This is a genomic window from Acidimicrobiia bacterium (assembly GCA_035651955.1).
GTDB lineage: Bacteria > Actinomycetota > Acidimicrobiia > IMCC26256 > JAMXLJ01 > JAMXLJ01.
The window spans coordinates 1-57,671 of record DASRES010000070.1 but is presented as its reverse complement, the minus strand read 5'-3'; the positions used below and the strand labels follow the sequence as shown (position 1 = coordinate 57,671).

General features: G+C 71.8%; 52 protein-coding genes and 1 pseudogene (1 of these 53 running past the window's edge). 16 read left to right on the top strand and 37 right to left on the bottom strand.

Features of this window, described 5'->3' with window-relative positions; translation table 11 throughout:
* The 3 genes from VFC33_15625 to VFC33_15615 form a co-directional block, all read right to left on the bottom strand.
* Nucleotides 1-1,554 carry the 5' portion of a vitamin B12-dependent ribonucleotide reductase gene (locus VFC33_15625; GenBank protein ID HZR14668.1) on the bottom strand. 1,230 nt of this gene lie to the left of the window's left edge, so the window shows 1,554 of its 2,784 coding nt (coding positions 1-1,554); it begins with the start codon at nucleotides 1,552-1,554; its stop codon lies off the left edge, out of view.
* Nucleotides 1,555-1,880: 326 nt separating this feature from the next.
* Nucleotides 1,881-2,360 (bottom strand): transcriptional regulator NrdR, encoded by a 480-nt coding sequence (gene nrdR / locus VFC33_15620; protein ID HZR14667.1) that lies wholly within the window; start codon nucleotides 2,358-2,360, stop codon nucleotides 1,881-1,883.
* A 64-nt stretch (nucleotides 2,361-2,424) separates the two neighbouring features.
* Entirely contained in the window at nucleotides 2,425-2,628 is a 204-nt protein-coding gene (locus tag VFC33_15615) for a LysM domain-containing protein (protein ID HZR14666.1), read from the bottom strand.
* A 481-nt stretch (nucleotides 2,629-3,109) separates the two neighbouring features.
* Here VFC33_15615 and lexA point away from each other — a divergent pair, with 481 nt between their 5' ends.
* Both lexA and VFC33_15605 read left to right on the top strand, forming a co-directional pair.
* On the top strand, nucleotides 3,110-3,826 hold the full coding sequence (lexA, locus tag VFC33_15610) for a transcriptional repressor LexA (GenBank protein HZR14665.1): 717 nt from the start codon (nucleotides 3,110-3,112) through the stop codon (nucleotides 3,824-3,826).
* 75 nt (nucleotides 3,827-3,901) lie between these two features.
* Nucleotides 3,902-4,432 (top strand): hypothetical protein, encoded by a 531-nt coding sequence (locus VFC33_15605; protein HZR14664.1) that lies wholly within the window; start codon nucleotides 3,902-3,904, stop codon nucleotides 4,430-4,432.
* Nucleotides 4,433-4,440: 8 nt separating this feature from the next.
* On the opposite strand, the gene dapE is transcribed toward VFC33_15605, so the two are convergent.
* From dapE to VFC33_15565, 8 genes are read right to left on the bottom strand one after another with little or no spacing between them, the layout of a single operon-like run.
* Complete coding sequence (gene dapE, locus VFC33_15600) at nucleotides 4,441-5,538, bottom strand: succinyl-diaminopimelate desuccinylase (protein HZR14663.1); 1,098 nt, start codon at nucleotides 5,536-5,538, stop codon at nucleotides 4,441-4,443.
* Nucleotides 5,535-6,365: a 2,3,4,5-tetrahydropyridine-2,6-dicarboxylate N-succinyltransferase gene (locus VFC33_15595; protein HZR14662.1), complete on the bottom strand. Its 831-nt coding sequence runs from the start codon at nucleotides 6,363-6,365 to the stop codon at nucleotides 5,535-5,537. The genes dapE and VFC33_15595 overlap by 4 nt, the downstream gene beginning before the upstream one ends.
* A gap of 21 nt (nucleotides 6,366-6,386) precedes the next feature.
* A complete protein-coding gene (gene dapC, locus VFC33_15590; GenBank protein HZR14661.1) occupies nucleotides 6,387-7,562 on the bottom strand; it encodes a succinyldiaminopimelate transaminase in 1,176 nt (391 codons plus the stop codon).
* Nucleotides 7,563-7,611: 49 nt separating this feature from the next.
* Nucleotides 7,612-8,940: a GTPase HflX gene (gene hflX / locus VFC33_15585; protein HZR14660.1), complete on the bottom strand. Its 1,329-nt coding sequence runs from the start codon at nucleotides 8,938-8,940 to the stop codon at nucleotides 7,612-7,614.
* A complete protein-coding gene (dapF, locus tag VFC33_15580; GenBank protein ID HZR14659.1) occupies nucleotides 8,937-9,797 on the bottom strand; it encodes a diaminopimelate epimerase in 861 nt (286 codons plus the stop codon). The genes hflX and dapF overlap by 4 nt, the downstream gene beginning before the upstream one ends.
* Nucleotides 9,794-10,711: a tRNA (adenosine(37)-N6)-dimethylallyltransferase MiaA gene (miaA, locus tag VFC33_15575; protein ID HZR14658.1), complete on the bottom strand. Its 918-nt coding sequence runs from the start codon at nucleotides 10,709-10,711 to the stop codon at nucleotides 9,794-9,796. Before miaA ends, dapF begins: the two co-directional genes overlap by 4 nt.
* On the bottom strand, nucleotides 10,708-12,093 hold the full coding sequence (gene miaB / locus VFC33_15570) for a tRNA (N6-isopentenyl adenosine(37)-C2)-methylthiotransferase MiaB (GenBank protein ID HZR14657.1): 1,386 nt from the start codon (nucleotides 12,091-12,093) through the stop codon (nucleotides 10,708-10,710). Before miaB ends, miaA begins: the two co-directional genes overlap by 4 nt.
* A gap of 43 nt (nucleotides 12,094-12,136) precedes the next feature.
* Nucleotides 12,137-12,583 (bottom strand): MarR family transcriptional regulator, encoded by a 447-nt coding sequence (locus VFC33_15565; GenBank protein HZR14656.1) that lies wholly within the window; start codon nucleotides 12,581-12,583, stop codon nucleotides 12,137-12,139.
* Nucleotides 12,584-12,703: 120 nt separating this feature from the next.
* Between VFC33_15565 and VFC33_15560 the strand changes: the two genes are divergently transcribed.
* Nucleotides 12,704-13,042 carry a rhodanese-like domain-containing protein gene (locus VFC33_15560; GenBank protein HZR14655.1) on the top strand — a complete coding sequence of 113 codons (339 nt, stop codon included), beginning with the start codon at nucleotides 12,704-12,706 and terminating at the stop codon, nucleotides 13,040-13,042.
* A gap of 68 nt (nucleotides 13,043-13,110) precedes the next feature.
* Here the strand turns inward: VFC33_15560 and recA are convergent, their stop codons facing one another.
* The 5 genes from recA to rimO form a co-directional block, all read right to left on the bottom strand.
* A complete protein-coding gene (gene recA, locus VFC33_15555) occupies nucleotides 13,111-15,243 on the bottom strand; it encodes a recombinase RecA (GenBank protein ID HZR14654.1) in 2,133 nt (710 codons plus the stop codon).
* 192 nt (nucleotides 15,244-15,435) lie between these two features.
* The gene (gene thpR, locus VFC33_15550; protein HZR14653.1) at nucleotides 15,436-16,014 is read right to left on the bottom strand and encodes an RNA 2',3'-cyclic phosphodiesterase; all 579 of its coding nucleotides are present in this window, start codon (nucleotides 16,012-16,014) and stop codon (nucleotides 15,436-15,438) included.
* A gap of 70 nt (nucleotides 16,015-16,084) precedes the next feature.
* The gene (locus VFC33_15545; protein HZR14652.1) at nucleotides 16,085-17,314 is read right to left on the bottom strand and encodes a competence/damage-inducible protein A; all 1,230 of its coding nucleotides are present in this window, start codon (nucleotides 17,312-17,314) and stop codon (nucleotides 16,085-16,087) included.
* Nucleotides 17,314-17,880, bottom strand: coding sequence for a CDP-alcohol phosphatidyltransferase family protein (locus VFC33_15540; GenBank protein HZR14651.1), 567 nt, complete (start codon nucleotides 17,878-17,880; stop codon nucleotides 17,314-17,316). The genes VFC33_15545 and VFC33_15540 overlap by 1 nt, the downstream gene beginning before the upstream one ends.
* Entirely contained in the window at nucleotides 17,877-19,220 is a 1,344-nt protein-coding gene (gene rimO, locus VFC33_15535; protein HZR14650.1) for a 30S ribosomal protein S12 methylthiotransferase RimO, read from the bottom strand. Before rimO ends, VFC33_15540 begins: the two co-directional genes overlap by 4 nt.
* 41 nt (nucleotides 19,221-19,261) lie before the next feature.
* On the opposite strand from rimO, the gene VFC33_15530 reads away from it, so the two are divergent.
* Nucleotides 19,262-19,621 (top strand): hypothetical protein, encoded by a 360-nt coding sequence (locus VFC33_15530; GenBank protein HZR14649.1) that lies wholly within the window; start codon nucleotides 19,262-19,264, stop codon nucleotides 19,619-19,621.
* Nucleotides 19,622-19,632: 11 nt separating this feature from the next.
* Here the strand turns inward: VFC33_15530 and VFC33_15525 are convergent, their stop codons facing one another.
* Nucleotides 19,633-22,092: a DNA translocase FtsK gene (locus VFC33_15525; GenBank protein HZR14648.1), complete on the bottom strand. Its 2,460-nt coding sequence runs from the start codon at nucleotides 22,090-22,092 to the stop codon at nucleotides 19,633-19,635.
* A gap of 93 nt (nucleotides 22,093-22,185) precedes the next feature.
* Here VFC33_15525 and VFC33_15520 point away from each other — a divergent pair, with 93 nt between their 5' ends.
* On the top strand, nucleotides 22,186-22,980 hold the full coding sequence (locus VFC33_15520) for a hypothetical protein (protein HZR14647.1): 795 nt from the start codon (nucleotides 22,186-22,188) through the stop codon (nucleotides 22,978-22,980).
* Here the strand turns inward: VFC33_15520 and VFC33_15515 are convergent.
* The 9 genes from VFC33_15515 to rpsO all read right to left on the bottom strand — a co-directional run bounded on the left by VFC33_15515 (nucleotide 22,962) and on the right by rpsO (nucleotide 33,004).
* Nucleotides 22,962-23,741, bottom strand: a complete 780-nt coding sequence (locus tag VFC33_15515) for an SDR family NAD(P)-dependent oxidoreductase (GenBank protein HZR14646.1) — start codon at nucleotides 23,739-23,741, stop codon at nucleotides 22,962-22,964. The genes VFC33_15520 and VFC33_15515 overlap by 19 nt on opposite strands.
* A gap of 18 nt (nucleotides 23,742-23,759) precedes the next feature.
* The gene (locus tag VFC33_15510; GenBank protein HZR14645.1) at nucleotides 23,760-25,445 is read right to left on the bottom strand and encodes a ribonuclease J; all 1,686 of its coding nucleotides are present in this window, start codon (nucleotides 25,443-25,445) and stop codon (nucleotides 23,760-23,762) included.
* Between the two features lie 81 nt (nucleotides 25,446-25,526).
* On the bottom strand, nucleotides 25,527-26,654 hold the full coding sequence (locus VFC33_15505; GenBank protein ID HZR14644.1) for a ferritin-like domain-containing protein: 1,128 nt from the start codon (nucleotides 26,652-26,654) through the stop codon (nucleotides 25,527-25,529).
* A 5-nt stretch (nucleotides 26,655-26,659) separates the two neighbouring features.
* A complete protein-coding gene (locus VFC33_15500) occupies nucleotides 26,660-27,232 on the bottom strand; it encodes a TetR/AcrR family transcriptional regulator (GenBank protein HZR14643.1) in 573 nt (190 codons plus the stop codon).
* 94 nt (nucleotides 27,233-27,326) lie between these two features.
* Entirely contained in the window at nucleotides 27,327-27,926 is a 600-nt protein-coding gene (locus VFC33_15495) for a TetR/AcrR family transcriptional regulator (protein HZR14642.1), read from the bottom strand.
* Nucleotides 27,927-27,934: 8 nt separating this feature from the next.
* Nucleotides 27,935-28,726 (bottom strand): 4-hydroxy-tetrahydrodipicolinate reductase, encoded by a 792-nt coding sequence (gene dapB / locus VFC33_15490; protein HZR14641.1) that lies wholly within the window; start codon nucleotides 28,724-28,726, stop codon nucleotides 27,935-27,937.
* 47 nt (nucleotides 28,727-28,773) lie between these two features.
* The gene (locus VFC33_15485; GenBank protein ID HZR14640.1) at nucleotides 28,774-30,039 is read right to left on the bottom strand and encodes a pitrilysin family protein; all 1,266 of its coding nucleotides are present in this window, start codon (nucleotides 30,037-30,039) and stop codon (nucleotides 28,774-28,776) included.
* A 97-nt stretch (nucleotides 30,040-30,136) separates the two neighbouring features.
* Complete coding sequence (locus tag VFC33_15480) at nucleotides 30,137-32,536, bottom strand: polyribonucleotide nucleotidyltransferase (GenBank protein ID HZR14639.1); 2,400 nt, start codon at nucleotides 32,534-32,536, stop codon at nucleotides 30,137-30,139.
* 210 nt (nucleotides 32,537-32,746) lie between these two features.
* Nucleotides 32,747-33,004, bottom strand: coding sequence for a 30S ribosomal protein S15 (rpsO, locus tag VFC33_15475; GenBank protein ID HZR14638.1), 258 nt, complete (start codon nucleotides 33,002-33,004; stop codon nucleotides 32,747-32,749).
* Between the two features lie 173 nt (nucleotides 33,005-33,177).
* Here rpsO and VFC33_15470 point away from each other — a divergent pair, with 173 nt between their 5' ends.
* Together VFC33_15470 and VFC33_15465 are read left to right on the top strand one after the other, a co-directional pair.
* Complete coding sequence (locus VFC33_15470) at nucleotides 33,178-34,833, top strand: MFS transporter (protein HZR14637.1); 1,656 nt, start codon at nucleotides 33,178-33,180, stop codon at nucleotides 34,831-34,833.
* A 12-nt stretch (nucleotides 34,834-34,845) separates the two neighbouring features.
* Nucleotides 34,846-35,565 (top strand): dienelactone hydrolase family protein, encoded by a 720-nt coding sequence (locus VFC33_15465; protein HZR14636.1) that lies wholly within the window; start codon nucleotides 34,846-34,848, stop codon nucleotides 35,563-35,565.
* Nucleotides 35,566-35,575: 10 nt separating this feature from the next.
* Here the strand turns inward: VFC33_15465 and VFC33_15460 are convergent, their stop codons facing one another.
* Genes VFC33_15460 through VFC33_15435 form a run of 6 tightly spaced genes read right to left on the bottom strand, consistent with a single transcriptional unit; the run spans nucleotide 35,576 to nucleotide 39,565 of the window.
* Nucleotides 35,576-35,965 (bottom strand): RidA family protein, encoded by a 390-nt coding sequence (locus tag VFC33_15460; protein HZR14635.1) that lies wholly within the window; start codon nucleotides 35,963-35,965, stop codon nucleotides 35,576-35,578.
* A gap of 18 nt (nucleotides 35,966-35,983) precedes the next feature.
* Nucleotides 35,984-36,937: a bifunctional riboflavin kinase/FAD synthetase gene (locus tag VFC33_15455; protein HZR14634.1), complete on the bottom strand. Its 954-nt coding sequence runs from the start codon at nucleotides 36,935-36,937 to the stop codon at nucleotides 35,984-35,986.
* Entirely contained in the window at nucleotides 36,937-37,851 is a 915-nt protein-coding gene (gene truB, locus VFC33_15450) for a tRNA pseudouridine(55) synthase TruB (protein HZR14633.1), read from the bottom strand. Before truB ends, VFC33_15455 begins: the two co-directional genes overlap by 1 nt.
* A gap of 8 nt (nucleotides 37,852-37,859) precedes the next feature.
* The gene (locus VFC33_15445) at nucleotides 37,860-38,840 is read right to left on the bottom strand and encodes a bifunctional oligoribonuclease/PAP phosphatase NrnA (GenBank protein HZR14632.1); all 981 of its coding nucleotides are present in this window, start codon (nucleotides 38,838-38,840) and stop codon (nucleotides 37,860-37,862) included.
* A complete protein-coding gene (gene rbfA, locus VFC33_15440) occupies nucleotides 38,837-39,217 on the bottom strand; it encodes a 30S ribosome-binding factor RbfA (GenBank protein HZR14631.1) in 381 nt (126 codons plus the stop codon). The genes VFC33_15445 and rbfA overlap by 4 nt, the downstream gene beginning before the upstream one ends.
* 57 nt (nucleotides 39,218-39,274) lie before the next feature.
* Nucleotides 39,275-39,565, bottom strand: a complete 291-nt coding sequence (locus VFC33_15435; protein ID HZR14630.1) for a DUF503 domain-containing protein — start codon at nucleotides 39,563-39,565, stop codon at nucleotides 39,275-39,277.
* 111 nt (nucleotides 39,566-39,676) lie between these two features.
* Between VFC33_15435 and VFC33_15430 the strand changes: the two genes are divergently transcribed.
* Complete coding sequence (locus VFC33_15430; GenBank protein ID HZR14629.1) at nucleotides 39,677-39,964, top strand: DUF3303 family protein; 288 nt, start codon at nucleotides 39,677-39,679, stop codon at nucleotides 39,962-39,964.
* Nucleotides 39,965-39,998: 34 nt separating this feature from the next.
* Here the strand turns inward: VFC33_15430 and infB are convergent, their stop codons facing one another.
* From infB to rimP, 3 genes are all read right to left on the bottom strand, one after another.
* A complete protein-coding gene (gene infB, locus VFC33_15425; GenBank protein ID HZR14628.1) occupies nucleotides 39,999-42,779 on the bottom strand; it encodes a translation initiation factor IF-2 in 2,781 nt (926 codons plus the stop codon).
* 356 nt (nucleotides 42,780-43,135) lie between these two features.
* Nucleotides 43,136-44,392, bottom strand: a complete 1,257-nt coding sequence (gene nusA, locus VFC33_15420; GenBank protein ID HZR14627.1) for a transcription termination factor NusA — start codon at nucleotides 44,390-44,392, stop codon at nucleotides 43,136-43,138.
* Nucleotides 44,389-44,952: a ribosome maturation factor RimP gene (gene rimP, locus VFC33_15415; protein HZR14626.1), complete on the bottom strand. Its 564-nt coding sequence runs from the start codon at nucleotides 44,950-44,952 to the stop codon at nucleotides 44,389-44,391. The genes nusA and rimP overlap by 4 nt, the downstream gene beginning before the upstream one ends.
* Before the next feature lie 253 nt (nucleotides 44,953-45,205).
* Here rimP and VFC33_15410 point away from each other — a divergent pair, with 253 nt between their 5' ends.
* Entirely contained in the window at nucleotides 45,206-46,549 is a 1,344-nt protein-coding gene (locus VFC33_15410; protein ID HZR14625.1) for a YbhN family protein, read from the top strand.
* A gap of 8 nt (nucleotides 46,550-46,557) precedes the next feature.
* On the opposite strand, the gene VFC33_15405 is transcribed toward VFC33_15410, so the two are convergent.
* On the bottom strand, nucleotides 46,558-47,622 hold the full coding sequence (locus VFC33_15405) for an ATP-dependent DNA ligase (protein HZR14624.1): 1,065 nt from the start codon (nucleotides 47,620-47,622) through the stop codon (nucleotides 46,558-46,560).
* Between the two features lie 7 nt (nucleotides 47,623-47,629).
* Nucleotides 47,630-49,342, bottom strand: coding sequence for a proline--tRNA ligase (locus VFC33_15400; GenBank protein HZR14623.1), 1,713 nt, complete (start codon nucleotides 49,340-49,342; stop codon nucleotides 47,630-47,632).
* Nucleotides 49,343-49,682: 340 nt separating this feature from the next.
* Between VFC33_15400 and VFC33_15395 the strand changes: the two genes are divergently transcribed.
* The 7 genes and pseudogenes from VFC33_15395 to VFC33_15365 form a co-directional block, all read left to right on the top strand.
* Nucleotides 49,683-51,482: a nitrite/sulfite reductase gene (locus VFC33_15395; GenBank protein ID HZR14622.1), complete on the top strand. Its 1,800-nt coding sequence runs from the start codon at nucleotides 49,683-49,685 to the stop codon at nucleotides 51,480-51,482.
* A 5-nt stretch (nucleotides 51,483-51,487) separates the two neighbouring features.
* Nucleotides 51,488-52,165, top strand: a complete 678-nt coding sequence (locus VFC33_15390) for a phosphoadenylyl-sulfate reductase (GenBank protein HZR14621.1) — start codon at nucleotides 51,488-51,490, stop codon at nucleotides 52,163-52,165.
* A gap of 10 nt (nucleotides 52,166-52,175) precedes the next feature.
* Nucleotides 52,176-53,096, top strand: coding sequence for a sulfate adenylyltransferase subunit CysD (gene cysD / locus VFC33_15385; GenBank protein ID HZR14620.1), 921 nt, complete (start codon nucleotides 52,176-52,178; stop codon nucleotides 53,094-53,096).
* Nucleotides 53,097-53,228: 132 nt separating this feature from the next.
* Nucleotides 53,229-54,494 (top strand): annotated as a pseudogene (gene cysN / locus VFC33_15380) (sulfate adenylyltransferase subunit CysN).
* A 103-nt stretch (nucleotides 54,495-54,597) separates the two neighbouring features.
* Complete coding sequence (locus VFC33_15375; GenBank protein HZR14619.1) at nucleotides 54,598-55,671, top strand: DUF222 domain-containing protein; 1,074 nt, start codon at nucleotides 54,598-54,600, stop codon at nucleotides 55,669-55,671.
* A 30-nt stretch (nucleotides 55,672-55,701) separates the two neighbouring features.
* The gene (locus tag VFC33_15370; protein HZR14618.1) at nucleotides 55,702-56,469 is read left to right on the top strand and encodes a class I SAM-dependent methyltransferase; all 768 of its coding nucleotides are present in this window, start codon (nucleotides 55,702-55,704) and stop codon (nucleotides 56,467-56,469) included.
* On the top strand, nucleotides 56,466-57,671 hold a 1,206-nt coding region (locus VFC33_15365; GenBank protein HZR14617.1), incomplete at its 3' end, for a MurT ligase domain-containing protein. The genes VFC33_15370 and VFC33_15365, both read left to right, overlap by 4 nt.

Here is a 57,671-nt window from a genome sequence, read left to right as displayed (position 1 = left end):
GGCCTCGTCCCACGACCGCTGCGCGGCGCCCAGCAGCTCCGGCGGCACGAGGTCCTCGTCCACCTTCGCGACCTCGGCGCGGTGCATCCGCAGCACGTTCAGCATCGGCTCGGCGTTGTCGGCGTAGCCCGCGAACGGGCCCATCCGGCCCGCGGTGCGCGCGCTCGTCGCGTAGGCGTGACCCGTCATCAGCGCGGTGATCGCGGCCGCCCATGCACGACCCTCGGCGGAGTCGTACGGCAGACCCTGCGCCATCAGGAGCGCGCCGAGGTTGGCGTAACCGAGGCCGAGCTGACGGAAGGCGCGCGTCGTCTCGGCGATCTTGTCGGTCGGGTAGTCCGCGTTGCCGACGAGGATCTCCTGCGCGGTGAACATCACCTCGACGGTGTGCCGGAAGCCCTCGACGTCGAACGTGCCGTCGTCGTGCAGGTACTTCAGCAGGTTGATGCTCGCGAGGTTGCACGCCGAGTTGTCCAGGTGGACGTACTCGCTGCACGGGTTCGACGCGGTGATCCGGCCGGTGTTCGGCGCGGTGTGCCAGCGGTTGATCGTCGTGTCGAACTGCATCCCCGGGTCGGCGCACTCCCAGGTGGCCTCGGAGATCTGGCGCATGAGGTCGCGCGCCTTCACCGTCCGGATGACCTCGCCGGTGGTGACGGCCTTGAGGTCCCAGTCGGCGTCGTCGACGACGGCCCGCATGAACTCGTCGGTGACGCGCACCGAGTTGTTCGCGTTCTGGTACTGGATCGAGTGGCTGTCCTTGCCGTCGAGGTCCATGTCGAACCCGGCGTCGCGCAGCGCGCGTGCCTTGCGCTCCTCGACGGCCTTGCACCAGATGAACTCCTCGATGTCCGGGTGGTCGGCGTTGAGGATGACCATCTTGGCGGCGCGCCGTGTCTTGCCACCCGACTTGATCGTCCCGGCGGACGCGTCGGCACCACGCATGAAGCTGACCGGCCCGCTCGCGGTGCCGCCGCCCTTCAGGTTCTCGAACGACGACCGCACGGTCGACAGGTTGATCCCGGAGCCGGAGCCGCCCTTGAAGATGACGCCCTCTTCCCGGTACCAGTTGAGGATCGAGTCCATCGTGTCGTCGACGTGCAGGATGAAGCACGCGCTCGCCTGCTGCGGCACGCCCTTCACGCCAATGTTGAACCAGACCGGTGAGTTGAACGCGGCGCGCTGGTGCAACAGCACGTACTTGAGCTCGTTGCGGAACGCGGCCGCCTCCTCGTCGTCGACGAAGTAGCCGTCGCGCACGCCCCACGCGGTGATCGTGTCGGCGACGCGGTCGATGACCTGCTTGAGCGAGGACTCGCGCTCGGGCGTGCCGAGGGTCCCGCGGAAGTACTTCTGGGCGACGATGTTCGTCGCGTTCTGCGACCAGCTCGTGGGGAACTCCACGCCGGGCTGGAAGAAGGCGTCGGTGCCGTCCTTGTAGTTCGGGATGCGCGCGTCGCGCCGCTCCCACACGACGGTGTCGTACGGGTGGACACCCGGTTCGGTGAAGAACCGACGAATCCCGATCCCGATCTGCTCCGGCGCCATGGCCATGAGGCCGCCCCCTACTCGGTCGTTCGATGTCGTCCGGGCCCTTCGGGCCCGCTGTCGTCCGGGCCGTTCGGGCCCGATGTCGCCCGTGTCCCCTCGACACGGGCCCGAACCGCTCTCCGCCCGCCCCGACGCCGGACCCGGTCCCACCCCCGCACCACACGCTCGAGCACAAGATGTTGTGGTGGCACCCGGACCCACCGCGAGATGGAGGGCAATTACATCACCGTAACTACCCTGATGTCAACGGTTCAGGAGGACGCGTCGACGCTGGTCGCAGGGCGTACGCGAAGGTTCGCACTCGTGAACGGCCGCACGCACCGCCGGGGTCAGGATGCCGGACGCGGCTTCGGCGCTGTCGTCTTCTGCAGCATGCCGACCTCCCGCTCGAAGTCGCTGAGGTCCTCGAACCCCTTGTACACGGACGCGAAGCGCACGTATGTCACCGGGTCGAGGGCCCGCAACCGTTCGAGCACCGCCAGGCCGACCTGCTCGCTCGTCACCTCGGCCCCCGGACGCTTGCGCAGCTGCTCCTCGATGTCCGTGACGATCGCGTCGACGGTCGCGTCGTCGACGGGCCGGTTCTTCGCGGCGCGCGCGATCCCCGCCGCCACCTTCGCACGGTCGAACGGCTCGCTCGCGCCGGAGCGCTTCACGACGAGGAGCGGCACCTCTTCCACGCGCTCGTACGTCGTGAACCGTCGCCCGCACGTCAGGCACTCGCGCCGGCGCCGGATCGCGGCGCCTTCGTCAGCGACCCGGGAGTCGACGACCTTGTCGTCGAGCGCGTCGCAGAACGGGCACCGCATCGACCCAACCGTACCGAAGGGGTGCGCGCGACGGACGGGGCCGAACCCGGCCGCTCGGGAGCTCTCACGGCTGCCACGCGATCGTCTCGCCGGGAACCAACGGCGCGCCGTGACGGGCGGCCGCGAGGTCGTCGACGACCGGACGGGGATCGTGCCCGGGATCGAGGTGCTGCGCGACCGTCCACAGCGAGTCGCCCGGTCGGACGACGTAGGTCGTGAGCGGCGGGCGGCGCTCGGGGCTCGCGAGGGTCGAGCCCCCGAGCGCCACGCCCGCTCGTCCCGCCAGGACCACGGTGCCCAGCGCCAGCGCGGCTACGGCCACGCGCCGGCGCCGGTAGACGGCACGCGAGTGCGCCCTGGGCCGGGGACAAGCCCGGGACTCACGCACGACGGACAGCGCCGGCCGGGCCGGGGGGACGGCCCGGCGACGCTGCGCGGTGCGGTGCTCCTGCGTGCTCGTGGTCATGACGGCGGCCATGTCCATTCCTCCTGTCGATCTTCCTCGTGCTTCCTCGGGCGATCCCTCGCGAGATCCGCTGGTCGTTCGGACCCGTCTCTCCGCTGTCGCGAGAAGCAGACCACGGGGGTGTGACAGCGAAGACGGGCGAACGGACGTTCGGACGGCGAGCGAACCACGAACGGGCGTTCGGGTCAAGAGAAAAATCGAACAGATGTTTGCCCCGAACGCGTGATCGTGTTACCGTCCGCTCGAGCAGGGCGGACTGGCCAGGACCAGCAGGAGGCCGACCATGACCACGACCGGCAGGCGAGCGACCCGGGCCGCAGGCGCGCCCCGCACCAAGGCGCGACGGTCCGAGGACGCGGCCGACCCCGCGGACGTCGACGCGCTGACGCCGCGCCAGCGCCAGGTGCTGGAGTTCATCGACGAGCAGGTACGCGCCCGCGGGTACCCGCCCAGCGTGCGGGAGATCGGCGAGGCCGTCGGACTGTCCTCCAGCTCGACGGTCCACGCGCACCTCGCGGCGCTGCAGGACAAGGGGTACCTGCGGCGGGACCCGACCAAGCCACGGGCGATCGAGATCACGCTCGAGCCCGACTCGGGGCTCGCCGTCGAACGCCGGCCGGCCCGTCACGTGCCACTGCTCGGCGACGTGGCGGCTGGCACGGGCGTGCTCGCGGCCGAGCAGGTCGAGGAGACGCTCCCGCTCCCCCAGGACTTCACCGGTGACGGCCAGCTCTTCATGCTCCGCGTGCGCGGGGAGTCGATGATCGACGCCGGGATCCTCGACGGCGACTACGTCGTCGCCCGACGGCAGGACACCGCGGATCCCGGGGACGTCGTCGTCGCCGGCATCCCCGGGGACGAGGCGACGGTGAAGACGTTCCTGCGCCGGAAGGGACGGATCGTGCTGCGGCCCGAGAACGCCACGATGGACGAGCTCGTCTTCGACCCCGCCGACGTCGCGATCTACGGCAAGGTGGTGACGCTCCTGCGCCGCCTCTGACCGACCACGTGTGACACGCGTTCCGCGTGCGTCTCACACGTCAAGCGGCCCGAACCGGGCGCCGATACGCGGACCATGGCAGTGCACCACCTCGGCGTCGTCGGGTCCGCGGTCACGAGCGTCGCCGCGATGGTCGTCGTCCTCGTGCTCGGCGTGATCGCGCTCGCGGTCGTCCGTTGGCAGCGGCGCGACGACGAGCCCCTCTTCCCCGACCTCGAACGTGCTCGGACGCCGCAGCCCGACCCGGCCGCGTTCACGGAGCAGCTCGCCGCGGGTGGAACGGTGGCGGACGACGTCACGCGCGTCGGTGACGTCGCGGCGGCGTCGGGCTTCCAGCAGGCGTACGCGCTCCTGGCGCTCGTGGACGACGACGGGAGCGTCGACGCGGCCGCGTCGCGGCCGACGATCGCGCCCGTCCGCGACGAGCAGCCCACGACGGCACCCGATCCCTACGCGGCGCTCACCGACGTCGGCACACCCGACAGCGAGGACGAGCGCGCGCTGACGGCGTTCGTGGACGGGCCGCGCGACGTCCCGATCGTCGAGTCGGCCGACACGCTGCTCCCTCGGGCGCGGACGCGGCGACTGCGGTCGCGGACCGCCTGAGGCCGAGCTCAGTCCTCGCGCACCCCGAGGAAGTGCGCGAGGACGGCATGACAGCCGTCGAGCGCCTCACGCTCGACGTGCTCGTCGGCCGTGTGCGACACGGACGGGTCACCCGGGCCGAAGTTCAGCGCCGGGACGCCCGCGGCGGTGAAGCGGGCGACATCGGTCCAGCCGAGCTTCGGCCGCACCGCGAGGTCGAGCGTCCCGACGAACTCGGCGACCAGCGGCGCCCAGAGGTTGGGCGGCGCGGCCGGTGACGCGCTCACGACCTCGATCTCGTCGGCACCCTCGAGCACGGCCGCGACCTCGTCGCGCGCATCGTCGACCGTCAGGGAGGGCGCGAAGCGGCGGTTCACCACGAACGAGCACTCGTCGGGCACGACGTTGTTCGCGACGCCACCACCGACGCGGACGATCTGCAACGCCTGGGTGTACTCGAGACCCTCGACGACGACGGCCGGCGGCGTCAATCCGGCGACACGTGCAAGCACCGGCGCGGCGCGCGCGATCGCGTTGACACCCGTCCACGGACGGGCCGTGTGGGCACGTTCGCCCCGGAAGGTCGCGCGCACGTGGATCGTCCCCTGGCAGCCCGCCTCGACCCGGCCGCCCGTCGGCTCGAGCAGGATCGCGAAATCCCCGGCGACGAGGTCCGGACGGCGTTCGAAGAGGTCGCGCAGGCCGTTGAACTCGTCCGCGATCTCCTCGCCGACGTAGAACACGAGCGTCACGTCGTGGTGCGCGGTTCGATTGCCGCGCGTGCTGAGGTCCTCGGCCAGCGCGAGGAGCACGGCGAGGCCGCCCTTCATGTCCGCCGCGCCGAGACCGTGCAGCACGTCGCCGTCCACGCGCGGCACCTCGTTGGCGTTCGGCGGGACGGTGTCGAGATGGCCGCCGAGCACGACGCGACGGTCCCGACCGAAGCGCGTGCGCGCGACGACGTTGTCACCGACGCGCTCGACATCGAGCCCGCGCGCTCGAGCGCGCAGGCGCTCCTCCACCATGTCGGCGAGCGCGCGCTCGTCGCGGCTGACCGACGGGACGGCGACGAGCGCGGCCGTGAGCGTCAGCAGATCACGCGTGTCCGCGGTCGCGACGTCGGTCACGTCGCGACGCCGTGCTCACGCAGGATGTCATTGATGCGCGCCTTGTCGTGACGCTCGCCCTCGTTGAGCCGGCGGAGGATCAGCGCGCACGGGAGTCCGAACTCACCGCCCGGGAACTGCTTGCGTCGCGACGCCTGCACGACGATGCACCACGGCGGCACGACGCCGCGCGAGACCTCCTCGCCCGTCTCCGCGTCGATCACCGGGATGCCGGGGTTCAGGATCACGCCCTCTCCCAGGACGGCTCCGTCGCCGACGCGCGCGCCCTGCGTCACCATGCAGCGGCTGCCGATCGTCACGTCGTCGCCGACGATGACGGGCGCGGCCTGGGGCGGCTCCAACACGCCCCCGATGCCGACGCCACCCGAAAGGTGCACGCGTTCGCCGATCTGCGCGCACGACCCCACCGTCGCCCACGTGTCGACCATCGTCCCGGCACCGACGTAGGCACCGATGTTCACGTACGACGGCATCATGACGACACCCGGCGCAAGGAACGAGCCCCAGCGCGCGGATGCGCCCGGGACGACGCGCACACCCGCCTTCTCGTAGTCGTGCTTCAGCGGGATCTTGTCGCGGTACTCGAACGGCGCCAGCTCGATCGTCTCCATCGCCTCGAGCCGGAACAGCAGCAGGATCGCCTGCTTCAACCACTCGTGCACGACGACGCGCCCGGCGCCGTCCACGTGCGCGACACGCGACTCGCCGCGGTCGAGTCGCTCGATCGCCTCGTGCACCGCGTCGCGCGCCTGCGCGATCGTCATGACCTTGCCCACGTCGTCGCGTCCGTCCCAGAGCGCGCCGATTCGTTCCGCGAGGTCGTCCATGTCGTGTGCTCCGTGTGCGTGTCAGGCCCGTGCGGCGGACGCCGCGAGGCGTTCGAGCGCGAGCTCCAAGCGGTCCTCGGGCTGCGTGAGCGCCAGACGCACGTGATCCGCACCGGCCGCGCCGTAGAGGTTTCCCGGGGCGACGAGCGTGCCGGCCTCCGCGAGGCGGGCCGCGATCTCCCACCCGTCGTCGGTCTCCTCGGCGGAGCGCAGCCACAGGTAGAAGAGGCCGGGCCCGCCGTCGTGCACGAGCCCGTGCGACTCCAGGCCGCTCAGCACGAGCGCGCGCCGGCGCGCGTACCGCTCGCGTTGCACGTCGACGTGCGTCTCGTCGCCGAGCGCGGCGGTCGCGGCCGCCTGCACCGGCGCGGGCACGATCATCCCTGCGTGCTTGCGGACCTCGCCGAGGTAGCGCACGAGCTCGCCGTCACCGGCCAGGAACCCGCACCGCAGCCCGGCCATGTTCGAACGCTTGGACAACGAGTGCATCGCGAGCACACCGTCGCTGCCGGCCGACAGCGCGGTCACGGGTGCAGGCGCGCCCTCGCCCGGATCGCCGGCGACGAACTCCGCGTAGCACTCGTCGCTCGCGACGATCACGCCGCGCGCACGCGCCCAGTCGACGAGCTTCGCGAGCTGGTCGCTCGTCGCGACCGCGGCCGTCGGGTTGCCCGGTGAGTTCAGCCACAGGACGAGCGCGCGCTGCGCGTCGTCCTCGGAGACGAGGTCGACGTCGAGCATCCACTCGGGATCGAGTGGGACCGGTACCGCGCGGCAGCCCGCGAGCGTGGCGCCCATCTCGTAGGTCGGGTACGAGACGCCCGGATACAGCACGGTGTCGCGTGACGGGTCGCGCAGGTGGAGGTAGTGCGGCAGCGACGCGACGAGCTCCTTGGTGCCGACGCACGCGATGACGTCGTCGGGCGCGACGGTCACCCCGAAGCGGCGGGCGAGCCACGCGGACGCGGCTTCGCGCAGGTCGAGCGTGCCGATCGACGGCGGGTACCCCGTCGCGCCGGGCGCCGCGTCACGGAGCGCGGCAAGCGCGATCTCGGGCATGGGATCGACGGGGGTGCCGACCGAGCAGTCGACGACACCGCCGGGGAGCGCGTCGGCGAGACGACGGAGCGTGGCGAGCCGGTCGTGAGGGTACGGCGGCGGGACGAAGCCCGGACCGGGGGCGGCGGTGGGGGCCATCGGCGGTTCACACTACCTGTGGGTCGGGAAGCTGACCCCGGACCGGCGGTCAGCCGACGAGGAACTCTCGGAACCGGCCGAGCTCGGCGTCCGGTACCCGGGCCCGGACCCGGGTCGCGCGCTGCTCGTGGACCTCGACGAGGACCTCGCCGTCACGGTGCAGTGCCGCGATCACGTCGCCGCGGTCGTACGGGACCGACAGCTCGACGATGCGGGCGAGCGCGCGCAGCCGGGACGCCACCTGCTCGAGCAGCTTGTCCACGCCTTCGCCCGTCACCGCGGAGACGGCTACGGCGTCCGGGTGCGCGCCGAGCACGGCGTCGATCTCGTCCGGTGTCGCGAGATCCTGCTTGTTCGCGACGACGAGCTCCGGGACGTGCGCTGCCTCGATCTCGCGTAGGACCTCGTGCACCGCCGCGATCTGCTCCTCCGCCTCCACCGAGCTCGCGTCGACGACGTGCAGCAGGAGATCGGCGTCGGCGACCTCCTCGAGCGTCGAGCGGAACGCCTCGACGAGCTGGTGCGGCAGGCGGCGGACGAACCCGACGGTGTCGGAGACGAGGACGACCTCGCCGCCCGGCAGGCGCAGACGCCGCGTGGTCGGATCGAGCGTCGAGAAGAGGCGGTTCTCGACGACGACGTCCGCCTCGGTGAGCCGGTTCAGCAAGGTGGACTTCCCCGCGTTCGTGTAGCCGACGAGCGCGACGGTCGGGAGATCGCGACGGCGACGGGCCTTGCGTTGCGTCGCGCGTGTCGACGCGAGCCGCGCGAGATCGCGCTCGAGCTTCGTCACGCGACGCAGGATGCGCCGCCGGTCGACCTCGAGCTGCGTCTCGCCGGGACCGCGGGTACCGATGCCGGCGCCCTGCTGACTCAGCGTCAAGCCGCGGCCGCGCAGGCGGGGCAGCCGGTAGCGCAGCTGCGCGAGCTCGACCTGGACCATGCCCTCCTGGCTCGACGCGTGCTGAGCGAAGATGTCGAGGATCAGGGCGACGCGGTCGACGACGTCGCGAGCGAAGAGGTTCTCGAGGTTGCGCTGCTGCGCGGGACTGAGCTCGTCGTCGAAGATGACGACGTCGACGTCGAGCGAGTCCGCGAGCCCGCGCAGCTCGTCGGCCTTCCCCTTGCCGATGTACGTCGCCGGGTCGGGTGTGTCGCGCCGCTGCAGCACCTGCTCGACGGGCTCCGCGCCCGCCGTGTCCGCGAGCAGCGCGAGCTCGTCGAGCGACGCCTCGGCTTCGTCGGCACCGCGGGTCCCGGCGCCGGTGCCGACGAGGAGCGCTCGCTGCCGGACGACGTCGAGATCGACCTCGGTGGCCGTGAGGCGCCGGCGCTGGCGCCCGGTGCGGCCGTCGCCGTTCGAGCGAGGCGGCGTCACGAGCGCGGGCGCCCGTCGTCGACGTCGAGGGTCGTGTCGAAGACGTGGACGACCGGGCCACCGAGCCGGATCGTCGATCCCAGCTCGACGACGAGGTCGCCGCCGGGGACGTGCACGGTCACGCGCTCGCCGACCAGTCCGCGCCGGTGCGCGACCGCGGCGGCCGCGCAGGCCCCGGTGCCGCAGCTCAACGTCTCGCCGACGCCCCGCTCCCACACCCGCATGTCGATGGCGTCCTCTTCCCCCTTCGTCGGCGCGATGAACTCGACGTTCGTGCGATTGGGGAAGCGCTCGTCGACCTCGAGGTGCGGTCCGTGCTGCGTGACGCGCGCGGTGCGCGGGTGCTCGTCGCGCACGATCACGAAGTGCGGGTTGCCCATGCCCGCGGCGTCGCCCTCGTAGCGGGTGCGGTGGAACGTCGCGGTGAGCCCGAAGGCGCTCGGCGCGTCGAGCGGGATCTGCGCGGGTTCGAACGTGACGGGTCCCATGTCGACGGTCGCGGCGCGCACGCAGCCCGTGTCGGGGTCGACGTCGAGGTCGACCTCACGCCGTCCGGCGTCGGTGTCGACGACGAGTCGCTTGCCGTCGCCGAAGCCGCGGCGGTGCGCGACCCAGGCGAGGCAGCGGATGCCGTTGCCGCTCATCTCGGCCTCGCCGCCGTCCGCGTTGAAGAGCCGCATCGAGCAGTCGCCGTCCGGGTTCGCGGGCGGCCCGAGGAGGATGAGCCCGTCCGCGCCGACGCCCCGATGGCGGTCGCAGACGCGCGCGGCGACGACGTCGGGTGATGCGACGCTCGTCTCGCAGACCAGGAAGTCGTTCCCGGTCGCGTGCAGCTTGTGCAGCGTGAGCGCGGTCATCCGGTCCAGGTTGCCAGCAGCGCGGGGAGCAGCGCGCACGGATTTCGGCTCGTGGCGAGCCACGTGATGCGGGGGTCGCGCCGGAACCACATCCGCTGGCGCCGCGCGAAGCGCCGGGTGCGGCGGATCGCGAGGTCGAAGGCGGCGTCGACGTCGTCACCGGCGGCGAGCAGCTCCTTGTAGCCGATCGCCTGCGCCGCGGTGCGCGAAAGGCCGCGGGGGTCGGCCCCGAGCCGCGCGACCTCGTCGACCAGCCCACCCGCGCGCATCGCGGCGAATCGCTCGGCGATTCGCCGCGAGAGGACATCGCGCGGCAACCAGACGCCGGCGATGCGGACCGGGAACGCGGTGGGGCCGAACGCGCGCACGCCGGGCCCGAACGACGAGAACGGCTGCCCGGTGAGGCGGATCACCTCGAGCGCGCGGCAGATGCGGCGCGCGTTGCCCGGCTCGATCCTCGACGCGGCGACCGGGTCACGCTCACTCAGCTCCGCGTACGCGGCCGCGAGCCCGTCGGCTTCCGCCGTCCACGCCTCGAGCTCGGCGCGCAACCCGAGGTCTTCGCCGGGAAACGTGAAGTCGTCGAGCACCGCGTGCACGTACAGCCCGGTCCCGCCGACGAGCAGCGCGCGCCGACCGCGGCCCTCGATGTCCGCGACCGCGTCGCGCGCCGCGCGCTGGAACCGCGCGACCGACCAGTCCTCCCACGGGTCGGCGACGTCGATCAGGTGGTGCGGGACCGCGGCACGCTCGTCACGTGATGGCTTCGCGGTGCCGACGTCCATCCCGCGGTACACCTGCATCGAGTCGACGGCGACGATCTCGACATCGCCGAGAGCCCGGGCGGCGGCGAGCGCGAGCTGCGACTTGCCCGAGGCCGTGGGCCCGACGAGCGCGAGATGCTCGGCCGTCACGCCTCCGCGGCGACCGGGATCCGCGTACGCGCTCGACGCGGCGCGCGCACCAACCCGACGTGCTCGCCGTGCAGCCAGTGGGCGGCGGCGCCCGTGACCCGCACGTCGACGTACGCGCCGGGCTGCGCGTCACCCGTGAAGTGGACGAGCTTGTTCTGCCGCGTGCGGCCGGACGTGACGGACGGGTCGGTCTTCGACGGGCCCTCGACGAGCACCTCCTCGACCCGCCCGACGCGCGCCCGGTGCTTGGCGAGCGCGTGGCGCTCCACGGCCTCGACGAGCCGGTGCATCCGGTCGCGCGCGATCTCGGCGGGGACGAAGTCGTCCACCATCGCGGCCGCCTTCGTGCCCGGGCGGGGCGAGAAGACGAACGTGTACGCGGAGTCGTAGCGCGCCTCGTCGACGACCGCGAGCGTCTGCTCGAAGTCGGCGTCGGTCTCGCCGGGGAAGCCGACGATGAGGTCGGTCGTGACCGCGAGGTCCGGGAGCGCGGCGCGTGCTTCGGCGAGGCGCGCGAGGTACCGCTCGGCCGTGTACCCGCGGTGCATGCGGGCGAGCACGCGGTCGCTCCCCGACTGCAGCGGCAGGTGGAGGTGCTCGCACACCGAGGGCTCGTCGGCCATCGCGGCGATCGTCTCGGGCCGGAGGTCCTTCGGGTGCGGTGACGTGTAGCGCACACGTTCGATCCCGGGGACTGCGGCGACCGCCCGCAGCAGGTCGGCGAAGCGGGGTCGGTACTGACCGGCGCCGAGGTCGCGCCCGTAGGAGTTGACGTTCTGGCCGAGCAGCGTGACCTCGCTGACACCGTCGGCCGCGAGCTGCTCGACCTCGCGCACGACGTCACCCATCCGCCGGCTGACCTCGCGGCCGCGCACCGACGGGACGATGCAGAAGGTGCACGAGTTGTCGCAACCGATCTGGATGGTGACCCAGGCGGCGTGGTCGACCTCACGCCGGGCCGGCAGCGCGGACGGGTAGGCGTCGTGCTCCTCGAGGATCTCGACGACGGGCTCACCCCGGCGGGCCGACTCGGCGAGCAGCGCGGGCGCGTGCGCGAGGTTGTGGGTCCCGAACACGACGTCGACGTGCCCGGCCCGCTCGACGATCAGGTCACGGTCCTTCTGCGCGAGGCAGCCACCGACCGCGATCTGGAGGTCGGGCCGGCGGGCCTTGAGCGCCTTGAGCCGGCCGAGGTGGCCGTAGAGCTTGTTGTCGGCGTTCTCGCGGATGCAGCACGTGTTGAACACGACGACGTCTGCCTGCTCGACGTCGTCGGTCGGCTCCATGCCGTCGCCCGCGAGCAAACCGGCGAGTCGCTCGGAGTCGTGCTCGTTCATCTGGCAGCCGAACGTGCGCACGTAGAAGCGACGAGGACCGGGCACGGTCGCCGATTCTACGGGCGACCCGTGTTCGTCCCGTCGCAGTTCATCCCGTCGCAGCCGCGGCGTCGACAACCCGCTGGAGTGCCTGCTCGATCGTGGCCCGTTCGCCCGAGGAGAGGTGCGCGAGGAAGTGCGTCTCGATCCCCCGCAGGTAGACGGGAGCGGCCTTCCGCAACACGGTGCGCCCCGCCGGCGTGAGGACCGCGAACGACGCCCGTCCGTCCGACGGGTCCGGCTCCCGTGCAACGAACCCGACCCGGACCAGATCGTCGACGACCCGGCTCACGCGGCTCCGGCTCAGCGTCACCCGGTCGGCGAGCTCCTGCATCCGGAGCCGGCGGTCGGGCGCGTTCGCGAGCTCGAGCAGGACGTCGTACGACGTGAGCGGGAGACGGGTGGCGTGGTCGACCTCCCGCTCGACCTCGCGCACGACCGCGGCGTGCGCACGCAGCAGCGCCCGCCACGCACCGATCCCCTCGGGCTCGTCCACACTGCCTCCCCTCGGGCTCGTCCACACCGCCATTCTAGCGAACCTAGTTGCGCCCGCACGCATCTTGCGCGAAGATGCGTGCCCACGCACATATCCTGCGGAATGCGAGGAGGGACCACAATGCGAGCGATCACGCGTGACGCCCTGCGGGCGCGCATCGAGAACGGCGACGACATCGTCGTCGTCGAGGCGCTGCCCGCGAGCTACTGGGAGGAAGGCCACCTGCCCGGCGCGGGCAACCTTCCCCACGACGCCGACGACGCGACGATCGCGTCGGTGCTCCCCGACCGCGACGCGACTGTCGTCGTGTACTGCGCCAACACCGCGTGCCAGAACTCGACGGTGCTGGCCCGCCGGCTCGACGCGCTCGGGTACACCCGCGTGTACGAGTACGGCGAGGGGAAGCAGGACTGGGTCGAGGCCGGGCTTCCGTTGGAGTCCGTCGCACGGACACCGTGACGGCCGGTGCGGGGAACGCCCTGCCCGTGCGCTCCCCGCACCACCCGGTCGTGGATCGCGCTCGGCGCCTACGTGTCCTCGGCGTCGAGCACGATGACGTCGCTGTCCGTACCCTCACCCTCGGCATCTTCATTCCCGATGCCGACGGCCTGGCGTACCTTCTCGGTGATCTCGAACATCAGGTCGAGGTTCTCGGCGAGGAAGCTCTTCACGTTCTCGCGGCCCTGGCCGAGCTGCTCGCCCTCGTACGTGAACCACGCGCCCGACTTCTTCACGATCCCGAGGTCGACCGCGACGTCGAGCAGCGAGCCCTCGCGGCTGATGCCCTTGCCGTACGCCACATCGAACTCTGCTTGGCGGAAAGGAGGTGCGCACTTGTTCTTCACGACCTTCACGCGCACGCGGTTGCCGACCGCCTCGGCGCCGTCCTTGATCGTCTCGACGCGCCGGATGTCGAGCCGGACCGACGAGTAGAACTTCAGCGCCCGCCCACCCGGGGTGGTCTCGGGTGAGTTGTGCACCATCGTTCCGTCGACGAAGTAGTTGTGCGTGTCGTCGACCTCGATGTCGAAGCGGTGCATCGAGCGTGTCCGCGGCTTGGGCGCGATCGACACGATCGGCAGTGGGACGAGCTCATAGCGCTCGTCGGCGAAGGCGGGGTCGACGGTGAACCGGCCGCGGTAGCGCGGCAGCAGCTTGTACTCCATCGACGGGTGCACGAACGGCGCAATCAGCGCGTGGAGCTTCGCGGTCTCATCCTTCGAGAACACGAAGCATGCCTTGTTCTTCGCGCCGCGATGTACGAGTTGCGGACGGATCCCCCATGTATCGGCAAGGTACGACGCCACACGTTCGCGTGTCGTCGCCTCCATGGCCTCGACGCAGACCTCGCTCCGGCCGCTGCCGTCGGCCGTACGGGCCTGGAGGCCCTTCGCGCGAATCGAGAACGTGCCGTCGTCCATGTACCAGATCGCGAGCGACAACGGCGTCAGGCGCTTGAGATAGTCGTCGCCGAACATCTTCTTGCCACCGACGTACACCGCTCGGCGCAGCTCGGCGAGCTCGGGCAACGGCTGGACGTCGACGAACGACGCGCCGTTCGCGTTCGTCGAGCGTGACGTGCCGAGGTTCGCGAACAGTGACGTCTTCCAGTCGAGATACTCGACCTGCTTCTTGCCGTGACCCATGCGGAACCGCGCGCCATGTCCGGAGCGCGTGGGCGAGAGCGCGCCGTCACCCATCAGCCCACCGAGCACGATCTCCCACTGGAAATCCGACAGGCGATGCGGCACTGCCTGCAGCACGCGGTCACCGGGAGCGAGCTCTGCCGCCTCGCGCCAACCGCCGGGCGTACGGATCAGGTGGTTCGGCGTGCAGCCGAATTGTGAGCGACCGTTGCCACCGGGCTTCGCGATCGTGAACTGCAGGAACTCCTCGGTCACGCCGTTGTCGAACCAGTTCGTGACCCGCTTGGGCACGACCTTGCCCGCTTCGGGGTCGTACGAGAGAACCTCGACCGGCAGACGCTGGTTGACGATCTTGCCGATCTTCTCCTGCGTCCCGTCGGCGAGCGTCACGCGGGTGCCGTACGAAAAGCACCCGAACATCACCCCGATCTTCTCCCGGAGCTGGTTGATGAAGATCGCGATGGTGCGGGAGCGGTTGAGGTTCGCCGTCAGCTTGCGCAGCGCCTGGCTCATCAGGCGGGCCTGTAGGCCGACGTGGCTGTCGCCCATCTCGCCCTCGATCTCGGCACGCGGCACCAGCGCGGCGACGGAGTCGATGACGAGCACGTCGAGCGCGCCCGAGCGGATCAGCATGTCGGCGATCTCGAGCGCCTGCTCGCCGGTGTCGGGCTGCGAGATCAGCAGGTCGTCCACGTTGACGCCGATCGCCTTCGCGTAGACCGGGTCCATCGCGTGCTCTGCGTCGATGTACGCGCACACGCCGCCGTTGCGCTGGGCCTCGGCGACGACGTGCATCGCCAGCGTCGACTTCCCCGACGACTCCGGCCCGTAGATCTCGACGACCCGGCCCCGGGGCAGGCCGCCGATGCCGAGCGCGAGGTCGAGCGCGAGCGCACCGGTCGAGACGGCCTCCACTCCGACGTGCACCTGCTCGCCCAACCGCATGATCGAGCCCTTGCCGAACTGCTTCTCGATCTGGCCGAGCGCCATGTCGAGTGCCTTGTCACGTTCCACCGTGAACCCCTCCTGGGCCGTGCGCTGCGTTCGTTCGCATGTCGTTCGTGTGCGGGGAAGTCGCTCGTGCAGACCGTACGGCGGGGGTGTGACAGTGAACGCCTGCCCGGGTCGCCGGATTGGCGGCGGGCGAGCAGGCGAGCAGGCGAATCCCACCGGTGTAAGTACCCTAGCGCCGAACAGGCGTTCGACTCAAGCACCCTCGCCCACGCGCAGCGGGAACCGCTCGACGACCGAGTACTCGGCCCCGCTCGGACGCGTCCGGCTCTCGAACAGCACGACCTCGCGCACGCTCCACGGGGGGCTGTCCGCGACGGCCTCCAACGCGTCGACGAGCGGCCGCGCGTCACGGCGATCGCGCCCGCGCGTCCGCGCGACCGTGAGGTGCGCGTGGAACCGGTCTTCGTCACGCGCGAACCCGAGCGGCGCGAGCGCGCCCGACAGGTCGCCAGCGAGCGCGCCCAGCGCGTCCTCCCCGCGTCGCGCGCCGATCCAGAGAACGCCGGCACGCCGCGCGGACGGGAACGCGCCACCGCCGCCGAGCGCGACGTCGAACGCGTCGTGACGCGTCACGACGGACGCGACCGCACCGGCGACAGCAGGGCCGTCCGCGACCGCACCGAGGAACTGCACCGTCACGTGCCACTGCGCGCGCGACACGATCCGCCATCCGTCCGGCAGCGTCAACGCATCGACCGCACGCGCGATCGCGTCGAGCGCACGCGCATCCGGCACGACCGCGAGGAACGCGCGCCCGATGCCGGCGCTCACGCCTTCCGCTCTTGCGCCTGCGGCGCGGGCCGCTCGGGCCCCGCTCCCGCTCGCCTCCCGGCTCGCTCGCTCACGCCTCGAGCAGCGACATCCGCACGAGGTTGAGCAACGAGATCGTCGCGAACTGGCGGATCTGCTCACGCTGCCCGGGCAGCCGCGTCCCGACCGCGTCCGCGGGGCGGCCCGGGAGCGCGAGCCCGAAGAACACGGTGCCCGCGGGCTCGCCGTCCTGCGGGTCGGGACCGGCGACACCGGTCACGGAGATCCCGACGTCCGCGCCCGTGACCCGGCGCGCGCCCTCCGCCATCTGTCGCGCGCACTCCTCGCTGACGACCTTCTCCGCGGTCACGCCGAGCACCGCGCGCTTCACGTCGGTCATGTACGACACGATGCTCCCGCGCAGCACCTCGCTCGTCCCCGGCGTGCTCACGAGACGCGACGCGACGAGGCCGCCGGTCACCGACTCTGCGATCCCGAGCGTCCACCCGCGCTTGCGCAACACGTCGAGGACGATCGTCTCCATCGTCTCGTCGTCCGCGCCGAACACGAGGTCGCCGAGCTTCTGACGCAGCGCACGCTCCTCGGGCTCGATGAGCGCCCGCGCCTCCTCGGTCGTGTCGGCCTTCGCCGTGATCCGCACCGCGATGCCCTCGATGCCGCGCGCGAGGAACGCGATCGTCGGGTTGGTCTGCGCGTCGACGCGGTCCGCGATCATCTCCGCGAGCCCGGACTCGGACGCGCCCCACGTCTTCAGCGTGCGCGACACGATCGCTCCGTGCGACCCGGCGCGCTTCAACAAGTCGGGCAGCACGTGCTCGCTCATCATCAGGCGCATCTCGTACGGCACGCCCGGCACCGCGTACACGACCTTCCCGTCCACCTCGCACCTCAGGCCGGGCGCGGTGCCGATCGAGTTGGAGATCGGCTCGCCACCACGCGGCACCTCGGCCTGGCGCAGGTTGTTGGCCGGCATGTCGCGGCCGCGCGACCCGAAGAGACCGCGGATCCACTCGACCAGGTCGTCACGGCGCTCCAGGTCGACGCCCATCACGGCGGCGATCGCCTCGCGCGTCACGTCGTCGGGCGTCGGGCCCAGGCCGCCGCACACGATCACCGCGTCGCATCGTCCGAGCAGCTCACGCAGCGCCTGGACCATGCGCGGCAGGTTGTCGCCGACGTGCCGGTGCTCGAAGCTGTCGATCCCCGCGAGCGCGAGCTGCTCCCCGATCCAGGCGGAGTTGGTGTCGGTGATCTGCCCGAGCAGCAGCTCGGTGCCGATGCACAGGACGTCGCAGCGCATCAGGCGCGGCTCTCCTGCCAGCCCCTCGCGAGGATGTCGAGCGCGGAGAGGATCGTCAGCGTGACCGCGACCCAGACCGCGAGCGACTGGATCCACTGCACGTGCGCGGTCACCGGGAAGATGACGGAGGCAACCGCCACGAGCTGCAGGAAGGTCTTCCACTTGCCCAGCTGACGAGCGGGGAGCGAGATGCCGCGACGCGCGGCGAGCGACCGGTACATCGAGATGCCCGCCTCCCGCCCGACGACGAGCACCACGGGCACCCACCAGATGTCGCCGCGGAACGCGAGCGCGAGGAAGCCGCCGACGACGAGGAACTTGTCCGCGAGCGGGTCGAGGAACGCACCGGAGCGCGTCGTGCCGTCGCGCCGCGCGAGCCAGCCGTCGAACCCGTCCGTGCACGCGAGCAACGTCCACAGCCCGAACGTCAACCACGACGCGCCGACCTGCTCGATCAGGATGAGGGTCGGGGCGGCGAGGAGCAGCCGCACGACGGTGATCGCGTTCGCCGGCGTGGCGATCGCGCCCGGTCCGAACCGACGCACCCTCGCGGCCGACGCGCTCACGAGGCCGGCACCACTGCGTGCTGATCGACCGGTACACCGATCAGGTCCGGGCCTTCGCTCTCGACGACGTGCACGTCGAGGAACGCGCCGACCGGCGCGTCACTCCCGGGCACCCGCACGACCCCGTCGATCTCGGGCGCCTCACGCGCGCTCCGTCCGACGACGCCACCGGACGCGTCGTCGCGCGCGTCGACGAGGATCTCCGTCACGCGCCCGACGAGCGCCTCGCGCGACGCCGTGGTGATCGGGTCCTGCACCGCGGTGCACTCGGCGAGCCGCTCGGACATCGTCTGGTCGTCGACGGCACCGTCGAGCGCCGCCGCCGCGGTGCCCTCCTCGCGCGAGAACGGGAAGAAGCCCGCCCAGTCGAGCTGCACGTCCTCGAGGAAGGACAGGAGGCGCGCGTGGTCCGTCTCCGTCTCGCCCGGGAACCCGACGATGAACGACGAGCGGAACGTCGCATCCGGCTCCTGCGCGCGGATGCCCGCGATCGCGGCGGCGAACCGGTCGCCATTCCCCCACCGCTTCATCGCGCGCAGCAACGGTGCGGACGCGTGCTGCAACGAGAGGTCGAAGTACGGGACAACGGTGTCGAGGTCGAGCATGGTCGACACCAGGGGATCGCGCACCTCGCTCGGGTACAGGTACAGCAGCCGCAGACGCGCGAGGCCGTCCACCGTCAACGTGTCGAGCCGCCGCAGCAGCGGAGCGAGCGCGCCGGGCTCGCCGGCGTCGCGCCCGTACCACGCGATGTCCTGCGCGACGAGGACGACCTCGCGCACGCCACCGGCGACGAGCGCGCGCACCTCGTCGACGATCGCGTCCGGCGTACGCGAACGCTGCTTCCCGCGGAACGACGGGATCGCACAGAACGCGCACGCGCGGTCGCATCCCTCGGCGACCTTGACGTACGCCCACGGTGCGCTCGGCGCCGGCCGCGGGAGCTCCAACAGGTCGCGCACACCCGCCGGCTTGTGCTTGAGCACGACGGGCGCGATCGACGTCTCCTGCGCGAACCCGACGACCGCGTCGGCCTCGGGCAGCACGGCCGCGAGCTCGTCGCCGTAGCGCTCGGCGAGACAGCCGGTCACGACGAGGCGCGCGCCCGGCCGGCGGACGTCCGACAGCGCGAGCACGGTGTCGATCGACTCCTGGCGCGCCGCCTCGACGAACGCGCATGTGTTGACGACGACGAGGTCCGCGTCCGCGGGCGACGGGGCGGGAACGAGCCCGTCGGCGAGCAGCGACGACGCGACCTTGTCCGAGTCCACCGCGTTCTTGGGGCAGCCGAGCGTCTCGACGTAGAAGCGCGCGGCGCGAACGCGTGGGCGGATGGTCACGGGGTCATCCTACAAGTGGGCTCTCGTACACTCCCCGGGCGGTGGCTGCACCGCGACGTCCCCGAGGATCCGGAGAGCAGCCGGTCGTGCTCGGCGAGTGGCCGCGCCTCGACGCGCAGGTGCTGCGGCGACGGCTCGAGACCGCGGGCATCGGCCCGGTGACGCTGGAGCCCGTCGAGACCGACCGAGGGACGCGAGCGCGCCTGCTCGTGCCGGGAGCGAGCGCGGAGTTCGCGAGCGCGGTCGTCAACGAGCTCGACGTCGACGACGAGATCCCGGACGCCTCGCCGCTCGCGTACGTCGCGCGCATCGAGGAGCTCCTGAGCGCGGCGGGCAGCCTGCTCGACGAGCTGCGCACGCGTCTCGACGAGATCGAGCGCGACCGCGACGACCGCGGTTGACGGCGCCCGTCTCACACGCGCTGCTGCAGCTCCTCCAGCTCGTCGACGCTCATCAGCACCGCGCGCGCCTTCGATCCCTCGGACGGACCGACGACGCCGCGCTGCTCGAGCAGGTCCATGAGCCGCCCCGCTCGTGCGAACCCGACGCGGAGCTTCCGTTGCAGCATGCTCGTGGAACCCAGGCCGCTGCGAACGACGAGCTCCATCGCCTCGCCGAGCAGCTCGTCCTCGTCGTCGAGATCGCCACCCGCGCCGCCCCCACCGGGTGCGTTGTCGTCCCCCTGGAGACCCTCGACGTACGCGGGCTCCGACACCTGACGTCGCCAGTGCGCGACGACCTTGCGCACGCACTCCTCGTCGACCCACGCGCCCTGCACGCGCTGGGGCCGGCTCGACGAGGCGGTGAGCACGAGCATGTCGCCCTGGCCGATCAGCTTCTCCGCGCCGGGCTGGTCGAGGATCACGCGCGAGTCGGCCAGGCTGCTCACCGAGAACGCGAGCCGGCTCGGCACGTTCGCCTTGATGACACCGGTGATCACGTCGACGGACGGGCGTTGCGTGGCGATCACGAGGTGGATGCCGACCGCGCGCGCCATCTGCGCGATGCGGCAGATGCTCGCCTCGACGTCGCGCGCGGCCACCATCATGAGGTCGTTCAGCTCGTCGACGACGACGAGGATGAACGGCAGCCGCTCGTACGTCTTCCCACCGACCGGGTCCGGGTTCGTGACGGTCGGGAGATCGCCGCGGTCGTACATCGCGTTGTAGCCGGTGATGTCGCGCACGCCGACCTCGGCGAGGAGCTCGTAGCGCAGGTCCATCTCGCGCACGGCCCACTCGAGCGCGTTCGCGGCGCGCTTCGGGTTCGTGACGACCTCGGTCAGCAGGTGGGGCAGGCCGTTGTAGACGCCGAGCTCGACGCGCTTCGGGTCGACCAGGATGAGCCGCACCTGCTCGGGCGTCGAGCGCATGAGGATCGACGTGATGATGCTGTTGATGCAGCTCGACTTGCCGGCGCCCGTCGCGCCCGCGATCAACACGTGCGGGAACGTCGACAGGTTCGCCATCACGGCGTTGCCCGCGATGTCGCGACCGAGGCCGACCTCGAGCGGGTGCGCGGACTCGCCGACCTCGTCGGACGCGAGGATGTCGCCGAGCGTCACCAGCTGGCGCTGCTTGTTCGGCACCTCGACGCCGATCGCGCTCCGCCCGGGGATGGGCGCGAGGATCCGTACGTCGTGGCTCGCCATCGCGTACGCGATCTCCTTGCTGAGACCCGTGACGCGGTTGACCTTCACGCCCGCGCCGAGCTCGAGCTCGTAGCGCGTGACGGTGGGGCCGATGGTGCGACCGGCGAGGTGCGCGTCGACGCCGAACTCCTGCAGCGTCGCCTCGAGCACGCGGCCACCCTCGTCCACCAGACGCGGGTCGACCGACTTCGCGCCGCTGCGGCGCAACAGCGTCGTCGGCGGGAGCTTCCACGCGCCCGGTGAGTGCAGGGCGGCCAGGTCGATGACGTCCGCGAGCGACGACGCCGCGGCCGGCTGGTCGACGCCGTCGTCCTCCTCCCCCTCCTCGTCTTCGTACTCCTCCTCGTCGTAGTCGTCGCCCTCGTCCTCGTCGTACTCCTCGTCCTCGTACTCGTCCTCGTACTCGTCGTCGTCGACCACCTCGGCCTCGGCGGCCGGCGCGTCGGCGAGCTCGTCGTAGAGCACCGCGCGGCGCGGTCCGGGCTCGGGAGCGTCGGCGACCGGCTCGTCGTCGCCGATCGCGTGGATCTCGAACGCGCGCCGAAGCGCGCGCAGTCCCACGACGGCGCCGACACCGACGCCGTGCAGCGCGCGCCGCACGCCGACGCCGGGGGCGAGCAGCGCGCCGAGCACGCCGGCCGCGAGGAGCACGATCGACGCGCCCACCGCGCCGAGACCGGCGCGCAACGGCGCACCGACGACGACGCCGGCGAACCCACCGGCGTCGCGCAGCCGCTGCATCGGACCGTTGAGCGCGGGGCTGCCACCCGCGAGGTGCATCAACCCGACGACGGCGAGGAGCACCAGCGCGACACCGATGCCGATGCGGAAGGTCGCGATCGGCACCTGCTCGTCGTCGTCGACGTCGTCGTCGCCGCCGAGCAGCGGGCGGCTCCACAGGAGGAGCACCGCGACCGCGAAGCAGCCGACCGGGAGCATGAACGCGCCCCGGCCGAGCGCGGACGTCGTCGCGGTGTCGATCAGCCGGCCCGCCGGCCCGACCAGGTCCGTCGCGAGCGCGAGCGCGGCGATCGAGCCGACCGCGGCGAGGGTGACCGCGACGACGTCGACGACGTGACCCTCGAGCTGCTCGGCGGCCCGATCCCGGAGACGGGGGCGCCGTGGGACGGGCGGGCGCGCCCCGACCGGGCGCCGTCCCGACGGACGACGACCCGTGCGGCCCCGACCCCTGCGCTTCGACGAACGACGAGTGGACGGCACGGCGGCGATCGTAACAACAACAACATCAACCACACCGGAATACTTGCTTCACGGCCGCGAGACGGCGACGGCGGGCGTCCCTACGCTCACCTCGTGCCGTGGCGCATCGGATCGACGACGATCACCCGGGTCGCCGACCCCGGCTTCGAGCTGGTGCTGCCCCAGGACGACCCGACGACCGCGCTGCTCCGCCGGACGCCCTGGCTGCACCCGTGGTCGGTGACCGACGACTTCGAGCTGCGCGTCGGCTCGAGCGCGCTCCTCGTCCGCACGCCCGAGACGACCGCCCTCGTCGACCCGTGGCTCGCGTTCGACGACCCCGCTCGTGACGCCGGCCGGATCGACGCGCTCGCGGACGCCGGGTGTCCTGCGGACGCGGTCGACGTCGTCGTGTACTCGCACATCGACGGGATCGGCACGGTGCTACGGCCCGACGGCACGAAGGTCTTCCCGAACGCGCGGTACCTCGTACCCGCAGGCGAGCTGGACGCGGCGCGCGACGGTCGCCGCCCGGGCGCGGCCGCGCTCGTCGCGCACGCGGACGCCGGCGGCGTCGAGCCGCTCAGCGGGCGAACCGTGATCGATCCCGAGCTCGTGGTCGAGCCGCTCCCCGGGCACACCGCGGCGCACGTCGGTGTCGTCGCGGGCGATCCACCGGGAGCGGTGATCGTCGGCCACCTCTTCCTGCACCCGGCGCAGATCGCAAACCCCGACAGCGTGCTCGGCGACGAGCAACCGGACGTGTTGCGCGACACGCGTGACGACGTGCTCGCGCGCTGTTGCGACGACGGGCTCGCGCTCGTCGCGCCGCTGTTCGCCGAGCCCGGCGGCGGTCACGTGTGCCGCGACGGTGACGGCTACCGGTTGGATCAGAGCGCGGGCGCGTAGCCGCCGTCGACCGGGTACACGTGACCGGTGATCCACTCGGCCGCGTCGCTGCACAGCAGCACGGCGAGCGGCGCGGGATCGGTCACCTGCCCGATGCGTCCGACGGGATAGGGCCGGGCGAGCTTCTCCTCGAACTCGGGGTGCTCGGCGAGGTGCCGCGCCAGCGCGCCCGTGCTCATCGTGCCGAGCGCGATGCAGTTCACGGTGATGCCCTGCCGGCCGACCTCGGCCGCGAGCCCGCGTGAAAACCCCATGGCAGCGGCCTTCGCGGCGCCGTACACCGCCTGGTAGCGCTCACCGCGGCGACCGGCGTCGGACACGATCGTGAGGACGCGCCCCCACCCGCGCTCGATCATCCCGGGCAGGTACCCGCGCGTCACACCGAGCACGGCTGCGAGGTTGAGCCGGATCAGGGGGTCCCACTCGTCCGGCCCGGTGTCGACGAACGGCTTGATGACGATCCCCTCGGGCGGGATGCCGGCGTTGTTGACGAGGATGTCGACCGGACCGGTCTCCGCGACCATCGCAGCCACCGCGTCGCGGTCGCACACGTCGGCGACGACCGGCCTCCCGACGAGCCCCTCGGCCTCGATGTCGGCGACGGACTCCTGCGCGCGCCCGGCATCGAGGTCGTTCACCCAGACCTCGGCGCCCGCGCGCGCCATCTGGATCGCGATGGCGCGCCCCACACCGCTGCCCGCGCCCGTCACGATCGCGCGCCGGCCGGCGATGAAGTTCGACCAGTCTCGGATCGTCGCCATGTCACGTCGTCCGCTCGCTCACACTTCCATGACGACGGGGATCACCGCGGGCCGGCGACGCGTGCGCTCGTTGATGAACCGGCCGAGCGCGCGGCGCGCGTGACGCCGCAGCGTCTCGACGTCGATGGTCCCCTCGGTCGCGACCTCGCGCAGCGACGACAGCACCGCCGCCTTCGCGTCCTCGATCAGCTCGTCGGCTTCGGGCCCGTACACCCATCCGCGGGTGACGATCTCCGGGCCGGTGACGACCTCGCCGGTGTGCGCGTCGACGGTGAGGATGACGACGACGACGCCCTCCTCGGCGAGGTTGCGCCGGTCGCGCAGCACGCCGTGGCCGACGTCGCCGACGATCCCGTCGACGTAGAGGTAGCCCGCAGGCACGGCGCGCCGCTCGACGTCGACGCCTGCGGGCCCGATCGTCACGACGTCGCCGTCCTCGCACACGAGCACGCGGTCGCTCGGGATGCCGACCTCCTCGGCGAGCCGCGCGTGATGGGTCATGTGGCGGAACTCGCCGTGCACCGGGATGAACCACTCGGGGCGGAGCAGCGTCAGGACGAACTTCAGCTCCTCCTGTGACGCGTGACCCGAGACGTGCACCCGTCCGCCGTGGATGACGTCCGCGCCCGCGCGGTGCAGCCCGTCGATCACGCGCGAGACGTTGGACTCGTTGCCGGGGATCGCGTGCGCGGAGATCACGACGATGTCGTCGGCGCCGATCTTCACGTACTTGTGCTCGTGCGCGGACATCAGCGCGAGCGCGCTCATCGGCTCGCCCTGCGATCCCGTGCACACGATGCAGATCTCGTGCGGTGCGAAGCGCGAGACCTCCTCGATGTCCACCAGGGAGGCGTCGGGGATGCGCAGCACGCCCATCTCGCGCGCGAGCGTCACGTTCTGGGTCATCGAACGGCCGAGGAACGCGACCTTGCGACCCGCGCCGACGGCCGCGTCGACGACCTGGCGCACGCGGTGGAGGTGCGACGCGAAGCTCGCGACGACGAACCGCTTGTTCGCGTGCTCCCGGAACAGCGCGCGCATCTCGCCACCGACGGTCGACTCGGACGCCGTGTAGCCGGGGCGCTCGGCGTTCGTCGAGTCCGACAGCAGGACGCGGATCCCACCGTCACGGCGCGCGATCTCGCCGAGCAGCGCGAGGTCCGTCGTGCGCCCGTCGACGGGTGTGAGGTCGAGCTTGAAGTCGCCGGTGTGCAGGATCGTCCCGACCGGCGTGGAGTAGGCGGTCGCGAACGCGTGCGGCACGGAGTGGGTGACGGGAACGAACTCGCACTCGATCGGACCAATGCGGCGCCGCTCGCCGTCCGCGATCGGGACGAGGCGGGTGCGATCGAGCAGGCCGGCCTCCTCGATGCGGTTGCGAGCGAGCCCGAGCGACAGGGGCGACGCGTAGATCGGCGCCTCGACGTCACGGAGCAGGAAGGCGAGCCCGCCCGCGTGGTCCTCGTGCGCGTGCGTCAGCACGATCCCCGCGACGCGGTCCGCGTTCTCACGCAGATAGGTGAAGTCGGGGAGGACGAGGTCGACGCCCGGCATGTCGGGGTCGGGGAACATGAGCCCGCAGTCCACGACCACGATCTCGCCCGCGACGTCGATGCAGAAGCAGTTGCGTCCGATCTCGCCGAGGCCGCCGAGGAACACGAGCCGGACGGTCCCGTCCGTACGCGTGTCCCAGCCGTCCTCCACGCCACCCGAGGCTATTCGAACGCGAGATGCGGCACTCACATACGCATTGCGTACGTCAGTGCCGCATCTCTCACGCGTGAGCTACGACGCGGCGCGGTCCTTCGCCACCTCGTCGAGCAGGGTGTACTCCTCGCCGGTGTCGGTCCAGTCCTCGAACTGGATGACGCCGAGCTCGGCGAACTTCTGGCGCAGCCAGCCGTCGCCCGCATCGAGGAGACCGAGCTTCTTGCAGTTCGGGACGATCTTCGAGAAGAGCAGCGCCTGGAACATCTGCCGGTCCGGCGCCTGCATCACGAGCTTCGTCGCTTCCTTCACGTCGATCCCCATGCGGTCCCACACCTCCTGCTGGAGGAAGCGGTCGCGCATGCGGGTCGCGGCCTCGAACGCGAATTCCTGGCGCTCGCGGATCTCGGACGCGCCGAGCTGCTGGTAGTACTCCTTCAGCGACAGTACGCCGAACGCGACGTGACGGGCCTCGTCGGCCATGACGTAGCGGAGCATCTTCTTCAGCAACGGCTCCGTCGTCAGCTGGTGGATGAATCCGAACGCGGCGAGCGCGAGCCCCTCGACCATGATCTGCATGCCGAGGTACGTCATGTCCCAGCGACCGTCGGCGATGATGTCGTCGAGCAGCATCCGCAGGTGCGCGTTGATCGGGTAGTGGCCCGACAGCTTCGTGTCGAGATAGCGCGCGAACACCTCGACGTGGCGCGCCTCGTCCATCACCTGCGTCGCCGCGTAGTACTTGGCGTCGATCCACGGCACGGTCTCGACGATCTGCGCGGTGCAGATGAGCGCGCCCTGCTCGCCGTGCATGAACTGCGACAGCGTCCAGTTCTGCGACTCGATGCCGAGCTGGATCCACTCCTTGTCGCCCCACTTGGCGAACGGCGTGCCGGTCACGTCGAACTCCGCGCCGAGCGTCATGCCGGTGCCGAAGTTCGCCTCCGCGTTCGCGAGGACGACCTGCTCCTGGTCGACCTCGATCGACCAGTCCAGGTCGGTCGTCGCGTTCCACTGCGACGTCTTCGCCTTCTCGTACAGCTTCACGAGCGCCGGGCGGCTCTGCTCGTAGTCCCACGTGAACAGCGCGTCCGCCTCGGCACGTACCGCGTGCTCCACCGCGTCGACGTCGGTGTTCGTGATCGAGAGGATCGCCTCGATGTCGTTGACGTCCTCCCGTCCGATGATGTCTTGGTTCGTGGCCATACGGATCACCTCGTGATCGGATCGACGGGCTCCGTCGGGAGCCCGGGTCGGACGAACGTGCGGACGAGCTCGCGCACCTGGCGCTCGTCGGTCATGTCGACCGGCGAGCCGTCGGGCGTGAGGTACGCGAAGGCGACTCGCGCGACCCACTCCCCGGCGCGCGCGGCGCGCTCGGGCGGGAGGTGCACGAGCAGGCTGCGCGCGACGACGTCCCCCGCGGCGGCGAGGAACGTGTCACCCGCGGCGAAGGTCAGGTACGGCAGCAGGGTCTCGGGCTCGCAGCGGAGCACGAACTGGAGCGCGTCGTGGCCGACGATCCGTCGCGACGCGTGGGTGACGACCGCGACGACAGCGTCGTCGAGCGTCGGCGCCGCCGCGCCGATCTGCTCGAGCTCGCCGGCGAGCGCGGCGACCTCCGACGCGACCGCGACGCGCAGCAGCTGCGACTTGTTGGGGAAGTAGCGGTACAGCGTCGCCCGGGCGCAGCCGGCCTCGCGGGCGACGTCGTCGAGCGTCGTCTTCGAGACGCCGTAGCGGGCGATGCAGCGCATCACGGCGTCGATCGCACGCTGCTGCATGGGCGCGAGCGAACCGCTGTCCGAGACCACAGTCACAATGAGACGTTATGGCGAAGATTGTCTCACCGTCAACGTGTCGCGGGTCACAGCCAGGTCAGCCGAGCGCGTCGGGCACGAGGACGCCCGCGAGCAGCTCCGTGCGGACGAGCTCGTGCACCTGCACGGGGTCGTCGAGGTCCCACTGCCCCGGGGAGCCGATCAGCGACAGGAGCATCCGGGCGACGTAGTCCGCGGCCTGCTCGAGGTCGAGCCCGGGCCACACCCGGCCCTCGCGCTCCTCACGCTCGAGGAACGGGACGAGATAGCCGGTGATGAAGCTGAGGGGCCGGTGAGTCTCGGTCGTGAGCAGCGGGAGCAGCCGCTCGGGCTCGGTGACGAGGACCTTCTGCAGGACCTCGTGCTCGACGACGGCCCGGTGCGCGAACACGAGCCCCTCCTCGACCAGCGTCGCGAAGTCGGGCGCACCGGCGACCGCCTCGGCGAGCGCTCCGAAGAACCGGCCCATCTCCCACGCGACGACCTCGCGCATGAGCTCGTCCTTGCCGCCGGGGAAGGCGCGGTAGATCGTGGCGCGCGAGACGGACGACTCCTTCACGACGTCGTCGATCGTCGTCTTGCCCATGCCGAAGCGCGCGACGCACGCGTACGCGGCCTCGAGCAACCGCTCGCGCAGCGCGGGATCGGTGCTCGCCAACGCCGGGCTCAGAAGCCGAGCAACGTGTCCAGGCCCACCGTGAGGCCGGGCCGGTTGCGGACCGCGCGGATCGCGAGCAGCACGCCGGGCATGAACGACGACCGGTCGTACGAGTCGTGGCGGATCGTGAGCGACTGCCCGGCCGTCCCGAGCAGCACCTCCTGGTGGGCGACGAGCCCGCGCAGCCGTACGGAGTGCACGTGGATCGCGCCCTCGACGAGCGCGCCGCGCGCGCCCGGTACGACGACCTCGCGGGTCGGATCCGTGCCCCAGTCCTTCGACGCGGCCGCCATGCGGTCCGCGGTGAGGATCGAAGTGCCCGACGGCGCGTCCGCCTTCGCGTCGTGGTGCAGCTCGATGATCTCCGCGCTCTCGAAGTACGGCGCGGCGAGCTCGGCGAAGCGCATCATGAGGACGGCGCCGATCGCGAAGTTCGGCGCGACGAGCGCGTTCGCTCCCGAGTCGCGGAAGCGCCCGTCGAGCTCGGCGAGATCGTCCTGGCTGAAGCCGGTCGTGCCGATCACCGCGTGGACGCCGTTGGCCGCGCACCACGCCGCGTTCTCCTTCGCGGCCGCGACGACCGTGAAGTCCACCGCGACCTCGGTGCCCGCGTGCGTGAGCGCGTCGGCGTTCGGGGCGACCTGCACACCCGTGCCCGGGATGCCGAGCTGGGCGAGGTCGATCCCGGCATGGTGCGGATCGACGGCCGCGACGAGCTCGAGCTCGGGATCGTCGAGGACGGCGCGGCACACGGTCGAGCCCATGCGGCCACCGGCACCGAACACCCCGACCCGGACCATGCGGCGAGACTACCGACCTCCCGTGCGGGTCGCCGGGTCGCCGCTGCTCAGACGAGGTCGGACTCGTCGAACGGGCCCACGACGGCGAGCGTGCGCGGCTCGTCCACGAGGACCCGGCCGACGACGCGGGCGACGTCGTCCGGTGTCACCGCGTCGACGTCCGCGACGAGCTCGTCGAGCGTCGGGACCGACCCGAGCACGAGCTGGTTGCGTCCGAGCCGGTGCATGCGGCTCGCCGAGCTCTCCAACGACAGCGCCATCGAGCCCTTGAGATGGCCCTTCGCCGCTTCGATCTCGGCGTCGTCGAGCCCGTGGTTCGCGACGCGGTCGAGCTCGTCGCGGAGCACCTGCAGCGTCTCGTGCGCGCGTGTGGGCGCGGTACCCGCGTACACCGCGAACAGGCCGGTCTCCTCGAAGCCCGAGCGGTACGAGAACACGGAGTACGCGAGCCCGCGCTTCTCACGGATCTCCTGGAAGAGCCGGGACGACATCCCGCCGCCGAGTGCCTGGTTCAGCACCGCGAGCCCGTACCGGTCGGCGTCGTCGCGCGAGAGCGCGCGCATGCCGAGCACGATGTGCGCCTGCTCGGAGCCGCGGCGTGTGACGACGAGCGGCTCCGGCGCGACGAGGCCACCCGTCACGCGCTCGGGTCGCGCACCGGCGTCGCGCGGCAACCACTTCTCGACCATGCGCACGACGTCCTCGTGCACGACGTTGCCCGCGGCTGCGACGACGACGTTCCCGGGCCGGTAGTGCGCGCGGTGGTACGCGGCGATGTCGTCGCGCGCCATCGCCTCGATCGAGGGCACGGTTCCGAGCACCTCGCGTCCGAGCGCGTGGCGCGGGAAGAGGGCCTGGCCGAACTGCTCGTGCACGACGTCGTCGGGCGTGTCGTCGCGCATCCGGATCTCCTCGAGGATCACCTGGCGCTCGGACTCGATCTCGTCCGCCCGGAGCGCGGGCGTCCAGATGATGTCGGACAGGATGTCGAGCGCGAGCGGGAGATGGTCGTCGGGGACGCGCACGTAGAACGCCGTGTACTCCTGCGTCGTGAACGCGTTCATGTCGCCGCCGACCGACTCGACGGCTTCGGCGATCGCGCGCGCGGAGCGCTCGTCGCTTCCCTTGAACAGCACGTGCTCGAGGAAGTGGCTCGCGCCGGCGAGCGACTCCGGCTCGTCACGCGAGCCCGTCCCCACCCAGAAGCCGACGGCGGCCGAGCGCAGCTCCGGCATCGCCTCGGTCACGACGCGCAGGCCGTCGTCGAGCGCAGTGTGGCGGATCCCGTCGGACGGGTCACGGAGCGTGCTCATGATGGGTGCGTCATCGACGCGTCCCCGCACGCGCTGTAGCAGGAATCGCCGACCCGGCCGCGGAGCGCGGCTTCCGCTCGGTCTCTCGGCTCTGCGCTCAGCGCCGTGAGCGGCGGCGCCCGCCGCCCCGGCGGTCGCCACCACGGTCGGGACGGGGGGCCGCCTCGCGCTCCGACGGGCCGAGGTCGCCGAAGGTCTCGCGCGCCTGCGCGTCCCACACGTCGTCGAAGGAGGCGACGTCGCGGTCGCCGCCCGCGCCGTTGCCGCCGCGCGACGCGTCGCCGGACGCGTGGTGCTCGCTGTCACCCGACGGCTCCGCGCCGACGAGCGACAGCGACAGCTTCCCCGAGTTGTCGATGTCGTCGACGCGGACCTGGACCTCGTCGCCGAGCTGCAACACGTCCTCGACGCGGTCGATGCGCTTGCCGCCACCGAGCTTCGAGATGTGCAGCAGGCCGTCGCGGCCCGGGAGGATGTTCACGAACGCGCCGAACTTCGTGATGTTGACGACCTTGCCGGTGTACTCGGCGCCGAGCTCGGCGGTCGGAGGCTCGAGGATGAGGTGGATGCGGCGGCGCGCCTCCTCGACCTGCGAGCCGTCCTTCGAGCCGATGCTGACGGTGCCGACCGCGCCGTCGTCCGTCACGGAGATGTCCGCGCCGGTCTCCTGCTGGATCGTGTTGATCACCTTGCCCTTGGGGCCGATGACCTCGCCGATCTTGTCGATCGGGATCTCGAAGCTGACGATCTTCGGCGCGGTGTCGCGCACCTCCTCGCGCGGCGCGGCGATCGCGCCGTGCATCACGTCGAGGATCTTGAGGCGGGCCTCCTTCGCCTGCTGCAGTGCCTGCGCGAGCACGTCGGCGGGAAGCCCGTCGATCTTCGTGTCGAGCTGCAGCGCGGTCACGAACTCGGACGTGCCCGCGACCTTGAAGTCCATGTCGCCGAACGCGTCCTCGGCTCCGAGGATGTCGGTCAGCGTCGTGTACTTGCCCTCGTGGAAGACGAGCCCCATCGCGATGCCGGCGACGGGTGCCTTGAGCGGCACCCCGGCGTCCATCAGCGAGAGTGTCGAGCCGCACACCGAGGCCATCGACGTCGAGCCGTTCGACGACAGCACGTCGGACACGACGCGCAACGTGTAGGGGAACTCGGTCGCGCTCGGGACGACCGGCACGAGCGCGCGCTCGGCGAGCGCGCCGTGACCGATCTCCCGCCGCTTCGGCGACCCGACGCGGCCGGTCTCGCCGGTGGAGAACGGCGGGAAGTTGTAGTGGTGCATGTAGCGCTTGCGGTCGTCGACGCCGATCGTGTCGAGCATCTGCTCCATGCGCGGCATGCCGAGGGTCGTGACCGTGAGCACCTGCGTCTCGCCCCGCTGGAACAGCCCCGAGCCGTGCGCGGTCGGGATGAGACCGACCTCGGCGGACAGCGGGCGGATGTCGGTGGTGCCGCGCCCGTCGATGCGGCGACCCTCGTTGACGATCCGCGTGCGGACGACCTGCTTCTGCAGCGAGCGGAACGCCTTGCGCACCTGACCGGCGCGGTCGGCGAACGGACCGGGCTGGTCCTCGGTGCCGACGAGCGCGACGAGGAGGTCGTGCTCGATCTCGTCGAGGCGCTCGTTCCGTTGCGTCTTGTCGGCGATCGTCATCGCCTCGGACGTCGCGGGACGCACCTGCTGCGCGACGGCGTCGAACACGTCGGGCTCGTAGTCGACCTGCTTGTCGAACGGGATGGCCTCGATCGGTCCGCGCGCGGCCTCGTACGCCTTGCGCAGCTCGAGCTGCAGGTCGATCGACGCGGCGATCCACTGCTTCGACGCCTCGAGGCCCTCGGCGATCGCGTCCTCGGTGACCTTCGGCGCGCCTTGCTCGTAGAGCTCCCACGAGGCCTCGGTCCCGCCCGCCTCGACCATCATGATCGCGATGTCGCCGTCGTCGGTCCGGCGGCCCGCGACGACGAGCTCGAACGTGGACTCGTCACCCTCCTGGTAGGTCGGGTGCGCGTGCCACCCGCCGTCGTGGTGCGCCATCCGGACCGCGCCGATCGGGCCCTGGAACGGGATGCCCGACACCATCAGCGCCGCGGACGCACCGTTGATCGAGACGATGTCGTGCGGGTTCTCGAGGTCGGCGCCGAGGATCGTCGCGATCACCTGGACCTCGTTGCGGAACCCCTCGGGGAACGACGGTCGCAGTGGCCGGTCGGTGAGTCGACACGTCAGGATCGCCTGCTCGCCGGGCCGGCCCTCGCGACGGAAGAACGAGCCCGGGATCTTCCCGGCCGCGTACATCCGCTCCTCGACGTCCACCGTCAGCGGGAAGAAGTCGATCCCCTCGCGGGGCTTGCTCGTGACGACCGTCGACAGGACGGTCGTGTCGCCCACCTGGACGACGACCGCGCCGTCGGCGAGCGGTGCGAGCTTGCCGGTCTCGAGCGACATGATGAGACCGTTGTCGTTGATCGGGCCGGAGACCCGGACGGCGTCCGCCATGGAACGCACTCCTCTCGTGCGTGCCGGCGGGAGACCTCGGTTCCCAGTTGTCACGGCCCCGGTCGGCGGGTCGCGGGTGCGGCCGGCCCGGGCGGTGGCGACTGACAACCGACGTTGCACGCGCCGGTCGATCTGTCTCGTGTGTGTTGCGGCGGCCGGACACGCGCCGGACGCGCAAGGAGCGACCCGAGGGCCGCTCCCGATGCACCCCTAGCGGCGCAGGCCGAGCTTCGCGATCAGGGCCCGGTACCGCTCGACGTCGTTGCGCCGCAGGTAGTCGAGCAGTCTGCGGCGGCGTCCCACGAGCATGAGCAGGCCTCGCCGCGAGTGGTGGTCCTTCTTGTGGACCTTGAGGTGCTCCGTGAGGTGGTTGATGCGTCCGGTGAGGAGCGCGATCTGGACCTCCGGCGACCCCGTGTCCGTCTCGTGGACGCGGTGCTCGGCGATCGTGGCTGCGGTGTCGGGCATGCCTGGCGCGAACCTTCGTGCGTCGGTGCGGGGTGCTCCACGGACACCGGGCGGCGTCCCTGGAGACGGCGAGCCGTCGGCCGACATGGCGACGGGCTGCCGAGGCAGGCTACCACGGGGCCGGCGGGAGCCCCGCTGGGTGACGGGCCACCGGCATGGGTACCGCGTCCGGCATGGACCGCTCCCCCGCGCCCGTGCGCGCGCCCACGGAAGGTCGCGCGACCGCGCCCACGGAGGGCCCGGTCTACGACCGGCGCTGGTGGATCCTCGCCGTCCTGTGCTTCAGCCTCGTCGTCATCACGCTCGACAACACCATCCTCAACGTGGCGCTCCCCACGCTGGTCCGCGACCTGCACGCGAACGACAGCGAGCTGCAGTGGATGGTCGACTCGTACACGCTCGTGTTCGCCGGGCTGCTGCTCAGCGCGGGGAGCCTCGGCGACCGCTTCGGGCGGCGGGGCGCGCTGCAACTCGGCCTCGCCGTCTTCGGGCTCGGGTCGCTGCTGTCCGCGCTCGTCTCGACGCCGACGCAGCTCATCGCGACGCGCGCGCTGATGGGTGTCGGCGGCGCGTTCATCATGCCGTCGACGCTGTCGATCATCACGAACGTCTTCACCGACGAGGAGCGCGGCCGCGCGATCGGGGTATGGGCGGGCGTCGCGGGAATCGGCATCGCGATCGGTCCGCTCGCCGGCGGGCTGCTGCTCGAGCACTTCGCGTGGGGATCGATCTTCCTCGTGAACATCCCGATCGTCATCGTCGCGATCGCGGCGGGCCAGTGGATCGTGCCGACGTCGAAGGACCCCCGCGCACCGAGGCTCGACGTGACGGGCGCGGTGCTGTCGATCACCGGGTTGTTCGTGCTGCTGTTCGCGATCATCGACGCGCCGACCGCGGGATGGACCGCGGCGCGCGTGCTCGGCGCGTTCGTGGTGTCCGCGGTGCTGCTCGCCGCGTTCGTGGCGTGGGAGCTGCGCAGCCGTCACCCGATGCTGAACGTCGCGTTCTTCGAGAACCCGCGCTTCACGGCGGCGAGCGTCAGCCTGATGCTCGTGTTCTTCGCGCTGTTCGGGGCGACGTTCCTGCTGACGCAGTACTTCCAGTTCGTGCTCGGCTACAGCGCGCTGAAGACGGGCGTCGCGTTGCTCCCGTTCGCGGTGGCGATCATGGTCGTCGCGCCGCTGAGCGCGCGCGTCGCCGAGAGGGTCGGCACGAAGGTCACGGTGGCGGTCGGGCTGCTCGTCGTGGCGATCGGGCTCGCACTGTTCTCGCGCGTGCGGGTCGACACGTCGTACGTCGACCTGTTGTGGCGGATGCTGCTCATGTCGGGAGGCATGGGGCTGACGATGACGCCCGCGACCGACTCGATCATGGGCTCGCTGCCCCTCGAGAACGCGGGGGTCGGCTCGGCCGTGAACGACACGACCCGCCAGGTCGGCGGCGCGCTCGGTGTCGCCGTCATCGGAAGCCTGCTCGCGTCGGGCTACGGATCGCGGATCGGCTCCTTCCTCCACGGCAAGCCCGTGCCGGCCACGGTCGCGAAGCAGATCCGCCACCAGGTCGGTGCGGCGCTGGCAGTCGCGCATCACGTCGGCGGCGCCGCCGGTGACGCGCTCGCGAGTCACGCTCGTGGAGCGTTCGTGAGCGGGCTCCACGCCGGCGTGGTCGTCGGCGCGGTCGCGGCGTTACTCGGCGCGCTCATCACCGCGGCCTGGCTGCCGGCCCGGCCGTTGCCTCCGGAGCGCCGCGAGGAGTTGCACGCGCGCGAGCGCCGCCGACGCGATCGTCCCAGCCGTCGTCGCCGGTCGAGCGCGACGTCACGCGCGTGACAGGCTGCGCGCATGCCGACCACACGCATCGACACGGTCACCGCTCCTGACGGACGCACGTTCGACGCGGACGTTGTCGTCCCCGACGCCGGACGCGGGCCCGGCGTGCTGCTCCTCCAGGAGATCTTCGGCGTCAACGAGTTCCTGCTCGGGAAGGCACGCGACCTCGCCGCGCTCGGTTACGTCGTGTCGTGTCCCGAGGTGTTCCACCGCGTCGAGCGCGGTGTCCGCCTCCCCCACGACGACGACAGCATGCAGGCCGGGTTCGGCTACATCGGCCGCTACCTCACGGAGGTCGAGGACGAGACGAAGGTCGCGGACCTCCTCGCTGCGCTCGACCACCTGCGCGGCCTGCCGGAGACGACCGGGAAGGTCGGTGTCATGGGCTACTGCCTCGGCGGGCTGTTGAGCTATCTCGTCGCCGCGTACGGGACGCCGGACGCGTGCGTGTCGTACTACGGCTCGAGCACGGCGCAGCGCCTCGCGCTCGCCGACGACATCACGTGTCCGATCTGCTTCCACTTCGGCGACCACGACGAGTACATCCCGATGGCCGACGTCGAACAGGTACGCAAGGTGTTCGACGGGCGACCGGATGCCGAGGTGCACGTGTACGAGGGCGCGGGCCACGCCTTCGAGAACCTGCTCGCGCCGCGCTTCGCCGATCCCGCCGCGGCGGCGCGCTCGTGGCCCGTGACCGTCGAGTTCCTCGCCCGGACGTTGCGCGACTGACGCCGCGCGGTCACACGACCGCGATCGCCTCGACCTCGATCATCATCCCGGGCAACGCGAGCGCGGTGACGCCGACGGCCGTCGACGCAGGCTGCGGCCCGGCGATGAACCCGGCCTTGATGCGACCGAAGTCGCGGAGCTTGCCGATGTCGGTGAGGAAGACGGTCAGCTTCACGATCGCGTCGAGACCCGCGCCGGCCTGCTCGAGCACAGCGCGCAGGTTCTCGAACACCTGCGTCACCTGCCGCTCGAAGTCGCCCTCGCCGACCAGCTGCCCCTCACCGGAGATGGCGGCCTGACCGGACACGAACACGACTGATCGCGCGCCGTCGACGCGCCACGCCTGCGAGAACCCGGCCGCGTCCTGCCACGACCACGGGTTGATCTGCGTCTTCTCCATCCGTCCCCCGTCTCCGCACTATCGGACCGCGACGACCTGTCGCGTCGCCTCGACGTCGCGGCCCATCTGCGCGACCAGCGCGTCGACGCTGTCGAAGCGTTGCTCGCCGCGCAGCCGGGTGACGAACCGGACGCGCACGTCCTGCCCGTAGAGGTCGCCGTCGAAGTCGAGCACATACGCCTCGAGCAGCGACACGTCGGCGTGCTCGTAGAACGTCGGGCGGCGGCCCAGCGAGATCGCCGTCGCGCGCTCCACGCCGTCCGGCGTGACGAACGTTCCCGCGTAGATGCCGTCGGCGGGCAGGCAGATCTCGCTGGGGACCGCGAGGTTGGCGGTCGGGTACCCGAGGGTGCGCCCGCGCCGGTCACCCTCCTGCACGACGCCGCGCACCTCGTGCGGACGGCCGAGGAGCCGCGCCGCGCCCGCGACGTCGCCTTCGGTCAGCAGCGTGCGGATGCGCGTGGACGAGTAGATCGTGCCAGTCGGGTCACCCTCGACCGCGACGAGCCCGAGGCCGATCACCTCGAACCCAAGCTCCGCGCCCATCCGCCCGAGCAGCGGGACGTTCCCGCCGCGCTTGTAGCCGAAGTGGAAGTCCTCGCCCACCACGACGAGCCGCGCGCGCAGATGCTCGACGAGCACGTCGGTGACGAACTGCTCGGCCGTCTCGTGGCTGCGCGACTCGTCGAACGTGAGGACGTAGCAGAGGTCGACGTCCCCGGTGAGGTCGATGAGCTCGAGCTTCTGCTCGAGCGTCGTCAGGAGCTTCGGCGCGGACTCCGGGCGAACGACCTGCGCGGGGTGACGGTCGAACGTGACGACGACCGCGTCGAGCCCACGCGCGTCGGCGAGCTCGCGCACGAGGTGCAGCACGCGCTGGTGACCGAGATGCACCCCGTCGTACGCGCCGATCGTCACGACCGCGCCGCCGCTGAGTCGCGGCGCGCCGTCGACGTCGCGTACCACGCGCATCACGGGCCGTCCGTTCCCGCCGCGGCGAGGACGACAGCGGGCTTCAGCTTCGGGCCACGCCGCTCGTACACCGCGAGCAGCGCGCCGCCGGGATCCACCATCGCGAACGGGCCCGCGCCGTGCGCGCGCTCGCCGATCGGATCGTCGGTGAACACGGCGCCGTGCGCGATCGCGGCGCGATGCACGTCGTCGACCTCTACACGTGCCATCGCCCGCATCGCGTCCGCGGGCGTGAGGCCGTGTGCGCTCGGGTCGGCGAGGACGGCGTCGAGCGGGTGCGCGTCGTCGAGCGTGAACGCGCCCGCGCGGAGCCGGCGCAGCGAACGGACGTGCGCGAACCCACCGAGCGCGCGCCCGAGGTCGTCCGCCAGCGTCCGGATGTACGTGCCGCTGCCGCACTCGATGCGGATCGTGGCGACCGGGTGGTCGCCGGGGACGAGGTCCTCGACGACGAGACGGGAGATGTGCACCGTCCGCGGCGGGCGGTCGACGTCCTTCCCGTGCCGGGCGAGCTCGTGCAGCCGGCGGCCGCCGACCTTCACCGCCGAGACCATGGGCGGCACCTGCTCGACGTCGCCGACGAAGCGTGCGGCGGCATGCTCGACGTCCTCGCGCCCGACCGGCATCGCGCGCCTCTCGAGCTCGCGACCGGACGCGTCGAGCGTGTCGGTCGCGATCCCGAAGACGACGTCCGCCCGGTACGCCTTCGACTCGCCCTGCAGGAACCGCAACAGCCGCGTCACGCGCCCGAGCCCGACGAGGAGCACGCCGGTCGCGTCGGGGTCGAGCGTGCCCGCGTGACCGATGCGGCGTTGGCCGCACGCGCCGCGCAACTTCGCGACGACGTCGTGGGACGTCCATCCCGCCGGCTTGTCGACGACCAACAACCCGTCGAGTTGTGTGGCACCGCTCACGGAGACGATTACAGCGCGGCGCAGATGGAGCGGACGACCTCGTCGATGCCGTCGCTCGACGTGAACCCGGCCGCGAACCGGTGGCCGCCACCGCCGTGCTGCTGCGCGATCGCCTGCACGTCGACGTCACCGAGCGACCGCAGGCTCACGCGCACCGACCCGTCGCGCTCCTCCTTGAGCACGCAGGTCACCTCGGCCTCCATCGTGCGCCGGAGGATGTCGATCAGCCCCTCGACCTCCTCGATCGTGACGTCGTGGCGCTTCAACATGTCCTGGGTGACCGCGGTCCACACGAAGCGCTCGTCCGTGAGGAGCTCGGCGCGCGCGAGCGCCTCCCCGAGCAGCTGCAGGTACGCGAAGCGATGCTCCTCGAAGAGCGTGCGACTGAGACGGGAGACGGGGACGTCGTACGCGACGAGCTCGCGCGCGAGGTCGAAGACGTCGGCTGTCGTCGTGTCGTACTGGAAGCGTCCGGTGTCGCACACGAGCGCGGCGTACAGGCAGTGCGCGGCATCCGCGTCGAGCGGAAGGCCCATCCGGTCGATCAGCCGGCGCGCGAGCACACCGCTCGCGGCGGCGTCCGGGTCGATGACGTTCACCGTGCCGTAGCGGTCGTTCGAGACGTGGTGGTCGACGACGACGAGCTCGTGGGCGGCCTTCGCGGCCGGCTCGAGGTCGCCGAGGCGGTTGAGCGCGCCGCAGTCGAACGTGACCATGACGTCCGGCTCGTCGGGGAACTCGGATGGCGGGACGAGCAGGTCGAGGCCGGGCAGCTCGCGGTAGTGGGGCGCGACGACGAACGGTGTCGGGAAGGACGCGACGACGCGCCGGCCCCCGGCGCGGAGCGCGTGGAACATGCCGAGCGTGGACCCGAGCGCGTCGCCGTCCGGGCTGACGTGGCACGCGAGCGCGACGGTGTCGGCGCGCCCGATCGTCGCGGCGGCGCGATCGAGGGCGTCCTGGACGCCCGCCCCACCGGAGCTCGTCACGATTCCCCTTCTCGCCGTGGCTCCCCGCCGTGGAGCTCGCGGATGATCTCGTCGACCCGGCGGCCCTGCACGACGCCCGGGTCCTCACGGAACGAGAGGCGGGGCAGGTACTTGAGCCGGACCTGGGTGCCGAGGACCCCGCGCAGGTGCGAGGCCGCGGCGCGCAATCCGGCGGCTGCCTCGTCGCTCGGACCGAACGCGGAATAGTAGACCGTGGCCTCCCGCAGATCGTTACTCACCTCGACGCCCGTCACCGTGACGAGCTCGAGGCGCGGGTCGGACAGTCGCTCGACCTCGGTCGCGAGCACCTCCCGCACGACCTCGTTGACACGCGCCGTGCGCGGGTAGCGACGGGTGCCGTGGTTGCGGTGCGCCACGTCACGCCCCTTCCAGGCAGCGCGCCATCTCAGGCGCCTTCCAGGTAGCGCGCCATCTCAGGCGCTCTCCAGGTAGGACGTCTCCTCGTCGAGCAGCTCGACGTCGGGCGCGTTCGCGACGAAGCGCTCGACCGTGGCGAGCACGTGCTCGAGCTGCCGGCTGCTCTCGGCGACGACCGCGACCGCGATCGCGGCGCGCTGCCACGCGTCCTGGTGGTCGACCTCGGCGACCGAGACGTGGAAGCGGTGGCGCAGCCCGTCCACGATCGGGCGGACCGCGGCGCGCTTGGCCTTCAGCGATCGACTCTCCGGGACACGCAGCTCGAAGCAGACCGCCGCGGCATGCATGTACCCATTCTCGCACCGTCGGCGACGCCCGCCGGAGCGTGACGCTTGACGGCCGCGCGTCCCGGGACGACGGTGGCGGCAGACGGTTCCTCGAACGGGAGGCGGGTCCGGATGCTGTATCTGGCGTTCGTGCGCGCGAAGCCGGCTGCGGCCGGCACGGAGGTCGAGACGCTCTCGCGCCGGTGGTGGAACGAGGGCGCGCGCCCCGAAGGGGTGACGACGATCGCGATCTACGGATCGGTCGGGACGTCCTGCCCGGACGTGTTCGTGTTCGACGCCGCGACGCACGACGACATCGAACGCGTGGTGCAGCACTGGAGCGCGGTCGCGGACCTGGACGTGCACCCGGCTGTGGACCTCGCCGACCGGTTCCGTCAGCAGGGCATGAACGTCGCGTGACGCGAGCGCCGGCTCGCGTCAGACGGCCGAACGACTACGTACGCGCGACCTCGCGGACGTCGTAGGTCTCGATGACGTCGCCAGGCTTGAGGTCCTGGAAGTTCTCGAGCCCGATGCCGCACTCGAAGCCCGCGTTCACCTCGCGCACGTCGTCCTTGAACCGGCGCAGCGACGCGATCGCACCCTTCCAGATGATCGTGCCCTCGCGCAGGAAGCGGACCTTCGACCCGCGGGTGATCGTGCCGTTCAGGACGTAGCAGCCGGCGACACGACCGACGCGCGGCACGCTGAAGATCTCGCGCACCTCGGCGTCGCCCGTGACGACCTCCTCGTACTCGGGCTTGAGGAGCCCGAGCAGCGCGTTCTTCACGTCGTCGAGGACCTGGTAGATCACCTCGTACAGACGCAGCTCGACGCCCTGCTGCTCCGCGAGCTCACGTGCCTTGCGGTCCGGACGCACGTTGAAGCCGATGACCGTCGCGTTCGACACCGCGGCGAGGTCGATGTCCGACTCGCTGATGCCGCCGACGCCGCGGTGCACGAACGACAGGCGCACCTCGTCGCGCTCCTGGTCGATGCGGCGCAGCGCGTCGGTGAGCGCCTCGAGCGAGCCCTGCACGTCCGCCTTGACGACGAGGTTCAGCGTCGCGACCTCGCCCCGCTGGACCATCGCGAAGATGTCCTCGAGGCGGGCGCCGCCCGACAGCGACATCGGGTGCGCCATGCTCGCGGCGCGCCGGCGGCGGCCGCGCGCCTCCGCGACCGTACGAGCGGTCTTCTCGTCGGGGGCGACACGCAGCTCGTCGCCGGCGAGGGGGACGTCGTCGAGGCCCAGCACCTCGACGGGGACCGACGGGCCGGCCTCGTTCACCTGCGCGCCCGTGTCGTCGAACATCGCGCGCACGCGGCCCCACCCGGCGCCCGCGACGATCGGATCGCCGACCCGCAACGTGCCGCGCTCGACGAGCGCGGTGACGACCGGGCCGCGACCGGAGTCGAGGTTCGACTCGAGCACGAACGCGCGCGCGGGCGCCTTCGGGTTCGCGGCGAGCGGCGGGTCCTCGAGGTCGGCGACGAGCAGGATCGAGTCGAGCAGCTCGTCGACGCCCTGACCGACGGGCGCGGCGACCTCGTTCACGATCGTCGTGCCACCCCACTCCTCGGGGACGAGCTCGTTCTCGACGAGCTGCTGACGTACGCGCGTCGTGTCCGCGTTCTCGCGGTCGACCTTGGTGATCGCGACGATGACCGGCACCTCGGCGGCGCGCGCGTGGTTGATCGCCTCGACGGTCTGCGGCATCACGCCGTCGTCCGCCGCGACGACGAGCACGGCGACGTCGGTTGCCTGCGCGCCGCGGGCGCGCATCGCGGTGAACGCCTCGTGGCCGGGCGTGTCGATGAACGTGATCGGCCGGCCGTTCTTCACGACCTGGTACGCACCGATGTGCTGCGTGATGCCGCCGGCCTCGCCTGCGACGACGTTCGTCTCGCGGATGCGGTCGAGGAGCGTCGTCTTGCCGTGGTCGACGTGGCCCATCACGGTCACGACGGGCGCGCGCGGCTCGAGCAGCGCCTCGTCGTCCTCCTCGTCGTCGCCGAGCAGCGCCTGCAGCTCGAGCTCGGCCTCCTGGCCCGGCTCGACGAGCAGGACCTCGGCGCCGAGCTCCTCGGCGATCAGCTCGATCATCTCGTCGGCGAGCGACTGCGTGCCGGTGACCATCTCGCCGGCGTCGAACAGGATGCGGACGAGGTCGGCGGTCGTCCGGTTCAGCTTCGGCGCGAGCTCCTGGAGCGTGACGCCGCGCGGGACGACGATCTCGCCCTCGGGGACGGGCGCGTCCTTCGGCGTGAGCGCCGGCATCGACGCCGGGCCGAGGTCCTCGAAGCTGCGACGGCGCTTCTTCCGGCGCGGGCGCTGGCCGCCAGGTCGGCCGCGACCCTGGTACCCGCCGCCGGGGCCACCACGCCCGGGGGGACCGCCACCGGGACCACCGCCCGGCCCGCCCCGGCCGTAGCCGCCGCCACCGGGACGGCCGAAGCCACCACCGGTACGCGGCGCGCCGGCACCACCGCCGCCGCCGGTCGGACGACCGAAGCCACCGCCACCACGCGGCGCGCCGCCGCCGGACGGGCGGCCGGGGGTGCGCTGGCCCGGCGGGGGCGGGATGACACGGCTGCCGGGCGGCGGTGGAATCACCTTCCCCGACGCGCTGCGCAGCGGTGCGGGAGCCGGAGGCGGCGTGTGCCGGCCCGGGTCGCCGGGACCGCGCGGAGGCGCGGGCGCGCCGGGTGACGCGGCCGCGGCCGCAGGTTGCTCGACGTCGGGAGCCGACGGGGCGCCGGTACCGGGCGCGGGTGCTGCCGCGGCCGCCGGGCGCTCCGCGGGCTCCGGCGCAGGTGCCGGCGGGGCGGGCTGCGCGGCGGCGGGTGCCTCGGGCTCGACGAGCGGCCGGGGTGCCGGCGTGGGTGTCGAGCGCACGACGCGGTGACGGGGCGCGGGCGCCGGTTCGGGGGTCTCCACGGCCGGCTCGGGCTCCGCGGGCGCGGGGGTCTCGGTCTTCGTGCGGGACCGGCCGCTGCGGACGGTCTTGGTCGCGCCCGCGGCCTTGGCCGGCGCGGGCTCCTCGGCGGCCGGCTCGCGGCGGAGGCCCTCGGCGTCGGCGAGACGGCGGACGCGGTCGGCCAGGGGATCGTCGATGCTCGACGAGTGGCTCTTGACGCCGATCTTCAGCCGCTCGCACAGGTCGAGCACGGTCTGGTTCTCGACGCCGAGCTCCCTCGCCAGCTCGTAGACCCGGATCTTCTTCGTGGCCAACGCCCGTCCTTCGTTTTCGTTGCCTTGCGTCGTTGCCGTGCGTCGTCGCTCGTCGTCTCCGGACGCGCCGGTCGATCAGCGCGGCGTACCCTCGGCCCGCAGCCGCCCATACAGTGTCGCGCGCAACCGCTCGATCTCGTCGCCGTCGACGTCCCGCCGCAGCGCACGCCCGAGTGCCCGCCGCCGCACGGCCTGCTCGAAGCACCCGGGAGAGCCGGCGCACAGCCACGCGCCGCGCCCCGGACCGGGCCCGACGACGAGGCTACCGTCCGGCGCCCGGGCGATCCTGACCAATACGTCGGGCGTGGCGACGCGGCGGCAGCCGACACACGTCCGCCGCGGGGGCGATCCTCGGCTCAGGCGTTCGCCTCGCCGCCGTCGCCCCCGCTCGCGGTCGCCTCGGCCGGCTGCCCCTCGCCGGCGCCGTCCGCCACTGGTGAGTCGGCCGCGGGTGACTCCGCCACGGGTGACTCGGTCCTCTGCTCGACCGGGACCGGCGTGTCCGCTCCCTCCGCGGACGCGCCCGCGTACCCCGCCGCCTCGGCGGAGATGGCCTCGCCACCCTCGGCCGGCTGCCACACGAGCTGACCCGACTCGTCCTTCACCCACTCGCCCTCGGCGTACTCGACGCCGCCCGTCTCCTCCTCGTGGAGCTGGGTCTCGCTCTTGATGTCGACACGCCAGCCCGTGAGACGAGCGGCGAGCCGCGCGTTCTGGCCCTCCTTGCCGATCGCGAGCGAGAGCTGGAAGTCGGGGACGATCACCTCGGCCGTGCCCGTGTCGGCATGGATGCGGACCTCGCGGACGCGCGCGGGCGCGAGGGCCTTCATCACGAACTCGGACGCGTCGTCGCTGTAGGGAACGATGTCGACCTTCTCGCCCCGCAGCTCGTTCACGACCATCCGGACGCGCGACCCGCGCGCGCCCACGCACGCACCGACCGGGTCGACGTTGTTGTCGTTCGACGCGACGGCGATCTTCGTGCGATGGCCGGGCTCGCGCGCGATCGCCTTGATGTCGACGACGCCGTCGACGATCTCGGGCACCTCGAGCTCGAACAGCCGCTTCACGAGACCGGGGTGCGTTCGCGACACGACGATCTGCGGACCCTTCGCGGTGCGGCGCACCTCGACGATGTACGCCTTCAGCCGGCTGCCGTGCTCGTAGCGCTCGTTCTGCACCTGCTCGGCCTGTGGGAGCAGCGCCTCGACCTTGCCGAGGTCGAGCAGCGTGTAGCGCTGGTCGGTCTGCTGGATGATCCCGGTGACGATGTCGCCCTCGCGGCCCGCGTACTCCTCGTACTTCATCTCGCGCTCGAACTCGCGGATGCGCTGCAGGATCACCTGCTTCGCGGTCTGCGCGGCGATGCGGCCGAAGTCCGACGGGGTGTCGTCCCACTCGCGGACGACGTTGCCCTCCTCGTCGAGCTCCTGCGCGATGACGCGGATGTCGCCCGTCTCGACGTCGACCTCGACCTCGGCCTCCTCGGCGGCGTCGGGACGGCGCTTGTACGCGGTGACGAGCGCGTCGGCGAGCGCCTGCAGCAGGCTCTCGACCGAGATGCCCTTCTCGCGCTCGAGGTTCTCGAGCGCCTCCATCATGTCGCTGTTCATCGCGGCTGCCTCACGTTCGTCGCGGCGGGCCCGCGACTGTGGTTCTTCTTGTGCCGGGTGTTCCTTCCGCCGCCGGGCTTCGGCGCAGGTCCCCACTCGAAGACCGTGCGCGCGGCGTCGACGGTGTCGTACGCGATCCGTTCGCGTGCGCCGTCCTCGGCGTCGAGCGTCAGCCCACCCGACGGGTCGTCGTCGGCCGCGACGAGCACGCCGCGCACGCGCCGCACGGATCCGTCGGTCGCGCGCGTCTTCACGGTGACGACCTCGCCGACCGCGCGCACGAAGTGGTGCGGCCGGCGGAGCGGACGCTCGACGCCGGGGCTCGTGACCTCGAGCGCGTACGGGCCGGCGACGAGCGCGTCGTCGTGATCGAGCACTCCCGAGACGGCCTCCGTGGCGGCGGTGATGGCGTCGAGGTCGACGCCGCCGTCGCGGTCGACCGCCACGCGCAGCACGCGGCCGCGCCCTTGCCCGGTGAGCACGACATCGAAGAGCTCGAGACCGAGCGGCGCGAGGACGGGCTCCAGCGCGACGCGCACCGCCTCCTCCCGCTCGCTCACCGCGCCCTCCGATGCTCTTCGTGCCGTTGCTCTTCGTGCCGTCGTCTGGCTGCGTCCGGCCTTCCTGCGGGTGGCAAGAAAAAGCGTGGGCTCCCGCCCACGCAGCACCGACCACCTACTGCCACGGACTGCACCGGGACCGGAGCCCCGGCGATCCAACCCCGTCAGTATACCGGAGCGGAAAGCCGCCGCGACCTCGGTCAACGTGGTCAGGAGGACGGCGATCCGGGAACCGCGCCGGTACCGTGGACGGATGGCGCGAGGGGCCGCGCCCGACGGGAACCCGGGCACCATCGCCGACGCGAACACAGAAATGGGCGGAGCGGCGCGGGTGTCCGTGCGCGACGCTCGTGACGTGGCGGAAGCGGTTGCCGTTCCCCGTGCGCACGACGACGAGCGGGCCGCGCCGTCACGCGAGCGGACGCGGCCCCGGGAGCGCTGGCTGACGTGGCTCCGGCGCACGGTCACGGTCGTCGTCCTCGCCTTCGTGGTCGTCGCCGCGCTGACCCACAAGAAGGATCTCGACCAGGCGGTCGGCGAGCTCGACGACCTGAGCTGGGGCTGGCTCGCGGTGGCGATCGCGTTCGAGGCGGCCTCGCTCATCGCGTTCGCGCGCCTGCAGCGTTGGCTCCTGCGGGCCGGGGGCGTCCATCTCCGCTTGCGGGAGATGGTGGAGATCACGCTCGCGGGCAACGCGCTCGCGATGTCACTGCCCGGCGGCGCGGCGTGGGCCGCGGCGTGGGACTACGCGCAGCTCCACCGGCGCGGTGCGAAGCGTGAGGTCGCGGCCTGGGTGGTGCTCGTCGCGGGCGCGCTGTCGGCGTTCGCGCTCTTCCTGTTGATGGTCGTCGGCTCGCTCGTCGCGGGCGACTCGGGACCCGTGGCCTCGCTGCGACCGGTCGGGCTCGGGCTGCTCGCCATCCCGGTGGTGGCCGCGCTCGTCGCCTTCGCCGCCCACCGCAGCCAGGGTGTGCGCGACGCGCTCTCGAGCATCAGCGCGTCGGTCGCGCGCGTGCCCGGCGGACGGAGTGTGCGCGACGCGGTCGCGACACTCGTCGACAAGATCGCGATCGTGAAGCCGAGCTTCACGACATGGCTCGAGGCGCTCGCGTTCGCGTTGCTGAACTGGCTCGAGGCGTGCGCGTGCCTCGCCGTGTGCATCATCGCGGTCCACGGGCACGTGCCGTGGCGCGGGCTGCTCGTCGCGTACACCGTCGGGCAGGTCGCCGCGAGCCTCCCCATCACGCCGGGCGGGGTCGGCGTGGTCGAGGGGAGCATCACGGGCCTGCTCGTCGCGTACGGGATGTCGACGAAGGTCGCGCTCGCCGCGGTGCTGTTGTTCCGCGTCGTGTCGTTCTGGGGGCTCGTCCCGGTCGGATGGATCGCGTGGGGAACGCTCACGCTGGCGGGCCGGCACCGTCCCGGTCGCTGGCAGCACCCGTGGCGCGTGCACGCACACGAGGGCGCGACGGCCGTCGGTGCCCCGACGCAGTCGGTCGGCGCGACGAAGCCCCTCGCGGACCGCGTGTTCCCGCCGCCGCCGTGCAAGGGCTGCGAGGAAGAGCCGTCGCCGCGCCGTCGCCGGCGCAGCGCCTGAGCCGGAGGTCAGGCGAAGATCTCGTGCAGCTCGGCGGGAACGACCGCCTCGAGCTGCGCGTACGTGCACGACGACGGTTCACGGTCGCGCCGCCAGCGGAGGAAGCGCGCGGTGTGGCGGAAGCGGTCGCCCTGGAGGTGCTCGTACGCGACCTCGGCAACGAGCTCGACGCGCAGCGGCTCCCAGCTGAGGTCCTTGTTCGCGTTCCAACGGCTGATCGCGCCCGGCATGCGCGACCCCTCGTGCGCCTGCGCGTCGGCCCACTCGCGCCACGGGTGACCGTCGAGCGCGTCGTCGCGGTACGGCGCGAGCTCGTCGACGAGCTCGCGCCGGCGTTGCGCGCTGAAGCTGCTCGCCACGCCGACGTGGTGCAGCACGCCGCCGTCGTCGTAGAGCCCGAGCAGCAGCGACCCGACACCCGCGCCGTCCTTGTGCCACCGGAAGCCCGCGACGACGCAGTCGCATGTGCGCTGGTGCTTCACCTTGAGCATGACGCGCTCGTTCTCGCGGTACGGCAGGGTCAACGACTTCGCGACAACGCCGTCGAATCCCGCGCCTTCGAAGCGGTCGAACCACTCGCGCGCGACGGCCTCGTTCGTCGTCGCCGGCGTGACGCGCACGGGCGGGGTCGCGCCCGCGAGCTCGCGCTCGAGGATGGCGCGCCGTTCCGAGAACGGACGCTCGCGCAGGTCGTCGTCGCCGAGCGCGAGCACGTCGAACGCGACGAACGACGCCGGCGTCTCGCGCGCGAGCTTGTTCACCCGGCTCGCCGCGGGATGGAGCCGGAGCTGGAGCAGGTCGAAGTCGAGACCGGACGGCGTCGCGATCACGATCTCGCCGTCGAGCACGCAACGGTCCGGGAGGTCGCGCCGCAGCGGGTCGAGCAGCTCGGGGAAGTAGCGGGTCATGGGCCGCTCGTTGCGGCTGCCGAGCTCGACCTCGTCGCCGTCGCGGAACGCGATGCAGCGGAACCCGTCCCACTTCGGCTCGTACACGTAGTCGTCGCCCTCCGGGAGCTCGCGGACGAGCTTCGCGAGCATCGGCGAGACGGGCGGCATCACGGGAAGCTTCATCGCGCCCTCAGCGCGCCGCCGTGGCGACCGTCGCGGCGGCGTCGTCGATCGGGAGCTCGTCGCGCTCGCCGGTCGCGCGGATCTTCCGCTCGACGACACCGCGCGCGACGCCTTTCGCGCCGACCACGAGCTGGACGGGCATGCCGAGCAGGTCGGCGTCCGCGAACTTCACACCCGGGCTCGCGTCGCGGTCGTCGAAGAGGACCTCGAGCCCGCGCGCCTCCAGGTCCGCGCAGAGCTTCTCCGCGACGTCGAGGACCGCGCCGGCGGCGTCACCGCGACCCGGGAGCGCGACCACGTGCGCGTCGTACGGCGCGAGGGCGGGCGGCCACGCGAGCCCGTGCTCGTCGTGGTGCTCCTCGGCGACCGCGGCGACGACGCGCGACACGCCGATGCCGTAGCAGCCCATGACGACCGGGTGCTGCCCGCCGGACTCGTCGGTGTACGTCGCGCCGAGCGCGTCCGCGTACTTCGTGCCGATCTGGAACACGTGGCCGACCTCGATCCCGCGGTCGACCGACAGCGACGCACCGCAGCGCGGGCAGTGGTCGCCCGTCACGACCGTCGCGATCGGGGCCCACACGTCGACCGCGAAGTCGCGGTCGAGCTGCGCGTTCCGCACGTGGTGGTCGACGCGGTTCGCGCCCGTGACCCAGCCGCGAGTGCGGTCGATCGAGTCGTCGGCGACGACGATCGACGCGCCCGGGAAGTTCGGGCCGATGTAGCCGCGCGGCAGCTCGGGATGCGCGGCGAAGTCGCCGTCGTCGTAGAGACGGACCCGGCGTGGCGCGACGGCGCGCGCGAGCGCGACCTCGTTCACCTCACGGTCGCCGGGCACGAGCGCAAGGCCGAGATCGCCGTCGGCGTCGAACGCGATGCACTTGAGCATGTGCCTCGGTTCGACGCCGAGGAAGTCGGCGACGCCCGCGATGCCGGGCAGCCCGGGCGTCTCGACCTCCTCCATGGGTGGAGGCGTGACGATCGGCATCGCTCGTGTCTGCGCCCCGCGCGTCGCAGCCTCGACGTTCGCGGCGTAGTCGCACGACGAGCACCAGACGAAGTCGTCCTCGCCGACCGCGGCGACGGCCATGAATTCGTGGTTGACGTCGCCGCCGATCTCCCCCGACTGCGCCTCGACCGCGCGGAACGTCAGCCCGCATCGCTCGAAGACGCGCCCGTACGCGTCGTACATCGTCTTGTACGCGGCGCGCAGCCCGTCCACGTCGGCGTCGAACGAGTACGCGTCCTTCATGAGGAACTCGCGCGCGCGCAGGAGACCGAAGCGGGGCCGGAGCTCGTCGCGGTACTTCCAGTTGATCTGGTAGAGGACGAACGGCAGGTCGCGGTAGCTCGACGAGTCGGCCGCCACGAGCGCGGTGACCGCCTCTTCCGCCGTCGGCGACAGGCAGAAGCGCGACTCCTTGCGGTCCTCGAGCCGGAACATCAGCGGCCCGTACGCGGCGTCGCGGCCGCTGCGCTCCCAGAGGTCGAGCGGCTGGACGATCGGGAGGACGACCTCCTGCGCGCCGGCGCGGTCCATCTCCTCGCGCACGATGTCGGTCACGGCCCGCAGGACCCGGTCGCCGAGCGGGAGCCACGCGTAGACGCCCGACGCCACCTTGCGGATGTAGCCCGCCCGGACGAGGAGCCGGTGGCTGTCGACCTCGGCGTCGGCCGGGTCGTCGCGCAAGGTGCGCGAGAACAGGCGGGTCATGCGCATGACCAGAAGTTACGCGCTGGCAGGGCGGGGACCCGGGCCGATTCCGGCGCCCGACCCGCCGAAATCCGACCGTCAGACTCGGGAAAATTCCCGACCTCCAAACTGGTATTTCGGAGCCGGAGCCGGTAGGCTACGACCCGTGATCCGGCGAAGCGGTGCGCCCAGCATCTCCCAAGGCCGCACCCCGCACGAGGTGCGCGACGAGCTGTGTCGCCGCCTCGGTCCGGTACGCGCGTAGTCGTCCCGCGCGCCGCCGCCCACCTTCCGTCCTCCCCGGGCTGGAACGCGCGCCCGGGCCCGGGTGTGCGGCGTGCCCCCCAAACCCCGCCGGAGGAACGCCATGGCCATCGACGTCGCAGAGCTGCGGTCCCGCACCCTCGATCCGTCGATCGCGGAGGAGCTCGACCGCTTCGAGCAGACCATCGGCGAGTACCTCGCGGGCGACGTCGAGGAGGACGTCTTCCGGATCTGCCGCCTGAACTTCGGGATCTACGGGCAGCGGCAGGGCGAGCACCACCAGATGACCCGGGTGAAGATCCCCCACGGCCGTCTCGAGCCGGAGCAGCTCGAGACCCTCGCGTACATCGCGGAGACGTACTCGCGCGGGTGGGGCCACCTCACCACGCGCCAGAACGTGCAGTTCCACTTCGTGCAGCTCGAGCAGGTGCCCGAGGTGCTGCGGCTGCTCGCGTCCGTCGGCATGACCACGCGCGAGGCGTGTGGTGACACCGTGCGCAACGTCACCGGCTGCCACCTCGCCGGCGCATGCCCGTACGAGGTCGTCGACATCACGCCGTGGGCCCAGGCGGCGACCGACCTCTTCCTGCGCAACCCGATCGCGCAGCGCCTGCCGCGCAAGTTCAAGATCAACTTCTCTGGCTGCGCGACCGACTGCGGCCAGGCGATGTTCAACGACGTCGGCGTGATCGCGGTCAACCGTCCCTTGCCGGACGGCACGGTGGAGCCGGGCTTCAAGGTGTTCGTCGCCGGTGGTCTCGGCGCGAACCCGCACGCGGCGCTCGCGCTCGAGGAGTTCACGTCGCGCGAGGACCTCATGCCGACGATCGAGGCGATCCTCCGCACGTTCGACCACTACGGCAACCGCGACAACAAGATCCGTGCGCGCATGAAGTGGCTGGTCGACGAGCTCGGGATCGACGAGCTGCGCCGGCGCATCATGCGTGAGCGTCGCTTCCTGCGTGCGTCGACGACGTGGCCGGGCGGGATCCCGGAGCAGGTGCGCGAGCGCGGCGACGCCCCGGCGGGCATGGGGACCGAGGTCACCGCGGACGCCGGCACGGTCCCCGGGGGCGTTCCCGTCCGCATCCGCAGCTCCTCCCCGTACGACCGGTGGGAGGAGGCGAACGTCGTGCGCGGCCGCGCCAACGGCACCGTCAGCGCCTACGCGTACGCGCGTCTCGGCGACATCACGACCGAGCAGTTCCGGGGCATCGCCGACATCCAGCGCGACTTCGGCATCGAGGTCCGCATCACCAACCGTCAGAACTTCGCGCTGCGCGGCCTGCGTGAGGACCAGCTGCGGGACCTGCACGCGCGTCTCGACGCGCTCGGCATGGCGGAGGCCGGCGCGGAGCTCGCGCGCGACGTCGTGGCGTGCCCGGGCGCGGACACCTGCAACCTCGCGGTGACGCAGTCGCGCGGCCTCGCGGACGCGATCGGCGCGGCGCTCGAGGAGTCGGGTCTCGCGGACGTCGGTGGCGTGCGCGTGAACATCTCCGGCTGCACGAACTCGTGCGGGCAGCACCACACGTCGGACATCGGCTTCTTCGGCCTCGAGCGCCGCGCGCACGGACGTTCGGCACCCGGCTACCAGATGCTGCTCGGCGGGCGCATCGGGCAGATGGAGGTCGCGTTCGGGCAGCGCGCGACGAAGCTCCCGGCGAAGGCCGCCGCCCAGGCCGTCGTGCGCGTCGTCGGACGGTTCGCGGACGAACGCGACGCCGGCGAGACGTTCGCCGACTGGCTCGACCGTTCGGGCGGTGCCGCGGGCGTCGGCAAGACGTTGAAGGAGCTCGACGAGTTCCCGGAACCGGACGTCGCGCCCGACTACTACGTCGACTACGACGAGACGGGTCCGTACGTCGCGGACGTCGGCCCGGGCGAGTGCGCGGGCGCCTGAGGCCGATGACGACGCTCTCCGATCCCATCGCAGACCTCGCGGAGCTCGCGGGCGTGTCGCGCGAGCTCGAGCACGCGCCGGCATCGCGCGTGGTCGAGTGGGCGTGGGACCGCTTCGGCGACGGGCTGGTGCTCGCGGCGTCGTTCCAGGACTGCGTGCTCGTCGACGTCGCGACGAAGGTCGCGCCGGACGTCGAGGTCGTCTTCCTCGACACCGGCTATCACTTCGCGGAGACGCTCTGGTACGTCGACCAGGTGCGCCGCCGCTACGACCTCCGCCTGACGGTCGTCACGCCGGACGTCGGCCACGACGACCGGTGGCAACACGACCCGGACGGCTGCTGCAACGCGCGCAAGGTCGAGCCGCTGCGGCGCGCGCTCGACGGCCGGGCCGCGTGGATGACGGGGCTCCGGCGCGCCGAGACCGCGTCGCGCGCGCAGGCACCGATCGCCAGTTGGGACGTGGGGCGCGGGCTCGTGAAGGTGAACCCGCTCGCGACGTGGACCGACGTCGACGTCGCGGGCTACGTGCGCGACCACGAGCTGCCGGTGCACCCGCTCGCCGACCGCGGCTTCCCCTCGATCGGGTGCTGGCCGTGCACGCGGCCCGTGACTGACGGCGACGACCCCCGCTCGGGTCGCTGGGCGGGGACCGACAAGATCGAGTGCGGCCTGCACGGCTGAGGCGCGATCGTTGTCCTCGATGTCACGCACGTTGACGCTCAGCCATCTGCGCACGCTCGAGGCCGAATCCATTCACGTGTTCCGCGAGGTCGCCGCCGAGTTCGAGCGACCCGTCCTGCTCTTCTCGGGCGGCAAGGACTCGATCGTCATGCTGCGCCTGGCCGAGAAGGCGTTCTGGCCCGCGCCGATCCCGTTCCCGGTGATGCATGTCGACACCGGCCACAACTTCCCCGAGGTGATCGAGTTCCGGGACCGGCGCGTCCAGGAGCTCGGGGTGCAGCTGGTCGTCGCGTCCGTGCAGGCGTCGATCGACGCCGGGCGTGTCCACGAGGACCCGCGGCCGGGCGCGTCGCGCAACCGTCTGCAGACGACGACGTTGCTCGACGCGATCGAGGAGCACCGGTTCGACGCGGTGTTCGGAGGTGCCCGTCGCGACGAGGAGAAGGCGCGCGCGAAGGAGCGCGTCTTCTCTTTGCGCGACGAGTTCGGGCAGTGGGACCCGAAGCAGCAGCGGCCCGAGCTGTGGGCGCTCTACAACGGCCGTCACCGTCCCGGTGAGCACATGCGGGTGTTCCCACTGTCGAACTGGACCGAGCTCGACATCTGGCAGTACATCGCCGACGAGCGCATCGAGGTCCCGTCGATCTACTACGCGCACCGTCGACGCGTGTTCCGCGTCGACGGAATGCTCATGGGCGTCGGCGAGTTCCTCCCCGCACCCGAGGGCGCCGAGGTGTTCGAGGCGACGGTGCGCTACCGGACCGTCGGCGACATGACGTGCACCGCGGCGGTCGAGTCGGCTGCGGCGACCGTGGAGGACGTCATCGAGGAGGTCGCGTCGTCGCGCATCACCGAGCGGGGCGCGACACGTGCCGACGACAAGTTCTCCGAGGCCGCGATGGAGGACCGCAAGCGCGAGGGATACTTCTAGTCGTGAGCGAGACGCAGCGGAAGCCTGGGCGGATGCCCGGCAGGCCGGAGCGGAGTCGACCCGTATGAGTGAGCGAGCCGGGAGGCGAGCGGGAGCGGGGCCCGAGCGGCCCGCGCCGCAGGCGCAAGAGCGGAAGACATGAGCGAACTGCTGCGTCTCGCGACCGCGGGCTCCGTCGACGACGGGAAGAGCACGCTCATCGGGCGGCTGCTGTACGACTCGAAGGCGATCTTCGAGGACCAGCTCGACGCGGTGGAGCGGACGAGTCGCGCCCGCGGTGACGAGCAGGTCAACCTCGCGCTCCTCACCGACGGGTTGCGCGCCGAACGGGAGCAGGGCATCACGATCGACGTCGCGTACCGCTACTTCGCGACGCCCAACCGGAAGTTCATCATCGCCGACACACCCGGCCACATCCAGTACACGCGGAACATGGTCACGGGCGCGTCGACCGCAGACCTCGCACTCATCCTGATCGACGCGCGCAAGGGTGTCTTGGAGCAGTCACGCCGCCACGCGTTCATCGCGTCGTTGCTGCGCATCCCGCACCTCGTGCTGTGCGTCAACAAGATGGACCTCGTCGGCTACGACCGCGAGGTGTTCGAGGCGATCAAGGCCGAGTTCCGCGAGTTCGCGACGAAGCTGGACGTCGCCGACCTGACGTTCATCCCGATCTCCGCGCTGCACGGCGACAACGTCGTCGACCGCTCCGCGAACATGCCGTGGTACGAGGGCACGTCGTTGCTGCACCACCTCGAAGAGGTGCACATCGCGTCCGACCGGAACCTCATCGACTGCCGCTTCCCGGTGCAGTACGTGATCCGGCCGCGCAACGACGCGTTCCACGACTACCGGGGGTACGCGGGGACCGTCGCCGGCGGTGTGTTCCGACCGGGCGACGACGTGGTCGCGCTGCCGTCGGGGTTCACGACCCGCATCGCGTCGATCGACACGATGGACGGCGCGGTCGACGAGGCGTTCCCGCCGATGGCGGTGACGGTCACGCTCGAGGACGACCTCGACGTCGGCCGCGGCGACATGCTGTGCCGCCCGCACAACCGGCCGACGATCACGCAGGACCTCGACGCGATGGTGTGCTGGCTCGACGAGCAGAGCGCGCTGAGCGCGGGCGGGAAGCTCGGTATCAAGCACACAACCCGATCGGCCCGCGCGCTGGTGAAGGACTTGCGGTACCGGCTCGACATCAACACGCTGCACCGCGACGAGGCCGCGCCGTCGTTGACGCTGAACGAGATCGGCCGGGTCACCTTGCGGACGACCGTCCCGTTGTTCGTCGACGAGTACCGACGCAACCGGACGACGGGCAGCTTCATCCTGGTCGACGAGTCGACGCGCAAGACCGTCGGCGCCGGGATGATCCTCGGCATCCCCGACTGACCGACGGCCCACCGACCCGGCTCGTCGACAGCGCTGCCGAAGCGAGCGCCAACCCGAGCCGCCGGCCGGATGACTGTCATACCCCCCTTGTAGAATCGAACACGTGTTCGGAACATCGGAGCGGGTGCTGCAGTTGCTGGCCGAGCGAGAGCGGCTTGACGCCGCGCTGCTCGCCGCGGTCGGCGAGCTCGACGCGTCGGGTGAGTGCGCGGTTGACGGCGCACTGTCGACGCATTCGTGGTTGGTGCATCGAGGCCGAGTGACGCGACCCGAGGCGTCGCGGCTGCTGCGGGGCGGGCGGCTCGTGCAACGCCATCCGCGAACGGCGAAGCGCCTCGACGACGGTGACGTGACCTGCGCGCACGTCGATGCGCTCGCGTTGGCGGCCCGTGGGCATGACGAGCTGTTCGACGAGCACGAGGAGGAGCTCCTCGCGATCGCGCGCGAGACCCGGCCGGAGGAGTTCCGGGTCGCGATGCGCCGTTGGCGCGAGATCGCGGAGGACCTGGACGAGAACGGCGAGCGCGACCCCGAGAAGCCGTACCGCCGCCGTCGCCTGTATCTCTCGAAGCTCCCCGACGGCAGCCTCCACATCGACGGTCGCCTCGATCCCGTTGCCGGCGAAGCGGTGATCAGCGCGCTCGAGAAGCTCATGGCTCCGGATCCGGAGCGGACGCCGGCACAGCGGCGCGCCGACGCGCTGCACGAGCTCGCTCGGCGCGCGCTCGGTTCCGCAGTGCCTGCCGAGCTCGACGTGTTCGTCGACGTCGAGACGCTCGCCGGGATGATGCCCGACGATCCGCGTACGGCGCGTTGCGACCTCGCGCACGTGGGGCCCGTCGCGCCGAGCACCGTCCGGCGGTTGGCGTGCGACGCGATCCTCCGGCGGGTCGTGCGCGACCGCGACGGCGAGATCCTCGATCTCGGACGCCGCACCCGCGTCGTCAGCCCGGCGCAACGCAGGGCAGTCATGCTGCGCGACGGCGGCTGTGCGTGGCCCGGTTGCGACCGACCACCCGAATGGTGCGACGTCCATCACGAGAGACACTGGATCGACGGGGGTGCGACCGACCTCGACAACCTGAGGATGTACTGCCGTCATCACCACGTGAAGCTCCACGAAGGATGGACCGGTCGGCGACGACCCGACGGCACTGCGTCTGTGGAACCGCCATGAGAGCGAACGCTCCCGATTAGCGTGATACCGATGACCGTCCATCACGTCGCCGCGACCGGGTTCGGGAGCGAAGCGGCCGCATACGACCGCGCCCGTCCGACGTACCCCGACGACGCGGTCGCCTGGGTCGTGGACGCGCTCACCATCGCGTCCGGCCGGCGCATCGCCGACGTCGCCGCCGGTACCGGGAAGTTCACCCGGCTGCTGCTCCCTGCGGGCGGAGACGTTGTCGCGGTCGAGCCGGTCGCGGGGATGCGCGCGGTGCTGCACGACGCGCTGCCCGAGGTTCCGGTCGCGGCCGGCACCGCGGAGGCGATGCCGTTCCGGGCCGGATCGTTCGACGGCGTCACCGTCGCGCAGGGGTTCCACTGGTTCGACGCCCAGCGCGCGCTGGAGGAGTTCCACCGGGTGCTGCGCGCGAACGGGCGAGTCGCGCTCGTGTGGAACGCGCGCGACCGGAGCGTCGACTGGGTCGACGAGCTGTGGTCCGTCATGGACCGGGTCGAGAAGAAGGCGCCGTGGCGCAACCACGAGGAATGGCGCGAGAGCGCGTTCGTCGACACACCGTGGTTCGGGCCACTGCACGAGGCGCGGTTCCGCCACGAGCAGCTGCTGACCGTCGACGGGGTCGTGGACCGGTTCCGCAGCGTGAGCCACGTCGCGACGCTGCCGCCCGACGAGCAGGCCGCGGTCCTCGACGAGGTGCGCGACGTGCTCGCGACACATCCCGCCACGCGCGGCCGCGAGCAGGTCGCCATCCCCTACCGAGTCGACTGCTACTGGGCCGAGCGGGCGTGACGGCGCCGGACACGCGCTCGCGGCTCGCGGTCGCGGCGGGGAACGCGACCGCATGGGCGTCACGAGCAACCGGGCGCGGCGCGGGGACACACCTCGGTGGGCGCGTGATGCTCGCGATCGATCGCGACCTGCTCGGGAAGCTCGGCGCCGGGCGGCGCGTCGCGCTCGTCTCGGCCACGAACGGGAAGACGACGACGACGCGCTTTCTCCGCGCCGCGCTCGAGGACGCCGGCACCGTCGTCGCGTCGAACCACACGGGGGCGAACATGGCCGCGGGGCTCGCAGCCGCGCTCGGTGCCGCGCCCGACGACGCACGCGTCGCGATCCTGGAGGTCGACGAGCGCTGGTTGCGCCGGGTCGTCGACCCACTCGACGCGGAGTTGCTCGTGCTGGGAAACCTCAGCCGCGACCAGCTCGACCGGTTCGGCGAGGTGCGCAGTGTCGCCGAGCAGTGGCGAGGCGTCTGCGAGTCACGACCGGGCCTGCACGTCGTCGCGAACGCGTCCGACCCACACGTCGCGTGGGCGGCACAACCTGCCCGCACGACCTGGGTCGACCTCGGTCCCGGGTGGCGGGCCGACGCCGCGACGTGCCCTGCATGCGGCGAGCTGCTCCAGTGGGACGAGCACGATCGGTTCTCGTGCACGTGCGGGTTCGCCACGCCGGAGGCGAACGCACGCGTCGACGGCGAGACGCTCGTCGTCGGCGACGAGAAGATCCCCCTGCAGCTGTCGGTACCGGGCCACTGGAACGTGCTCAACGCCGCGCTCGCGGTCGTCGCGGCAGGACACTTCGGTGTCGACCCGAAGCCCGCGGCGGCGGCCGCGGCACGCGTCACGACGGTTGCGGGCCGTTACGCCGTCCATCGCCTCCCGGACGGGCGCGACGCGCGCGTGCTGCTCGCCAAGAACCCGGCCGGTTGGAGCGAGGTGCTCGCGTACCTGGAGGGCCGCGAGACGGGCGTCGTGATCGCGGTGAACGCGCATCTCGCGGACGGGCGCGATCCGTCGTGGCTGTGGGACGTGCCGTTCGAGCTCCTGCGCGGGCTGCCGGTCGCGGCGTCGGGTGAGCGCGCGCTCGACGTCGCCGTGCGGCTCGACTACGGCGACGTCGCCTGCGTCGTCGAGCCCGATCCGCTGCGTGCCGCTGCGCGCATCGAGGGCCGTGACGTGCACGTCGTCGCGTCGTACACACAATTCATG

Excerpts from the sequence above, each read along its gene's own strand:
- nrdR (HZR14667.1), bottom strand. The coding sequence starts at position 2,360 with ATGCGGTGCCCGTTCTGCGACGCGCTCGACGACAAGGTCGTCGACTCC.
- lexA (HZR14665.1), top strand. The coding sequence starts at position 3,110 with ATGACCACGACCGGCAGGCGAGCGACCCGGGCCGCAGGCGCGCCCCGC.
- VFC33_15605 (HZR14664.1), top strand. The coding sequence starts at position 3,902 with ATGGCAGTGCACCACCTCGGCGTCGTCGGGTCCGCGGTCACGAGCGTC.
- VFC33_15595 (HZR14662.1), bottom strand. The coding sequence starts at position 6,365 with ATGGACGACCTCGCGGAACGAATCGGCGCGCTCTGGGACGGACGCGAC.
- dapC (HZR14661.1), bottom strand. The coding sequence starts at position 7,562 with ATGGCCCCCACCGCCGCCCCCGGTCCGGGCTTCGTCCCGCCGCCGTAC.
- dapF (HZR14659.1), bottom strand. The coding sequence starts at position 9,797 with ATGACCGCGCTCACGCTGCACAAGCTGCACGCGACCGGGAACGACTTC.
- VFC33_15560 (HZR14655.1), top strand. The coding sequence starts at position 12,704 with ATGCGAGCGATCACGCGTGACGCCCTGCGGGCGCGCATCGAGAACGGC.
- VFC33_15545 (HZR14652.1), bottom strand. The coding sequence starts at position 17,314 with ATGCGCTGCGACGTCCTGTGCATCGGCACCGAGCTGCTGCTCGGGCAG.
- VFC33_15515 (HZR14646.1), bottom strand. The coding sequence starts at position 23,741 with ATGGCGACGATCCGAGACTGGTCGAACTTCATCGCCGGCCGGCGCGCG.
- VFC33_15505 (HZR14644.1), bottom strand. The coding sequence starts at position 26,654 with ATGGCCACGAACCAAGACATCATCGGACGGGAGGACGTCAACGACATC.
- VFC33_15500 (HZR14643.1), bottom strand. The coding sequence starts at position 27,232 with ATGCAGCAGCGTGCGATCGACGCCGTGATGCGCTGCATCGCCCGCTAC.
- dapB (HZR14641.1), bottom strand. The coding sequence starts at position 28,726 with ATGGTCCGGGTCGGGGTGTTCGGTGCCGGTGGCCGCATGGGCTCGACC.
- VFC33_15485 (HZR14640.1), bottom strand. The coding sequence starts at position 30,039 with ATGAGCACGCTCCGTGACCCGTCCGACGGGATCCGCCACACTGCGCTC.
- VFC33_15480 (HZR14639.1), bottom strand. The coding sequence starts at position 32,536 with ATGGCGGACGCCGTCCGGGTCTCCGGCCCGATCAACGACAACGGTCTC.
- rpsO (HZR14638.1), bottom strand. The coding sequence starts at position 33,004 with ATGCCCGACACCGCAGCCACGATCGCCGAGCACCGCGTCCACGAGACG.
- VFC33_15470 (HZR14637.1), top strand. The coding sequence starts at position 33,178 with ATGGACCGCTCCCCCGCGCCCGTGCGCGCGCCCACGGAAGGTCGCGCG.
- VFC33_15465 (HZR14636.1), top strand. The coding sequence starts at position 34,846 with ATGCCGACCACACGCATCGACACGGTCACCGCTCCTGACGGACGCACG.
- VFC33_15460 (HZR14635.1), bottom strand. The coding sequence starts at position 35,965 with ATGGAGAAGACGCAGATCAACCCGTGGTCGTGGCAGGACGCGGCCGGG.
- VFC33_15455 (HZR14634.1), bottom strand. The coding sequence starts at position 36,937 with ATGCGCGTGGTACGCGACGTCGACGGCGCGCCGCGACTCAGCGGCGGC.
- VFC33_15435 (HZR14630.1), bottom strand. The coding sequence starts at position 39,565 with ATGCATGCCGCGGCGGTCTGCTTCGAGCTGCGTGTCCCGGAGAGTCGA.
- VFC33_15430 (HZR14629.1), top strand. The coding sequence starts at position 39,677 with ATGCTGTATCTGGCGTTCGTGCGCGCGAAGCCGGCTGCGGCCGGCACG.
- nusA (HZR14627.1), bottom strand. The coding sequence starts at position 44,392 with ATGAACAGCGACATGATGGAGGCGCTCGAGAACCTCGAGCGCGAGAAG.
- VFC33_15410 (HZR14625.1), top strand. The coding sequence starts at position 45,206 with ATGGCGCGAGGGGCCGCGCCCGACGGGAACCCGGGCACCATCGCCGAC.
- VFC33_15405 (HZR14624.1), bottom strand. The coding sequence starts at position 47,622 with ATGAAGCTTCCCGTGATGCCGCCCGTCTCGCCGATGCTCGCGAAGCTC.
- VFC33_15400 (HZR14623.1), bottom strand. The coding sequence starts at position 49,342 with ATGCGCATGACCCGCCTGTTCTCGCGCACCTTGCGCGACGACCCGGCC.
- VFC33_15395 (HZR14622.1), top strand. The coding sequence starts at position 49,683 with ATGGCCATCGACGTCGCAGAGCTGCGGTCCCGCACCCTCGATCCGTCG.
- VFC33_15390 (HZR14621.1), top strand. The coding sequence starts at position 51,488 with ATGACGACGCTCTCCGATCCCATCGCAGACCTCGCGGAGCTCGCGGGC.
- VFC33_15370 (HZR14618.1), top strand. The coding sequence starts at position 55,702 with ATGACCGTCCATCACGTCGCCGCGACCGGGTTCGGGAGCGAAGCGGCC.